The organism is Pantoea sp. Ap-870, assembly GCF_011752515.1.
In the GTDB taxonomy this organism is placed as follows: Bacteria; Pseudomonadota; Gammaproteobacteria; order Enterobacterales; family Enterobacteriaceae; genus Pantoea; species Pantoea dispersa.
In genome coordinates this window covers 115344-169514 of the sequence record NZ_VWXG01000005.1, presented here as the reverse complement: position 1 = coordinate 169514, position 54171 = coordinate 115344, and the positions used below count along the sequence as shown (strand labels likewise).

At 55.6% G+C, this 54171-nt stretch carries 65 protein-coding genes and 1 tRNA gene (2 of these 66 running past the window's edge); 31 read left to right on the top strand and 35 right to left on the bottom strand.

Going from position 1 to position 54171, the window contains the following annotated elements; all coding sequences use genetic code 11:
* Together F3J41_RS14235 and F3J41_RS14230 are read left to right on the top strand one after the other, a co-directional pair.
* A protein-coding gene (locus F3J41_RS14235) for a DUF6388 family protein (RefSeq protein WP_058776037.1) crosses the window boundary here: on the top strand, positions 1-22 show its 3' end. The gene continues 302 nt to the left of window position 1, outside the view; the window shows 22 of its 324 coding nt (coding positions 303-324); the start codon falls outside the window, past its left edge; it ends in the stop codon at positions 20-22.
* 337 nt (positions 23-359) lie between these two features.
* Complete coding sequence (locus F3J41_RS14230) at positions 360-599, top strand: DinI-like family protein (protein ID WP_021509882.1); 240 nt, start codon at positions 360-362, stop codon at positions 597-599.
* Positions 600-616: 17 nt separating this feature from the next.
* On the opposite strand, the gene F3J41_RS14225 is transcribed toward F3J41_RS14230, so the two are convergent.
* On the bottom strand, positions 617-883 hold the full coding sequence (locus F3J41_RS14225) for a hypothetical protein (protein WP_021509881.1): 267 nt from the start codon (positions 881-883) through the stop codon (positions 617-619).
* A 219-nt stretch (positions 884-1102) separates the two neighbouring features.
* On the opposite strand from F3J41_RS14225, the gene F3J41_RS14220 reads away from it, so the two are divergent.
* Positions 1103-1693: an acyltransferase gene (locus F3J41_RS14220; RefSeq protein WP_233210692.1), complete on the top strand. Its 591-nt coding sequence runs from the start codon at positions 1103-1105 to the stop codon at positions 1691-1693.
* A 24-nt stretch (positions 1694-1717) separates the two neighbouring features.
* Here the strand turns inward: F3J41_RS14220 and F3J41_RS14215 are convergent, their stop codons facing one another.
* From F3J41_RS14215 to F3J41_RS14205, 3 genes are all read right to left on the bottom strand, one after another.
* Positions 1718-2227 carry a hypothetical protein gene (locus tag F3J41_RS14215; protein ID WP_059009610.1) on the bottom strand — a complete coding sequence of 170 codons (510 nt, stop codon included), beginning with the start codon at positions 2225-2227 and terminating at the stop codon, positions 1718-1720.
* An 82-nt stretch (positions 2228-2309) separates the two neighbouring features.
* Positions 2310-2639, bottom strand: a complete 330-nt coding sequence (locus F3J41_RS14210) for a hypothetical protein (protein WP_104093185.1) — start codon at positions 2637-2639, stop codon at positions 2310-2312.
* Positions 2620-3009: a hypothetical protein gene (locus F3J41_RS14205; RefSeq protein WP_031280179.1), complete on the bottom strand. Its 390-nt coding sequence runs from the start codon at positions 3007-3009 to the stop codon at positions 2620-2622. Before F3J41_RS14205 ends, F3J41_RS14210 begins: the two co-directional genes overlap by 20 nt.
* Before the next feature lie 141 nt (positions 3010-3150).
* Here F3J41_RS14205 and F3J41_RS14200 point away from each other — a divergent pair, with 141 nt between their 5' ends.
* Positions 3151-3786 carry a S24 family peptidase gene (locus tag F3J41_RS14200; protein ID WP_211075237.1) on the top strand — a complete coding sequence of 212 codons (636 nt, stop codon included), beginning with the start codon at positions 3151-3153 and terminating at the stop codon, positions 3784-3786.
* 57 nt (positions 3787-3843) lie between these two features.
* Here the strand turns inward: F3J41_RS14200 and F3J41_RS14195 are convergent, their stop codons facing one another.
* Entirely contained in the window at positions 3844-4092 is a 249-nt protein-coding gene (locus F3J41_RS14195; RefSeq protein ID WP_021509875.1) for a hypothetical protein, read from the bottom strand.
* 243 nt (positions 4093-4335) lie between these two features.
* Between F3J41_RS14195 and F3J41_RS14190 the strand changes: the two genes are divergently transcribed.
* Positions 4336-5547: a diguanylate phosphodiesterase gene (locus tag F3J41_RS14190; RefSeq protein ID WP_058776032.1), complete on the top strand. Its 1212-nt coding sequence runs from the start codon at positions 4336-4338 to the stop codon at positions 5545-5547.
* Positions 5548-5583: 36 nt separating this feature from the next.
* On the opposite strand, the gene F3J41_RS14185 is transcribed toward F3J41_RS14190, so the two are convergent.
* On the bottom strand, positions 5584-5769 hold the full coding sequence (locus F3J41_RS14185; RefSeq protein ID WP_125311403.1) for a hypothetical protein: 186 nt from the start codon (positions 5767-5769) through the stop codon (positions 5584-5586).
* A 277-nt stretch (positions 5770-6046) separates the two neighbouring features.
* Positions 6047-6388 (bottom strand): biofilm/acid-resistance regulator YmgB/AriR, encoded by a 342-nt coding sequence (locus F3J41_RS14180; protein WP_318249596.1) that lies wholly within the window; start codon positions 6386-6388, stop codon positions 6047-6049.
* A gap of 460 nt (positions 6389-6848) precedes the next feature.
* Between F3J41_RS14180 and F3J41_RS14175 the strand changes: the two genes are divergently transcribed.
* From F3J41_RS14175 to F3J41_RS14165, 3 genes are all read left to right on the top strand, one after another.
* Positions 6849-7049: a hypothetical protein gene (locus tag F3J41_RS14175; protein WP_058757398.1), complete on the top strand. Its 201-nt coding sequence runs from the start codon at positions 6849-6851 to the stop codon at positions 7047-7049.
* Positions 7050-7218: 169 nt separating this feature from the next.
* On the top strand, positions 7219-7404 hold the full coding sequence (locus F3J41_RS14170) for a hypothetical protein (RefSeq protein WP_058785645.1): 186 nt from the start codon (positions 7219-7221) through the stop codon (positions 7402-7404).
* Positions 7405-7489: 85 nt separating this feature from the next.
* Positions 7490-7663, top strand: coding sequence for a hypothetical protein (locus tag F3J41_RS14165; protein WP_158251397.1), 174 nt, complete (start codon positions 7490-7492; stop codon positions 7661-7663).
* Positions 7664-7708: 45 nt separating this feature from the next.
* On the opposite strand, the gene fliE is transcribed toward F3J41_RS14165, so the two are convergent.
* Positions 7709-8020, bottom strand: a complete 312-nt coding sequence (gene fliE / locus F3J41_RS14160; RefSeq protein WP_021509871.1) for a flagellar hook-basal body complex protein FliE — start codon at positions 8018-8020, stop codon at positions 7709-7711.
* Positions 8021-8297: 277 nt separating this feature from the next.
* On the opposite strand from fliE, the gene fliF reads away from it, so the two are divergent.
* From fliF to F3J41_RS14085, 15 genes are all read left to right on the top strand, one after another.
* Positions 8298-10019, top strand: a complete 1722-nt coding sequence (fliF, locus tag F3J41_RS14155; RefSeq protein WP_058771155.1) for a flagellar basal-body MS-ring/collar protein FliF — start codon at positions 8298-8300, stop codon at positions 10017-10019.
* Positions 10016-11008: a flagellar motor switch protein FliG gene (fliG, locus tag F3J41_RS14150; protein WP_021509869.1), complete on the top strand. Its 993-nt coding sequence runs from the start codon at positions 10016-10018 to the stop codon at positions 11006-11008. Before fliF ends, fliG begins: the two co-directional genes overlap by 4 nt.
* Positions 11001-11705 (top strand): flagellar assembly protein FliH, encoded by a 705-nt coding sequence (fliH, locus tag F3J41_RS14145; RefSeq protein ID WP_058771154.1) that lies wholly within the window; start codon positions 11001-11003, stop codon positions 11703-11705. Before fliG ends, fliH begins: the two co-directional genes overlap by 8 nt.
* Positions 11705-13060: a flagellar protein export ATPase FliI gene (gene fliI / locus F3J41_RS14140; protein ID WP_021509867.1), complete on the top strand. Its 1356-nt coding sequence runs from the start codon at positions 11705-11707 to the stop codon at positions 13058-13060. The genes fliH and fliI overlap by 1 nt, the downstream gene beginning before the upstream one ends.
* A 24-nt stretch (positions 13061-13084) precedes the next feature.
* The gene (fliJ, locus tag F3J41_RS14135) at positions 13085-13528 is read left to right on the top strand and encodes a flagellar export protein FliJ (RefSeq protein WP_059009614.1); all 444 of its coding nucleotides are present in this window, start codon (positions 13085-13087) and stop codon (positions 13526-13528) included.
* Entirely contained in the window at positions 13525-14790 is a 1266-nt protein-coding gene (locus F3J41_RS14130) for a flagellar hook-length control protein FliK (RefSeq protein WP_166711590.1), read from the top strand. Before fliJ ends, F3J41_RS14130 begins: the two co-directional genes overlap by 4 nt.
* A gap of 130 nt (positions 14791-14920) precedes the next feature.
* A complete protein-coding gene (gene fliL / locus F3J41_RS14125; protein ID WP_021509864.1) occupies positions 14921-15406 on the top strand; it encodes a flagellar basal body-associated protein FliL in 486 nt (161 codons plus the stop codon).
* A 4-nt stretch (positions 15407-15410) separates the two neighbouring features.
* Positions 15411-16418 carry a flagellar motor switch protein FliM gene (fliM, locus tag F3J41_RS14120; RefSeq protein ID WP_021509863.1) on the top strand — a complete coding sequence of 336 codons (1008 nt, stop codon included), beginning with the start codon at positions 15411-15413 and terminating at the stop codon, positions 16416-16418.
* Positions 16411-16821: a flagellar motor switch protein FliN gene (gene fliN / locus F3J41_RS14115; protein WP_021509862.1), complete on the top strand. Its 411-nt coding sequence runs from the start codon at positions 16411-16413 to the stop codon at positions 16819-16821. The genes fliM and fliN overlap by 8 nt, the downstream gene beginning before the upstream one ends.
* 2 nt (positions 16822-16823) lie before the next feature.
* Positions 16824-17219 carry a flagellar biosynthetic protein FliO gene (gene fliO, locus F3J41_RS14110; protein WP_058757392.1) on the top strand — a complete coding sequence of 132 codons (396 nt, stop codon included), beginning with the start codon at positions 16824-16826 and terminating at the stop codon, positions 17217-17219.
* The gene (fliP, locus tag F3J41_RS14105; protein WP_031280176.1) at positions 17219-17953 is read left to right on the top strand and encodes a flagellar type III secretion system pore protein FliP; all 735 of its coding nucleotides are present in this window, start codon (positions 17219-17221) and stop codon (positions 17951-17953) included. Before fliO ends, fliP begins: the two co-directional genes overlap by 1 nt.
* Positions 17954-17994: 41 nt before the next feature.
* Positions 17995-18264, top strand: a complete 270-nt coding sequence (gene fliQ, locus F3J41_RS14100; RefSeq protein WP_010618647.1) for a flagellar biosynthesis protein FliQ — start codon at positions 17995-17997, stop codon at positions 18262-18264.
* A complete protein-coding gene (gene fliR, locus F3J41_RS14095; RefSeq protein WP_021509859.1) occupies positions 18264-19052 on the top strand; it encodes a flagellar biosynthetic protein FliR in 789 nt (262 codons plus the stop codon). The genes fliQ and fliR overlap by 1 nt, the downstream gene beginning before the upstream one ends.
* A 627-nt stretch (positions 19053-19679) precedes the next feature.
* Positions 19680-20315, top strand: a complete 636-nt coding sequence (gene rcsA / locus F3J41_RS14090) for a transcriptional regulator RcsA (RefSeq protein ID WP_021509858.1) — start codon at positions 19680-19682, stop codon at positions 20313-20315.
* Between the two features lie 163 nt (positions 20316-20478).
* Positions 20479-22182: a methyl-accepting chemotaxis protein gene (locus F3J41_RS14085; protein WP_150361648.1), complete on the top strand. Its 1704-nt coding sequence runs from the start codon at positions 20479-20481 to the stop codon at positions 22180-22182.
* A gap of 212 nt (positions 22183-22394) precedes the next feature.
* On the opposite strand, the gene dsrB is transcribed toward F3J41_RS14085, so the two are convergent.
* Both dsrB and F3J41_RS14075 read right to left on the bottom strand, forming a co-directional pair.
* Positions 22395-22592: a protein DsrB gene (dsrB, locus tag F3J41_RS14080; protein WP_010618650.1), complete on the bottom strand. Its 198-nt coding sequence runs from the start codon at positions 22590-22592 to the stop codon at positions 22395-22397.
* A 67-nt stretch (positions 22593-22659) separates the two neighbouring features.
* Positions 22660-22818 (bottom strand): YqaE/Pmp3 family membrane protein, encoded by a 159-nt coding sequence (locus F3J41_RS14075; protein WP_021509855.1) that lies wholly within the window; start codon positions 22816-22818, stop codon positions 22660-22662.
* Positions 22819-23134: 316 nt separating this feature from the next.
* Here F3J41_RS14075 and F3J41_RS14070 point away from each other — a divergent pair, with 316 nt between their 5' ends.
* From F3J41_RS14070 to F3J41_RS14060, 3 genes are all read left to right on the top strand, one after another.
* Entirely contained in the window at positions 23135-23368 is a 234-nt protein-coding gene (locus F3J41_RS14070) for a YodD family protein (RefSeq protein ID WP_058757390.1), read from the top strand.
* Between the two features lie 360 nt (positions 23369-23728).
* Positions 23729-24526, top strand: a complete 798-nt coding sequence (locus F3J41_RS14065; protein ID WP_166711588.1) for a mannosyl-3-phosphoglycerate phosphatase-related protein — start codon at positions 23729-23731, stop codon at positions 24524-24526.
* A gap of 26 nt (positions 24527-24552) precedes the next feature.
* The gene (locus F3J41_RS14060; protein ID WP_058757388.1) at positions 24553-25773 is read left to right on the top strand and encodes a hypothetical protein; all 1221 of its coding nucleotides are present in this window, start codon (positions 24553-24555) and stop codon (positions 25771-25773) included.
* On the opposite strand, the gene dgcQ is transcribed toward F3J41_RS14060, so the two are convergent.
* From dgcQ to F3J41_RS14035, 6 genes are all read right to left on the bottom strand, one after another.
* Positions 25770-27422 carry a cellulose biosynthesis regulator diguanylate cyclase DgcQ gene (dgcQ, locus tag F3J41_RS14055; protein ID WP_166711586.1) on the bottom strand — a complete coding sequence of 551 codons (1653 nt, stop codon included), beginning with the start codon at positions 27420-27422 and terminating at the stop codon, positions 25770-25772. The genes F3J41_RS14060 and dgcQ overlap by 4 nt on opposite strands.
* Before the next feature lie 133 nt (positions 27423-27555).
* Positions 27556-27735, bottom strand: coding sequence for a YodC family protein (locus F3J41_RS14050; protein WP_166711584.1), 180 nt, complete (start codon positions 27733-27735; stop codon positions 27556-27558).
* Positions 27736-27916: 181 nt separating this feature from the next.
* Positions 27917-28051: a hypothetical protein gene (locus F3J41_RS23575; protein ID WP_254919505.1), complete on the bottom strand. Its 135-nt coding sequence runs from the start codon at positions 28049-28051 to the stop codon at positions 27917-27919.
* A 36-nt stretch (positions 28052-28087) separates the two neighbouring features.
* Positions 28088-28999, bottom strand: coding sequence for a DUF808 domain-containing protein (locus tag F3J41_RS14045; RefSeq protein WP_058757386.1), 912 nt, complete (start codon positions 28997-28999; stop codon positions 28088-28090).
* Between the two features lie 11 nt (positions 29000-29010).
* A complete protein-coding gene (locus F3J41_RS14040; RefSeq protein WP_021509848.1) occupies positions 29011-29286 on the bottom strand; it encodes a hypothetical protein in 276 nt (91 codons plus the stop codon).
* A 70-nt stretch (positions 29287-29356) separates the two neighbouring features.
* Complete coding sequence (locus F3J41_RS14035; RefSeq protein WP_058757385.1) at positions 29357-29833, bottom strand: very short patch repair endonuclease; 477 nt, start codon at positions 29831-29833, stop codon at positions 29357-29359.
* Positions 29834-29989: 156 nt separating this feature from the next.
* Here F3J41_RS14035 and dcm point away from each other — a divergent pair, with 156 nt between their 5' ends.
* Positions 29990-31387 carry a DNA (cytosine-5-)-methyltransferase gene (dcm, locus tag F3J41_RS14030; protein ID WP_127834281.1) on the top strand — a complete coding sequence of 466 codons (1398 nt, stop codon included), beginning with the start codon at positions 29990-29992 and terminating at the stop codon, positions 31385-31387.
* A 150-nt stretch (positions 31388-31537) separates the two neighbouring features.
* Complete coding sequence (locus F3J41_RS14025; protein WP_166711582.1) at positions 31538-33106, top strand: methyl-accepting chemotaxis protein; 1569 nt, start codon at positions 31538-31540, stop codon at positions 33104-33106.
* Positions 33107-33173: 67 nt separating this feature from the next.
* Here F3J41_RS14025 and F3J41_RS14020 read toward each other — a convergent pair whose 3' ends face one another.
* Positions 33174-33419: a hypothetical protein gene (locus F3J41_RS14020; protein WP_058757382.1), complete on the bottom strand. Its 246-nt coding sequence runs from the start codon at positions 33417-33419 to the stop codon at positions 33174-33176.
* Between the two features lie 70 nt (positions 33420-33489).
* The gene (locus F3J41_RS14015) at positions 33490-34194 is read right to left on the bottom strand and encodes a phosphohydrolase (RefSeq protein WP_088516936.1); all 705 of its coding nucleotides are present in this window, start codon (positions 34192-34194) and stop codon (positions 33490-33492) included.
* 580 nt (positions 34195-34774) lie between these two features.
* On the opposite strand from F3J41_RS14015, the gene F3J41_RS14010 reads away from it, so the two are divergent.
* The 3 genes from F3J41_RS14010 to F3J41_RS14000 all read left to right on the top strand — a co-directional run bounded on the left by F3J41_RS14010 (position 34775) and on the right by F3J41_RS14000 (position 36648).
* Complete coding sequence (locus tag F3J41_RS14010) at positions 34775-35455, top strand: hypothetical protein (RefSeq protein ID WP_058771148.1); 681 nt, start codon at positions 34775-34777, stop codon at positions 35453-35455.
* A gap of 237 nt (positions 35456-35692) precedes the next feature.
* Positions 35693-36469 (top strand): DgsA anti-repressor MtfA, encoded by a 777-nt coding sequence (mtfA, locus tag F3J41_RS14005; RefSeq protein WP_166711580.1) that lies wholly within the window; start codon positions 35693-35695, stop codon positions 36467-36469.
* 103 nt (positions 36470-36572) lie between these two features.
* Positions 36573-36648: transfer RNA gene (locus F3J41_RS14000), tRNA-Asn, on the top strand.
* Positions 36649-36705: 57 nt separating this feature from the next.
* On the opposite strand, the gene ybiX is transcribed toward F3J41_RS14000, so the two are convergent.
* From ybiX to F3J41_RS13915, 17 genes are all read right to left on the bottom strand, one after another.
* The gene (gene ybiX / locus F3J41_RS13995; RefSeq protein ID WP_150058604.1) at positions 36706-37383 is read right to left on the bottom strand and encodes a PKHD-type hydroxylase YbiX; all 678 of its coding nucleotides are present in this window, start codon (positions 37381-37383) and stop codon (positions 36706-36708) included.
* Between the two features lie 51 nt (positions 37384-37434).
* Positions 37435-39720, bottom strand: coding sequence for a catecholate siderophore receptor Fiu (locus F3J41_RS13990; protein ID WP_166711578.1), 2286 nt, complete (start codon positions 39718-39720; stop codon positions 37435-37437).
* Between the two features lie 348 nt (positions 39721-40068).
* Complete coding sequence (locus F3J41_RS13985) at positions 40069-40236, bottom strand: hypothetical protein (RefSeq protein WP_166711576.1); 168 nt, start codon at positions 40234-40236, stop codon at positions 40069-40071.
* A gap of 287 nt (positions 40237-40523) precedes the next feature.
* A complete protein-coding gene (locus tag F3J41_RS13980) occupies positions 40524-41714 on the bottom strand; it encodes a cytochrome c biogenesis protein/redoxin (RefSeq protein WP_166711574.1) in 1191 nt (396 codons plus the stop codon).
* A gap of 136 nt (positions 41715-41850) precedes the next feature.
* Positions 41851-43161, bottom strand: coding sequence for a HAMP domain-containing sensor histidine kinase (locus F3J41_RS13975; RefSeq protein ID WP_166711572.1), 1311 nt, complete (start codon positions 43159-43161; stop codon positions 41851-41853).
* Positions 43158-43898 (bottom strand): response regulator, encoded by a 741-nt coding sequence (locus F3J41_RS13970; RefSeq protein WP_058781320.1) that lies wholly within the window; start codon positions 43896-43898, stop codon positions 43158-43160. The genes F3J41_RS13975 and F3J41_RS13970 overlap by 4 nt, the downstream gene beginning before the upstream one ends.
* Before the next feature lie 73 nt (positions 43899-43971).
* Positions 43972-44967: an alpha/beta fold hydrolase gene (locus tag F3J41_RS13965; protein WP_150361636.1), complete on the bottom strand. Its 996-nt coding sequence runs from the start codon at positions 44965-44967 to the stop codon at positions 43972-43974.
* Positions 44968-44984: 17 nt separating this feature from the next.
* A complete protein-coding gene (locus F3J41_RS13960; protein WP_021509834.1) occupies positions 44985-45437 on the bottom strand; it encodes a DUF6130 family protein in 453 nt (150 codons plus the stop codon).
* 202 nt (positions 45438-45639) lie between these two features.
* Positions 45640-46386, bottom strand: a complete 747-nt coding sequence (locus tag F3J41_RS13955) for an aspartate/glutamate racemase family protein (protein ID WP_166711570.1) — start codon at positions 46384-46386, stop codon at positions 45640-45642.
* Positions 46379-47083 carry a class I SAM-dependent methyltransferase gene (locus F3J41_RS13950; protein ID WP_166711568.1) on the bottom strand — a complete coding sequence of 235 codons (705 nt, stop codon included), beginning with the start codon at positions 47081-47083 and terminating at the stop codon, positions 46379-46381. The genes F3J41_RS13955 and F3J41_RS13950 overlap by 8 nt, the downstream gene beginning before the upstream one ends.
* 16 nt (positions 47084-47099) lie before the next feature.
* Positions 47100-48329 carry a DUF711 family protein gene (locus F3J41_RS13945; RefSeq protein WP_166711566.1) on the bottom strand — a complete coding sequence of 410 codons (1230 nt, stop codon included), beginning with the start codon at positions 48327-48329 and terminating at the stop codon, positions 47100-47102.
* Positions 48329-49000, bottom strand: coding sequence for an NTP transferase domain-containing protein (locus F3J41_RS13940; protein WP_058757368.1), 672 nt, complete (start codon positions 48998-49000; stop codon positions 48329-48331). Before F3J41_RS13940 ends, F3J41_RS13945 begins: the two co-directional genes overlap by 1 nt.
* Positions 48993-49382, bottom strand: a complete 390-nt coding sequence (locus tag F3J41_RS13935; protein ID WP_058781325.1) for a hypothetical protein — start codon at positions 49380-49382, stop codon at positions 48993-48995. The genes F3J41_RS13940 and F3J41_RS13935 overlap by 8 nt, the downstream gene beginning before the upstream one ends.
* Positions 49379-50158, bottom strand: coding sequence for an NTP transferase domain-containing protein (locus F3J41_RS13930; protein WP_072209734.1), 780 nt, complete (start codon positions 50156-50158; stop codon positions 49379-49381). Before F3J41_RS13930 ends, F3J41_RS13935 begins: the two co-directional genes overlap by 4 nt.
* A complete protein-coding gene (locus tag F3J41_RS13925) occupies positions 50148-51998 on the bottom strand; it encodes a glycosyltransferase family 25 protein (protein WP_166711565.1) in 1851 nt (616 codons plus the stop codon). Before F3J41_RS13925 ends, F3J41_RS13930 begins: the two co-directional genes overlap by 11 nt.
* 495 nt (positions 51999-52493) lie before the next feature.
* Entirely contained in the window at positions 52494-53915 is a 1422-nt protein-coding gene (locus tag F3J41_RS13920; protein ID WP_166711564.1) for an EmmdR/YeeO family multidrug/toxin efflux MATE transporter, read from the bottom strand.
* Positions 53916-54035: 120 nt separating this feature from the next.
* A protein-coding gene (locus tag F3J41_RS13915) for an ABC transporter ATP-binding protein (protein WP_058757363.1) crosses the window boundary here: on the bottom strand, positions 54036-54171 show its 3' end. The gene runs 614 nt beyond the window's last position; 136 of the gene's 750 nt are visible here — the last part of the coding sequence; its start codon lies beyond the right edge, outside the window — the gene reads right to left on this strand; the stop codon is at positions 54036-54038.

Here is a 54171-nt window from a genome sequence, read left to right as displayed (position 1 = left end):
CTGTATTAAGAACGAGTTATAAGCGATGCACTGATAAAAAGGCGATCGGAGAGAAATTTCCGGGGAAAAAGTTGTACAAGATGGGAAAAGTTGTATAACTTAATACTCACGACGACTGTCGTCGATTGTCCTTGAACGAAAGGTGCTATTGCACCGCCTCTGGAGGTGTTGCTGGATTTCCACCTCCAGAGGTTCGATTTTTTGCGTAGGCCCTCTGCTTTTGCCCGCTTTGTTCCCCTGTCGTTGCATCTTTACGCCGCGCTGTTTCACCCGTATGAAAATAATTGCCGCCATGCCGCTTGTCACTGGTTTTATTTACAGTAATATGACGCTCCCACTTTGATTACTGGAATGCCCTGATGTTTGTGGAGCTGATTTACGACAAGCGCAACGTAGCCGGTTTACCGGGCGCGCGCGAAATGATTTTGCAGGAGCTGGAGAAACGCGTGCAGCGCGTCTTTCCGGATCTGGAGGTGCGGGTTAAGCCGATGGAGCGTAATGCCATCGAAACCGATATGAGTAAAAACGACAAGGCGACGATTGCGCGTATTGTTGAAGAGATGTTCGATGAAGCCGAGATGTGGCTGGTGGCCGATTAGGCCACCAGCTGCCGCGTTTAGCTTTCCTGCTCGCTGTGATTGATGGCGATTTCCAGATCCTGAATCGCCTGATCGATATCATCCAGCAGCTGTCCCTGCTTGTTGATCAGCGCATCGAAACGCGTGGCGTACTCTTTATCCTTATACTCCCCGGCATCAAAGGCCAGCCAGTGGCTGGAAAGCGTCTCAGTGTTGGTCTGCGCATAGTGACGCATCTCTTTTAGCTGTGAGGTGACATCACGCAGGTAGTCAGTTTTGGTTTTGATTGCCTCTGTATCACTCATGCTATTTTCCTTTTTGCTGATAAAGCCAGTTAAAATAACGCCTGAGCAATTAAAGTTAGCAGATAATAGCGAAGCCGCCTGCAGAATTATCTTAACTTAGTCTCCATTCGTGGCTGATTGCGATGAATTGACGTCAGATTTAGCGCTTTTCTTTCGCTACAGACTGTTGCCTTCGCACCTATAATGGCACCCCAGCCCCGATCATCCGGAGAATGCACTGTGTCGACTGAACCTTTCAATCCTGGTTATTACACCGAACATGAGCTGAACAGTTTCGGCTTTAAACACGTCGGCAGGCAGGTCATGGTGGCAAAAAACTGCACCATTATTGGCCTGCACAATATCACCCTTGGCGATCACGTGCGCATCGACGGATTCTCGACCCTCGTGGCTGCCGGCGATGGGTATCTGACGCTTGGCTCCTACATTCATATTGGCGGTTACTGCGCCGTACTGGCGGGTGCCGGTGTGGAAATGGCGGATTTCTCGGGGCTTTCGCAGGGCGTAAAAATCTACTCGAAAAGTGATGACTACAGTGGGGAATTCATGACCAATCCCACCGTGCCTGCCCACCTGACCGGCGTCACCTCGGGGAAAGTGGTGCTGGGCCGACATGTTATCGTCGGTTCGCAATCCATTATTATGCCAGGCCTTAGGCTGGCAGAGGGAACGGCGGTAGGCGCCAATTCACTGATAACGCGCGATACCGAAGCGTGGTCGATCTACTTCGGCTCGCCCGCTAAAAAGATTAATAGCCGGCAGCGAAATCCGCTGGAACTGGAAAGGCAGATCACGCGACCGAACGGGTGATCAGGGCATCCCTGCCCGTCTGAATTACAGATACTTCTTCGCCAGCGCAATCAGTTCATCCTTTGCGGCGCTGCCCAGCTTCAGCACGCCCTGTTCAACAAAGCTGAAAGCCTGGACAAAGTCCTTCACCCCGGCGCTGATATCCTGCGCCACCGCATCACTGGCGGCAGTAGCAGTAACTGGCGCGTCGGGGACAGCAACCGGTGCGGCGGCCTGCGCGTTGCGCACGCCAGGCGTGGCGGCCGCTGAGGCGCCTGCGCTGGCCGAGCCGTTCGCCAGCGTATCCTGCGTTGCCAGCTGCTGATCGAGATCGACCGGAGCATCCGCATGAAACGGTTGCTCAGCGCTGGCTGGCGCTGCCGGTTGCGCGGCTGGCGTTGCGGCTGCCGGCGGCGTTGCTGGCTGGGCAACGCTGTCAGCTGCGCTGTCAGCGGCAGCTGGCGCGCTGGCCGTTTCGTTGGCAAAACTCTCCAGCGGTGACAATTCCTGTTGCGCCGCAGCGCTGGTTGGGTTGATGACAGTTTGATCGCTCATAATTTTCTCCTTATTGCTAAATAAAGACCGCAGTTGATGCAAACGGACTGCGATCCGCTCGGTAATACGCATCAGGTCCTCCTTAGCGCCGCTGCTGTGGCGCGGTTTGCTGCCCGGCCGGCGGCGTGGAGGGCGTTGTGGTGTGGCTGGCGCTGCGCGGCGGCTGAGCATCCAGCTTTTTCTGCAGCTCAACCAGCTGGCTGGTCAGTTCGGCGACCTTTGCTTCGCGTCGATCGGAGATCGCCCGGTACTGCTGGCGAATCTCCTCCACGCGCCGGTTGGCGTCGTTATTGACGTAAAGAAACAGAATGGTCATCGCCACACACAGCAGCGATAACAGCATCAGCAGGCCACCCAGCATCAGATGACGGCGGTGGCTTCGCACCAGCAGTTCACTGTTTATCTGCACCATCGCGGTTCTCCTCCAGAGTGGTGATCAATTGATTAATCTGGCTGCGAAACTTATCGCTGTGCTCGGCTTCGGTGGTCGCCAGCAGGATACCGAGTGCGTTCTTAATCAAACGCAGATCGGTCTCCAGCGATGAGATACGCCGCAGGTTTTTGTCGTGACGGATACGCAGTTCATCGTTTTCCTGGCGCATCAGCGCATGGCTCTCCTTGAGAAGCAGCACCTGCTCTTTGTAGCTGGTGATGATCTCGCCGCCCGCGCGATTGCTGGTAACGATTGACGCGATCCCCGCCATCAGGGGTTTCCAGAACACCGCTGCCGCGCCACCGCCAAGCAGCAGTGCGCCTACGCTGGTGACCAAACTACTCTCCATGCCCTACCTCTCTCACCTGGCGAGGGTTAGCCGGACACCCCGCTGACCTCCCTCGCCAGTATCACGGCCAGCGGCATATTTAAGTTTACTTTAAATAATGATTTTAAGTATACTTAAGACAAGCCTGGAGGAGTTGTCAAGATGATGAAAAAAGAATCTGGTGGTGAGCGCATTCGCCAGCGCCGTAAGGCACTGAAATTAACGCAGCAGGCGCTGGCCAATGGCATTGGCGTGTCGCACGTTGCGGTTTCGCAGTGGGAGAAAGAAGAGACGGTGCCGCGCGGTGAGCATCTGCTGCGGCTGGCGGAGTTGTTGCAGTGTAGCGCGGCGTGGATTATTGATGGCGACGGCAAGCCGTTTGCCAATACGCACGCTTCCCCCGCTCTCACTGCCGTGCCGCTGGTCACGCTGGTGCAGGCCGCGGACTGGCTGAATGAGCAGCGACTGCAGTGGCAGCAGGAGGCTGTCCGCTTTCTTTACAGTGACGAAGCGCTGAGCGACAGTGCGCTGGCGGTTACGCTGGAAGATGACGCCATGAACCCGGCGTATCGCGCCGGCGACCGGTTGATTTTTGATCCGCAACGCGTGCCCCAGCCGGGCGATGTGGTGCTGGCGCGGGTTGACGACGTCGCGATGGTGCGAATTATTCGGATGCACGACGAGCAAATTTTCTCGTTACGGCCGCTGAACGAAGATTTTCCCGTGCAGCAGAGTCAGAAAAGTTCGCTGGAACTGATTGGCACGCTGGTGGAAATGCGGCGGCGCGGCAGCCGCTGAAGCAGCAAAAAACCCGCCACGCGGCGGGTCAAATCCAACAAAAGACTACGGCAAAAATCACAACGTGTCGGTGAGATGATCGACGATCACCCTTCCCTCGGGATCGGTTTGCGTTATACGGTAACTAACGCGATAAGAGCGACGGTTACTCAGTTTATCGAACAGCGCCACGCTGCCCTTTTGCTCACCGTTGGCACCGACAATGTGCCATTCGGTGACATCTTCCTGTCCACGGTTATGCAGGCGTAACAAGCTCTGCTCAACTAAACGATCGCTTTCATCAATCTTCAAATAATCACGCAACATCTTTATCACCTCCGGTTAACCCGGCTAACGATACGCTTTTCATTTATCCTTTCAATCGAATTTATTTATCGTTAACCTCGCTGAACAGCGGTTGAGTAAAAATTCCACCTGAAGTGCCCTGCCAGCCGCTTCGGTTAAGTGGAATTTAATAAAATAGTTAACGATTACGCGTCTCAGCGCTGGACAGATCCTGCCGTCTGGCTGTTAATGTAAGGCAAAATAACGATAGCGCCGGACAATCTCATGCTGACTACCATCCTTTACCGCAGCCACCTCTATGATCACGTTCCCATCAAAACGCTGGAGGATATGGTTGGCAAAGCCAATAAGAAAAACGAAGTTTCAGATGTCACCGGCATTCTGTTGTTTGATGGGCGACATTTCTTCCAGCTGCTTGAAGGACCCGATCAGGCCGTTCAGGGCATTTACGACCGTATCTGCCGCGACGCCCGCCATCACAATCTGGTGGAACTGATGCATGACTTCGCGCCAGCCCGGCGCTTTGGTAACGTCGGTATGGAGCTGTTTGACCTGCGCGAGCATGACAAATCCAGCGTGCTACAGGCGGTACTGGATAAAGGCACTTCGCGTTACCAGCTCACCTATGACGACCGTGCACTGCAGTTCCTGCGTACCTTCGTTGAGGCGCGGGAAAAAGAGAACTATTTCGAGATCCCGCCGGCGAATACCTGGGAATTTATCACTGATGCGGAAAGCCAGCGTCAGCTGGAGAGTCTGCACCATTATGTGCAGGATTGCCGGTTTGCGTTTCAGCCGATTGTTGATCCCTTCTCACGGCGTATTACGGCCTATGAAGCACTGATTCGCACACCGGACGGCGGTTCACCGCAGGAGTACTTCTCTGCGTTTGGCGGTGATGCGATTTACCATGCTGATATTCAGTCCAAAAGTCTGGCCTTCAACCTGGCGAAAAATCTCGGCCTCGGCGAGCAGACGCTGACCATCAATCTGCTGCCGATGTCGCTGGTCACCGTCCCGAATGCGGTGGATTTCCTGCTGCAGGAAATCGCGGCCAACGGTCTGGTACCGGAGCAGATCGTGGTGGAAGTGACGGAGAATGAAATCATCTCGCGTGCTGAAGAATTTACGGCAGAAGTAAGAAAACTTAAGGCGGCCGGTATCAGCCTGGCGCTGGATGACTTTGGTGCCGGGTTTGCGGGGTTGTCGCTGCTGTCTAAATTCCAGCCGGATAAGATCAAAATCGATCGGGAAATCATCAGTGACGTGCACAAAAGCGGCCCAAAACAGGCGATTGTGCATGCCATTATTAAGTGCTGCGCTTCGCTGGAGATCGCGGTGATTGCTGAAGGCGTTGAGAAAGCCGAGGAGTGGATGTGGCTGGAAGCGGTCGGTGTCAGTCAATTCCAGGGCTATCTGTTTGCCCGCCCACAGTTTAATGGTTTCCCGGCAGTAGCCTGGCCGGAGATTAAGTAACCGGCAAAGCTGACCGCCGTAACGGCGGTCACAGGCTTAACACTCAGTCTCACGCGCCGGTTCTTCCAGCCGTTCACTGAGCACTACGTACTTCATCATCTCAAAGGTACGCTGCGTCATTGGCACCGCGCTGCACGGGCGAAACCAGCCAAACTGCTTCTGGTACAGCCACACTTCCGGATGACGCTCGCCATCTTTAATCCAGTAATAACCATCATTCATAGGTTTGCCCAGCGGCCTGCGCCGCGAATCAGACATTCATGCGTGCCCGATAAAGTGATACGCCCTCTGGCGTAATGAGTAACCCTGCTTGCATGAAAGCTTACTCCAGCTAAATACTGTAGCAGAGAATAGAGGCTATTGTGCATTTCACGCTGGGCTTATTCAGGCAGGAAACGAGACGCGAAGAGAATAAATGCCCCTAAGCTAAGGGGCGAAACAAACAGGCAACTAAACGTCCGTGTTTCGGCAATGGAGTGGAGTACGACAGACACAGGTTTCAGGAAGCGATATCGTCAGGCGTGCGCTGAACAATAAGTTCCAGTGCCTGGCGATAAATATCCAGCTGAACCACGTCATGTTCAGACTCTAATCGCTCCAGCAGCGCCAGAATAATATCTTTATTGCTCACGCGCAGTTTCACCGCCGCCAGCTGTTTGTAAATCAGCGCGATGATCTCTTTTTCACTGGCATATTCTGAGCCGGCGTGCTGAAAATATTCTGACAATTGAGACTCTGTTGACGCCAATGCATTCTGTTCCATAACAAGCCTCATCGGGTGAGCTGCAGTGCAAACTGCAGTGATTAATCGGTTACTCAGGTTAAATTTTTGAATCAGCACAGGTAAAAAAGCAGCCTCTGAAAGTGGAAATCCACAACACCTTCAGAGGCGATGCAAAGCATCATTCGTTACGTGTGACTGACTGCCACAAGCAAGAAGTTATACAAAGACGGAAAACTTGTACAACAATTTAGTTAGCATTTCGTGTGGTCAGAGGAGATTTGCACAATAATTTCGCCATTCTCTTCAACAATAAATCACCATTTTCGCAGGAAAAATCATGCAGTTAACCTGAATAAAATATCAGGCGCTGTGCTAAGCCTCTCTTTCTGCTCAACAAAATTATTTTTACTCCTTGCTGACGTGTGCACTTCTATACAGCCCCCATAAACTTGTACAACTTTGCAAAAATGTACAATTTAGCCGTTCTGCGTGTAGAGTGTGAAAACGATTACGGCCGCCAGAAACGGCCAGCGATCAGCTAAAATTCATCACAACAAAACCCCTGCTGGAGAGAAAGATGAAACAACACGAGACCAACAAGGAGCGTAAAAACGAGGGCGAGGTACACAAGGGTTTACCGGAAGCCGCGCCGCATGCAGGTAATGCTTATGAGGAAGATGATCATCCAGCCCATGATGATGCTCGTGAGCACGGCGAAATCCCGCGTACACGCGATGACAGTCAGGATGACAAAAAAGATCCTTATCAGGATCAGTAAAATACCTTCGATGATATCTGGACCGACCCACCGGATGTTATTTTCGTGGCCGCTGACTGCTGGCGTTAATAAGCGAAGCGGCAACCGAGATTGATCATTGAGTTTAATTAAGACATTATTTTGCGGAAATTAGAGAAGGCGTGCCTTCATTCATTTCTGGAGAGCACTGATGGATACGGGTTTTTACTGGGTAGGCAGCAGCACAACTGAGCCTGAGGTATGGTACTGGGATGCTGGACGCGGTTTTTATCGCCCGATGGAGCCGATACCGCTTTCTCTGCCTCGTTTTAAATCTGCCGGTTTTAAACTTCTCAGTGGCAAACTGATGCCACCGGAAGAGGTGCAATCTGCTTAGGTTTTCGTCTGCAGGTGAGAATATTGTCAGTTACGCTGTTAAGCGCAGCGTAGCTGAACTATATTCCTGTGAGGAGGACATGATAATGCAGGAAGGATTTTATTGGGTGCAGCGCGGCGCAGAACAGCCAGAAGTCTGGTTTTTCTCAACCAGTGGAGAAGGTGCCTGGTTTGAACCCACCAAAAACGATGCCATCAGCAAGCAACGCTTCGCTGAACAGGGCTACAGGACGATCAGCGAAAAACTGTCACTGCCCTGACCCTGACGAAACCGCCTTTCTCAGGCGGTTTTTTATTGCGCGCCGCTAGACCTGCATGCTCATGATCTCGCTGTAGGCATTCACCAGCTTGTTACGCACCTGAATCCCCATCTGCATCGAAATCGACGATTTCTGCAGATCGACCATCACATCATTCAACTGGATGCCCGGTTTACCCAGCTCAAAATCCTGCGCCTGACTGCGCGCAGCGGTCTGGGTGGCGCTGATTTTATCCAGCGCGGCTTTCATGGTGGCACCAAAATCGAGCTGACTGGCGGACTCGGTCGGTTTGCCACTGGCCTGCAGTGACGTCAGCTGCAGCTGCTGCAGTACGCCATCTATTGCCTGAATTGACATTGCCTGTACCTCATAGATGAAGGGTTCTTTTTCTCACGGAGGAAAAGTTAACACACTGTCAATAGGACAAAGGCGCTAAATGACTGCAAAAAACCCGGCTTATCCAGCCATCGAAGTGACACGATTCATCAAATAATGCCAGGCATTAGATTGGAATTTCATTTTTTCCCCTACCCCGTCGGCCAGCTACACGGCATCAACGGGCGGGGATGCGTATCAGGGAGTCAGTTTTGTCACCTACATACACCCGGTCAATTATGTCAGGCAGGAATTGGTCATGAATGCGAGTGCAGCCGCCACACAGGATACAGCAAAGAAAGGCTTTAATGACCTTCTCGCCCGCCTGCGCGCAAATCCGCGTATTCCATTAATCGTTGCTGCCGCGGCCGCTATCGCCGTGGTTCTGGCGCTGGTGCTGTGGGCCAAAGCGCCCGACTATCGCGTTCTCTATAACAACCTCTCTGATGAGGATGGCGGCGCGATTGTTACCCAGCTCACCCAGATGAACATCCCTTACCAGTTCGCTGAAAACGGCGGCGCCCTGATGGTGCCCGCCGATAAAGTGCATGAGCTGCGTCTGCGTCTTGCCCAGCAGGGACTGCCGAAAGGGGGTTCAGTAGGCTTTGAGCTGATGGATAAAGAGAAGTTTGGTATCAGCCAGTTCAGTGAGCAGATTAACTACCAGCGTGCGCTGGAAGGTGAGCTGGCGCGCACCATCGAAACGCTCGGACCGGTGAAGAGCGCGCGCGTGCATCTGGCGATGCCAAAACCGACGCTGTTCGTGCGCGAGCAAAAATCCCCGTCGGCCTCAGTAACGCTGAACCTGCAACCGGGCCGTGCGCTGGATGAAGGCCAGATTCAGGCGATTCAGCACATGGTCTCCAGCAGCGTAGCCGGTCTGCCACCAGGCAATGTAACCGTGGTCGATCAGGCGGGTCGCCTGCTGACGCGCTCCGACAGCGAAGGCCGCGATCTTAACGATGCCCAGCTGAAATATGCCTCTGAAGTGGAAGCACGCTATCAGCAGCGCATTGAAGCCATTCTGAATCCGATTCTCGGTCAGGGTAATGTGCATGCGCAGGTGACCGCGCAGATTAACTTTGACCGCAGCGAGCAGACGGACGAGAAGTATCAGCCGAATGCGAACCCGAATAACACAGCGATTCGCTCACGCCAGACCAGCACCAGCGATCAGAACGGCAGCCCGTATCCGGGCGGCGTGCCGGGTGCGCTGTCGAATCAGCCTGCGCCGGCCAATACCGCGCCGGTCACCAACCCGCAGCAGCAGAACAATAACAACGCTAACGGTCAGCAGAACAACAACAACGCGCAGAATGCCGGCACCTCGACCAGCACCGCGCAGAGCAGCGGCCCGAGCAGCTCCAGCCGCAACGACACGGTGAACTACGAGCTGGATCGCACCATTCGTCACACCAAACTCAACGTCGGTGACGTGCAGCGCCTGTCGGTCGCCGTGGTGGTCAACTACCGCGATGACGGCAAAGGCAAAGCGGTGGCGCTGAACGATCAGCAGATCAAGCAGATTGAAGATCTGACCCGCGAAGCGATGGGCTATTCGCAAACGCGTGGCGACAGCGTCAACGTGGTGAACTCGCAGTTCAACACTACCGAGCCAACCGGCGGCGACCTGCCCTTCTGGCAGCAGCAGTCGTTCTTTGATCAGCTGATGACGGCCGGTCGCTGGCTGCTGGTGGCACTGGTTGCCTTCATCCTCTACCGCAAAATGGTGCGTCCGCAGCTGCTGCGTAAGCGTGAAGCCGAGAAAGCCGCCGCCGAAGCCGCCGCTGCCCGTGCTGCCGCGCGTGAAGAAGAAGCCGCTTACAGCGTCCAGATCAACAAAGACGAGCTGGACCAGGAGCGCAAATCTAACAACCGCATGAGCGCCGAGGTGATGAGCCAGCGCATCCGCGATATGTCTGAAAACGATCCGCGCGTTGTGGCGCTGGTTATCCGCGAATGGATGAGTAACGAACTATGAGTCTGACCGGTACTGAAAAGAGCGCCATTCTGATGATGACCATTGGCGAAGAGCGTGCGGCAGAGGTGTTCAAACACCTCAACCAGCGTGAGGTGCAGCACCTCAGCGCCGCGATGGCCAGCATGAAACAGATTTCGCATAAGCAGCTGACTGAAGTTCTGCGCGAGTTCGAAACCGATGCCGAACAGTTTGCTGCGCTGAGCCTCAACTCCAACGACTACCTGCGTTCGGTGTTGATCAAGGCGCTGGGCGAAGAGCGCGCCTCCAGCCTGCTGGAGGACATTCTCGAAACGCGCGAAACCACCAGCGGCATGGAAACCCTCAACTTTATGGAACCGCAGGCGGCGGCGGATCTGATCCGCGACGAGCACCCGCAGATTATCGCCACCATTCTGGTGCACCTGAAGCGCGGCCAGGCGGCGGATATTCTGGCGCTGTTCGACGAGCGTCTGCGCCACGATGTGATGCTGCGTATCGCCACCTTCGGCGGTGTACAGCCGGCGGCGCTGGCGGAGCTGACCGAAGTGCTCAACGGCCTGCTGGATGGCACCAACCTCAAGCGCGCGAAGATGGGCGGCGTGAGAACCGCAGCGGAAATCATCAACCTGATGAAAACCCAGCAGGAAGAAGCGGTTATCGAAGCAGTACGCGACTTCGATGGCGAGCTGGCACAGAAGATCATCGACGAGATGTTCCTGTTCGAAAACCTGGTGGAAGTGGACGACCGCAGCATCCAGCGCCTGCTGCAGGAAGTGGAGTCCGAGCAGCTGCTGATTGCCCTGAAAGGAGCCGAGCAGCCGCTGCGCGAGAAATTCCTCAAAAACATGTCGGCGCGCGCCGCCGATATCCTGCGCGACGACCTCGCCAACCGTGGCCCGGTGCGTATGTCCGCGGTGGAGAACGAACAGAAAGCAATCCTGCTTATCGTGCGCCGTCTGGCGGAAGCAGGCGAGATGGTAATTGGTGGTGGCGAGGAAACCTATGTCTGATGCCTTTTCCGCCCGTGCATGGCAGCGCTGGCAGCCTGATGATTTAGGCGCACCGCAGCCGCCCGAACCTGAACTGCTGCTGGCGGACGAGCCGGACAACGACCTCGTGCTGAGCGAGGAAGATGAACAGCAGCAGCAGCTGGAACGTCTGCAGCAGCAGATGCGTAAAGATGCGCAGACGCAGGGCTACAGCGAAGGTTATCAGAAAGGCTTCGCCGAAGCGCAGCAAAACGGCTATGACGCCGGGTTCCAGCAGGGACTGGCCGATGCCCAGCAGCAGCAGGCTCCGTTACAGGCGCGTATGCAGCAGCTGGTCACCGAGTTTCATCACACGCTGGAAGCGCTGGATAGCGTGATTGCGTCGCGCCTGATGCAGCTGGCGCTGGAAGCGGCGCGCACGGTGATTGGCCAGGCGACGCAGGTGGATGGCAGCGCCCTGCTGCGCCAGATCCAGCAGCTGATTCAGCAGGAGCCAATGTTCAGCGGCAAACCGCAGCTGCGCGTGCACCCGGACGATCTGCAGCGCGTTGAGCAGACGCTGGGCCCAACGCTCGATTTACATGGCTGGCGTTTGCTGGCCGACAGTTCGCTGCATCCCGGCGGCTGTAAACTCAGCGCCGAAGACGGCGATCTGGATGCCAGCGTCGCCACGCGCTGGCAGGAGCTGTGCCGTCTGGCGGCACCGGGAGCATTCTGATGACGTCACGCCTTTCGCGCTGGCTGGGCGCGCTCGACAGTTTTGAAGACCGCATCAGTCAGGTGCAGACGGTGCGCCGCTACGGCCGCCTGACGCGCGCCACCGGTCTGGTGCTGGAAGCCACCGGCCTGCAGCTGCCGCTGGGCGCCACCTGCATTATTGAGCGCCATGACAACGGCACGATTACCGAAGTGGAAAGCGAAGTGGTCGGCTTCAACGGCCAGAAACTGTTTTTGATGCCGCTGGAAGAGGTCGATGGCATTCTGCCCGGCGCGCGCGTGTATGCCCGCGTGCACGGCGATCACAGCGGTAAACAGCTGCTGCTGGGGCCGGAGCTACTCGGCCGCGTGCTGGACGGCAGCGGCAAACCGCTGGATGGCCTGCCCGCGCCGGAAACCGGCTACCGCGCGCCGCTGATCACCGCGCCGTTCAACCCGCTGCAGCGTACGCCGATCCACGATGTGCTGGATACCGGCGTGCGGGCGATCAACGCCCTGCTCACCGTGGGCCGCGGCCAGCGTATGGGGCTGTTTGCCGGCTCCGGCGTGGGGAAATCGGTGCTGCTCGGCATGATGGCGCGTTACACCAAAGCCGACGTCATCGTGGTGGGCCTGATTGGTGAACGTGGCCGCGAAGTTAAAGAGTTTATCGAGAACATTCTTGGCGCCGAAGGGCGCGCGCGCTCGGTGGTGATCGCCGCGCCGGCCGACGTTTCGCCGCTGTTGCGTATGCAGGGGGCCGCTTATGCCACGCGCATCGCCGAAGATTTCCGCGATCGCGGTCAGCACGTGCTGCTGATCATGGACTCCCTCACCCGCTACGCCATGGCGCAGCGTGAGATCGCGCTGGCGATCGGCGAGCCGCCGGCCACCAAAGGCTATCCGCCTTCGGTGTTCGCGAAGCTGCCGGCGCTGGTAGAACGCGCCGGCAACGGCATTCACGGCGGCGGTTCAATCACCGCGTTCTATACCGTACTGACCGAAGGCGACGACCAGCAGGATCCAATTGCCGACTCGGCGCGCGCTATTCTCGATGGCCACATCGTGCTGTCGCGTCGCCTGGCGGAGGCCGGTCACTATCCGGCCATTGATATTGAAGCGTCGATCAGCCGTGCCATGACCTCGCTGATTGATGAAACCCACTATGCGCGCGTGCGCCAGTTCAAGCAGTTGCTCTCCAGCTTTCAGCGTAACCGCGATCTGGTGAGCGTCGGCGCTTATGCCGCAGGCAGCGATCCGATGCTGGACCGGGCCATTAAGCTCTATCCGCAGATGGAAGCTTTCCTGCAGCAGGGCATTTTTGAACGCAGCGATTATGACGATGCCTGTCTGCACCTGCAGGCGATGTTCGGCTAACGCCGCCCGACTTGAGGTAACGCGATGAAGACAGCCAATGCGATTGATACGCTGCGCGACCTGGCGGAGCAGGATCTGGAACAGGCGGTGATCCACCTCGGCGACATGCGTCGCGGTCAGCAGCAGGCCGATCAGCAGCTCAGCATGCTGCTCGATTACCAGAATGAGTACCGTAATAAGCTCAATCAGGATATGTCCGGCGGCATCGCCAGCACGCGCTGGAGCAATTATCACCAGTTTATTCAGACGCTGGAAAAAGCCATCGAACAGCATCGCCAGCAGCTTAATCAGTGGAACCAGCGGCTGGAACAGGCGCTGAGCAACTGGCGTGAAAAGCATAAGAAGCTGAATGCCTATCAGACGCTGATTACCCGCGCGGAAGAGAACGCATTACGACAGGAAAGCCGTCTCGATCAGAAACGGATGGATGAATTTGCCCAACGGGCCGCATTGAGGAAAGGCGAATGAACACGCTGCCAACACTGCTGACACAGCTTGCCAAAACCGGCAAAGCGCAACCTTCAGCGGCAGTGGACACTCTGTCCGCTGCTGACACCCTGCCGCAGGGATTTATTACCGAGCTGGGCAACCGCCTGCTGACACTGGTTAAGCAGCAGGGAAATGGCGCGCAATCCGCTGATCTGGCGGCAGAAATTGACGCGAAAAACGTCACAAAAGCGTCATTAAGCGCCCTGCTGCAGGCACTGGACAAACCAGAGGCGTTAAACGCACTTTTACAGCCGGAAAACACTAAAGCCGGACTGAAATCAGCCGATGATAATGACAAGCGCGCAGCAAGTTCGTTAACTGCCAGCGACTTACAGAATGTGCAGGCGCTGTTTGCCATGTTGCCAGCGGTGGTTGAAAACCGCAGCAGCCCGCCAGCGGATAACAGCACCGCGCTGGAAACCCGGGGTGAGGCGCGCACCAGCTTAAACGCTGCGTTACTTAACAGTTCGCTGCAAAGTGCGCTGAAAGAGGAACAGGCGAAGCCGGATGGCCAGCCATCGAAAGGCAGCGATGCGCTGACCAGCCTGACCGGTGTCAGCCATAGCCCGGTGCAGAGCGCGGCCGCCAGCGGCACGCCGGCCAGCAACAGCGGTATGACGCTGGATGAGAGTTTTCAGCAGGTGCTGAGCACGCTGAGCAAACCGGAAGAGCGGCGCGAGATGCTCAGCAGCCATGACAGCAGCACGCCGGCCATCAGCAGCCCGCTGAGCAGTACCAGTCCGCTGGTCAGCACCACGGCCAGCACCAGCAGCGCGCCTTCCACGCCGATGCTGAATGCGCAGCTGGGCAGCAACGAGTGGCAGCAGGCGCTGAGCCAGCAGATTGTGATGTTCAGCCGTAACGGCCAGCAGAACGCCGAATTACGTCTGCATCCGGAAGACCTCGGCGCGATACAGATCAGCCTGACGCTGGATAAAGATCAGGCACAGTTAACAATGGTTTCCAGCCACAGCCATGTGAGGGCCGCGCTGGAAGCGGCGCTCCCACAGCTGCGTACGGCGCTGGCGGAGAGCGGCATTAACCTGGGACAGAGTAACGTCAACAGCGACGCCTTCGCACAGGGCCAGAGTTATCAGGGCCAGCAGGAAGGACGTCGCGACGGCCAGTACGGCAGCTTTACCCTCTCCCAGGACAGTGACAACGAGATAACGCCTATTGCCGTCCCGGCAGCCCTCCAGGCGCGCGCGACCGGCAACGGCGCTGTCGATATCTTTGCCTGACAGCGACTAAACGCTGAAGGTAAGCGTAAAACCCGCGTCTTTTCTTCCCATTGTTTGACTTAAGACGCGGGATAATCTGTCCAGGTAAGCCGAGAGGCTTGCCCATAATTCACAGGAAGTAACTGCAAACATGTCTGATAACGCGAAAGCTAAAGGCCGCAAACGTTCATTACTAATTCCGGTGTTACTGATTGTAACGCTGGCCGCTTGCAGCGTGGCAGGCTATGCAGTCTGGCGAATGATGAATAAACACGAGGGTGACAAGCCGGAGGCTGCCAAAGTGGAGCCACCGCCCGCCCCGGTATTTTTTGCAATGGATACGTTTACGGTTAACCTGGTCAATCCCGACAACGATCCCGATCGCGTGCTGTACGTAGGCTTTACCCTGCGTCTGCCGGATGAGGATACCCGTCGTCGGCTGAATGACTACCTGCCTGAGGTGCGCAGCCGTTTGCTGCTGCTGCTTTCACGTCAGAGCGCCAGCGCGCTGGCAACCGAGCAAGGCAAACAGGCCCTGGTTGAACAGATCAAACAGGTGCTGGCGCCACCGCTGGTAAAAGGTCAACCTGCGCAGGTAGTCAGTGACGTGCTGTTTACCGCCTTCATTTTGAGGTGACTTAATGGGCGATAGCATTCTCTCCCAGGCTGAGATTGACGCGCTGCTCAATGGCGACAGTGACAGTGCGGAAGTAGAGAACAGTTCCAAAGGGGCCGATGGCGATATCCGCCCCTATGATCCCAATACCCAGCGTCGCGTGGTGCGCGAGCGTCTGCAGGCGCTGGAGATCATCAATGAGCGTTTTGCCCGTCATTTCCGTATGGCGCTGTTCAACCTGCTGCGCCGCAGCCCGGATATCAGCGTTGGGGCAATCAAGATTCAGCCGTACCATGAGTTTGCCCGCAACCTGCCGGTGCCAACCAACCTGAACCTGATTCACCTGCAGCCGCTGCGGGGGACTGCGCTGGTGGTGTTCTCGCCGAGCCTGGTGTTTATCGCCGTGGATAACCTGTTTGGCGGCGACGGTCGTTTTCCGACCAAAGTGGAAGGCCGTGAGTTCACCCACACCGAGCAGCGCGTGATTCGCCGCATGCTCAAGCTGGCGCTGGAAGGCTACAGCGACGCATGGAAAGCCATTTATCCGCTGGAAGTGGAATACGTGCGTTCTGAAATGCAGGTGAAGTTCACCAACATCACCACCTCGCCGAACGATATCGTGGTCAACACGCCGTTCCAGGTAGAGATTGGCAACCTGGTGGGTGAGTTCAATATCTGTATTCCGTTTTCGATGATTGAGCCGCTGCGCGAGCTGCTGGTCAATCCACCGCTGGAGAACTCGCGTCAGGAAGATAACCACTGGCGCGACAATCTGGTGAAACAGGTGCAGCACTCGGAGCTGGAGCTAATTGCCCACTTCGCTGAAACGTCGCTGCGTCTGTCACGTATTTTGCAACTGAAACCCGGTGACGTCCTGCCCATTGAGAAGCCGGACCGCATCATTGCCCACGTCGACGGCGTACCGGTACTGACGAGCCAGTATGGCACGCTCAACGGCCAGTATGCACTGCGTGTAGAACATCTGATTAACCCGATTTTGAATTCGCTGAATGAGGAACAGCCCAATGAGTGACAGCAAAAAACCGTCCGATGATATCTCTGCGGACGATCTGTGGGCTGAAGCGATGAACGAGCAGGCGGCGACCAGCAGTGCGGCGGAGCCAGGCGATAACGTATTTAAGTCGCTTGAGGCCAGCGCCGCCAGCGGCTCGCTGCAGGACATCGATCTGATCATGGATATCCCGGTCAAACTGACCGTGGAACTGGGCCGTACCAAGATGACCATCAAAGAGCTGCTGCGCCTGACGCAGGGTTCGGTGGTGGCGCTTGACGGCCTGGCCGGCGAGCCGCTGGACATCCTGATTAACGGCTATCTGATCGCCCAGGGTGAAGTGGTGGTGGTGAACGACAAATATGGCGTGCGCATCACCGACATTATTACTCCGTCCGAACGTATGCGTCGTCTGAGCCGCTAATCATGTTAAAAAACGCGCAAACCGTTCAGCCCGCTCACGCCCAGCCGGTGGTGTCCACCAGTTCGGTCGTTGGGCAAGTCAGCAGCGTGCTGGCGGTGATCGTGCTGCTGATTCTGGCCTGCGGCTGGCTGGCGAAACGCCTCGGCTTTGCGCCGAAAGCGGTGAGTGGCCAGGCGCTGAAAGTCAGCGCCAGCGTGCAGGTTGGCCGTCAGGAGCGGGTGGTGATTGTTGATACCGCCGATGCGCGTTTAGTGCTGGGCGTCACCGCTCAGCAGATCACCCATCTGCACTCGCTGCCGCCGCTGCCACCGGAAGCATCCCTGCCCGTCAGCGCGGCGCCGCAGGATTTTCGTCAGCTGTTTCAGAACCTGGTTAAACGTCCCGGAAAACCCCAATGATGCGTCGATTGCTCCCTCTTCTGCCGCTGCTGATGCTGCTGGCACCGGCTGCCCATGCGCAGCTGCCGGGTTTGATCAGCCAGCCGCTGGCCAATGGCGGTCAGAGCTGGTCGCTGCCGGTGCAAACGCTGGTCTTCATTACCTCGCTGACCTTTATTCCGGCGGTGTTGCTGATGATGACCAGCTTCACCCGCATCATTATTGTGTTTGGTCTGCTGCGTAACGCACTGGGCACGCCGTCCGCGCCGCCGAATCAGGTGATGCTGGGTCTCGCGCTGTTTCTGACTTTCTTTATCATGGCGCCGACCTTCGACAAGATTTACACCGATGCCTATCTGCCGTTCAGCCAGGACAAAATCAGCATGGACGTGGCGATCGACAAAGGTGCCCAGCCGCTGCGTGAGTTCATGCTGCGCCAGACGCGTGAAGCCGACCTGGCCCTGTTCGCCCGTCTCGCCAACAGCGCGCCGATTCAGGGTCCGGAAGCGGTGCCGATGCGTATTCTGCTGCCCGCCTATGTCACCAGCGAGCTGAAAACCGCTTTCCAGATTGGTTTCACCGTCTTTATTCCGTTTCTGATCATCGACCTGGTGGTCGCCAGCGTACTGATGGCGCTGGGAATGATGATGGTGCCGCCGGCCACGATTTCGCTGCCGTTTAAGCTGATGCTGTTCGTGCTGGTGGATGGCTGGCAGCTGCTGGTGGGATCGCTGGCGCAAAGTTTTTACTCCTGAGTGGCTTTCCGCCCTCACCTTTCTCTCGACAGGAGCGCAACATGACACCGGAATCGGTAATGGTAATGGGCCAGGAAGCGATGCGTATCGCCCTGATGATGGCCGCTCCGCTGCTGCTGGTGGCGATGGTGAGCGGTTTGCTGATCAGTATTCTGCAGGCGGCAACGCAGATTAACGAACAGACACTGTCGTTTATCCCGAAAATTCTTGCCGTTGCGGCCACTGCCGTGGTGGCCGGACCGTGGATGCTCAACCTGATGCTGGACTACATCCGTACCCTGTTCAGCAACCTGCCTTACATCATCGGCTAATGGTCACCCTCGACAGCAGCCAGCTGGTGCACTGGGTGGCGCAATTCTTCTGGCCGATGGTGCGTTTGCTGGCGCTGTTTGCCAGCGCGCCGCTACTGAATGAACGTTCGATTCCAAAACGGGTCAAAATTGGACTGGCGGTAGTCACCACCTGGATTCTGATGCCGCTGCTGCCGCCGGTCGAAGTGACGCTGTTTACTCCGGCCGGTTTCTGGATGCTGGTGCAGCAGCTGCTGATTGGCGTGGGGATTGGTCTGACCATGCAGCTGGCTTTTTCTGCCGTGCGGCTGGCCGGTGAGATGATTGGTCTGCAGATGGGTCTCTCTTTTGCCACCCTGCTCGACCCGAACAGCCGGATCAACATGCCGCTGCTGGCCCGTTTTCTCGACATGCTGGCGATGCTGCTGTTCCTGACCTTCAACGGTCACCTGTGGTTGATCTCGTTACTGGTGGACAGTTTTCACACGTTGCCGATTAACGATCAGCCACTCAACGCCAACGCCTTCATGGCGCTGACCAAAGCCGCCAGCTTAATTTTCCTTAATGGCATGATGTTAGCGCTACCCTTAATAATTCTGCTCCTCACGCTAAACCTGGCACTAGGTTTGTTAAACCGCGTTTCACCTCAGCTGTCGGTTTTCGCCATCGGCTTCCCAATCACCTTAACGGTAGGGATCCTGAGTCTGGGTATGATGATGCCGTTGCTTGCACCTTTCTGTGAACATCTGTTCGGTGAAGTCTTTGATTTACTCGCGCAGTTTGTATCAGAACTTTCCCCTGCCCGTTGATTAACGATACTGTTAACCTTCTTATACGATAGTTAAGTAATCAAAAACATTCTGTGCATTTTTCGAACCATATTTTTCAGAAATCAACTGAGGATATTCTGATAAATGCGCATTTATGGTGAAAATTATTCTTATTAAACGGCGCTTCGCGTATTTTAGTCAGACGATTCCTAAGCCGGTTAAGCCGGTGAATCGGTTGATAAAATGCTCAAAGGGCTGTTTTTAAACAAAAAAAATATTACAGCGATTTTTCTTGTCTAAATCCCTTTTTTCCGGCATTGTCAACACTCGCTGAAACGTCACACTTTCGCGATTCAAATGTTTTTAAGAATTGTCCTATCAGATTTGTCTGTGACTTGCGCGATAGTGACAGGGCTCTCAAAACAGAGCGAAAGAAACACATAAACCAAATTCCCGGCGATTCCCACTATCGCGGGGACAAGAGTGACGTGGAAGTAACACAATAAACTTCGCAGAACTGGTCAGGGACGAGTCAAGATGGCGCAGGAATGCATTACGCCAGTCTGCCGAGCAGAATAAAAAAGTGTCTTTGGAAATCTCTCTCGTACCGCAAACGCGTATTCATCGTTGATTTAAACGGATAACAAATTGGTGAGGGTCGCTATAATGCCAACGATTATTATGGATTCATGTAACTACACACGCCTGGGTTTGTCAGACTATATGTCGGCAAAAGGAGTCAAAAAGAAAAATATTACTTCCGTGTCTGACATCGAACAATTGCAACAACGGTGTGAGCAATTAAAACCGGGCGTAGTATTTATTAACGAAGAATGCTTTATTCACGAATCCGATTCCAGCGATCGCATTCGTTCTATTATCATGCAGCATCCGGATACGCTATTCTTTATTTTTATGGCGATCTCGAATATCCATTTTGAGGAATACCTCTACGTTCGTAAGAACCTGATTATTACGTCAAAATCGATAAAAACATCGACGCTGGACTCCCTGCTGGGCACCTACCTGCAAAAGAAACTCAATGCGTCACCGCGCATTTCTGCCGGGCTGGATATTCATCCACTGACATTGAGCCAGACTGAATCGAATATGCTGAAGATGTGGATGTCAGGTCATGACACCATTCAGATTTCGGATAAGATGCAAATCAAAGCGAAAACTGTTTCGTCACATAAAGGCAATATTAAACGCAAAATTAAAACCCACAATAAACAGGTTATTTATCATGTGGTGCGCCTGACAGATAATGTTACCTCGGGCATTTATGTCAACGTGCGATAATTTCACCCAACGATAATACGCTTTGTGGTCAAGGCCAGTCCCCGCGACTGGCCTTGATTATTTTTGAGCGTTTTGCGAGCGCGATCCCACTTCCCCGCTAAGCCTTTATCCCCTGCTGCCGATGCTTGTTTTCAGAACCCCTTACCACTATGAGAGCAAGGAAATGAAAACAGCATCGATAGATGAGCAACATAAGCTCAGCATCTGGCAAAACCTACGCCTGATGCCTCTGTTCAGCATGATCTTTGGTGGCATTCTGCTGCTTTTTGCCCTGTGCATTGGACTCGCCAGCTACTTTCTGATTCAGAGCAATAATTCCCTCAATGACGCCACCGATGAGATTCAGGTGCGCATGGGCATTTCTAACAGCTCAAACCATCTGCGAACCGCACGCCTTAATGTACTGCAGTCGGGCGCGGCGGCGCGCATCGGTGAAATGGATGGCTATCGTGCCGATCTGGCGCGCACCGAAACGCGCATTAAGCAGGCGCGCGAGGGCTTCAAAATTTATATGGATCGCAAAATGAAGACGCCGGCTGACCTGGCGCTCGACGGTCCGCTCACCACCAGCTTCAATGCCTATATTGATAAAGGCCTGAAGCCGATGATCGAGTCGGCGAAACAGGGCAGCTTTGAAGGGATTGTCGCGCAGGAGACCGATGTCACGCGCAAGCTGGATGATGCCTATAATGCCGTGCTGCTGAAGGCGATTAAGATCCGCACCGAGCGCGCCGAAGCGATTAACGCCGAAGCGGCGCATCAGTCGCGCGTCGGTTTTATCGCGATGGCTGCGGCTTTTGCCGCCGCGCTGCTGCTGGTGCTGCTCACTTTCGTGTTCCTGCGCCGCGTGGTGATCAATCCGCTGCGCCTGTCGGTGGGTCGCATTGAGCGCATCGCGCAGGGCGATCTCACCGCCCCCGAGCAGGCCTATGGTCGCAACGAAATTGGCAGCCTGCTGCACAACCTGCAGCTGATGCAGGCGTCGCTGGTACGCACCGTCGGCACCGTCCGTGAAGGCGCGGTGGCGATTTATCAGGGCTCCAGCGAGATCTCCGCAGGTAACACCGATCTGTCATCACGCACCGAGCAGCAGGCTTCTGCGCTGGAGCAGACTGCCGCCAGCATGGAGCAGCTCACCGCCACGGTGAAGCAGAACGCCGAAAACGCCCATCACGCCAGCCAGCTGGCCGCCGATGCGTCTGGCAAAGCGCGCAGCGGTGGTGAACTGGTGAGCGGTGTGGTGAAAACCATGAATAACATCTCCGGCAGCTCGAAGAAAATCGCAGAGATTACCAACGTCATTAACAGTATCGCCTTCCAGACCAATATCCTGGCGCTCAACGCCGCGGTAGAAGCCGCACGCGCCGGCGAACAGGGCCGTGGCTTCGCCGTGGTCGCCAGTGAAGTACGCAATCTGGCGCAGCGCAGTGCGCAGGCAGCGAAAGAGATTGAGTCGCTGATTGCCGAGTCGGTGGATTTGATCAGTAACGGCTCGCATCAGGTCGGTGAAGCCGGCAGCACCATGGGCGAGATTGTCGAAGCGGTGCGCCGCGTTACCGACATTATGGCCGAGATTGCGGCAGCGTCTGATGAGCAGAGCCGTGGTATTCAGCAGGTCAGCCTGGCGGTGACCGAGATGGATAACGTGACGCAGCAGAACGCCTCGCTGGTGGAGGAAGCCTCTTCAGCTGCGGCTTCGCTGGAAGATCAGGCCGGTAAACTGACGCAGGCGGTGGCGGTGTTCCGCCTGAATGATACGCCGGCTTCGCTGGTGGCTGCTGCGCCACAGACGGCGCTGAAAGCCCCTGCGCTCGCTCCACGTCCGACGCTGGCTGCAGCGGGCAATGATAACTGGGAGACGTTTTAAGAGGAGTGAGGTGGGGTGCGGTATTTTTCCCTCACCCCATCCCTCTCCCGCTCGCGGGAGAGGGGGCTGTCCGTGCGGCGATTAAATATCGTCTTCACTTAGCGCCCTGCAAACAATCTATTTTAACCATCCGCACTGAACGGTTCCCTCTCCCGCGTGCGGGAGAGGGTTAGGGTGAGGGCAACCTGAGGGCAATCTAGCACAAAACCACACTACCCTTCCCCCGCATACGGCTCAACAAACACGCCTTCGGCGTGATCGCTCTCATTAAAGAACCAGATCCCCAGCGGGTAATCCTCCAGCGCCACCAGATACATGGTGCCCTCATTAAAGCCTTCCACAGCCAGCACAGTACCGACGCGACGTGGGCCGCCGTCGGTTTTTACCGTTACCCGGTCATTGACCTTCATTGATTTCTCTCCAGAAACAGTCCTGCGCATAGTGTAACGGAAGATAGTCAGCGCTGCCTGATCGCGATCAGCGTCGGGCGATTACCCACACCGCATGCACGATGCCGGGGATGTAACCACACAGCGTCAGCAGTATGTTGAGCCAGAAGGCACCGCCGAAGCCGACCTGTAAAAATACGCCCAGCGGTGGCAACAGAATGGCAATAATAATCCGAATTAAATCCATACTAACTCCCTGATAACCATAATAATCAACCAGCTGTAAGCATAGCTGCTTTACGCCAGAATGGGGAATGCAGCGGGTAAAGAAGTGTCAAAGCCGGGCTTTTCACTTTCTTAACGTTTCCCGGAAAGACTTTTGACGCGGCACCCTCGTACACTTGTCAGCACTGCACCAACCCCAAAGGGGCAGTCAACCTAAAAGTAACAAGGATTTTTGCCCGCGCAGCGCGGGCTTTTTTTTGCCCGTTTCCCGTCCACGTCCCTCGCCCGCTGTCACCGTCTATACTTGTCAGGAATCCGTTTGCCTCCGGGAGGCTGTCATGGCCACAGCAAAAGAGTACAGCGATAACGTGCAGCGCGAAGTGAACATCGACGTGGACGCGCTGCTGGAAGCGATTCAGAAAAAAACGTCAGGCGAAGTGCAGGAGTTTATGCAGGCTGAAGATGCGCACCGCGTGAAGGTGAATGGCGAAGCGTTTGACTCCTACACCGAACTGGCCGAGGCGTTTGAACTCGATATTCGTGATTTCACCATCACTGAAGTGAACCGCTGAAATCGATTTCAAAAAAAAGACCCGGCACGCTGGCCGGGTTGAAAAAAGAATAAATTCGTTACACCAGGAAAATCTTAACACCGCTTCAGAGTACGCCTTAGCTGAAGTAAGACAAGTCTCAATTCTGCACGCAATTCGAACAAATCTGCATAATCATGCACTGCTGTTACCGAAAACATCGCGCTACGGCTGACATTCTGCATGCACAAAACGTGCAACCGCTTCGGTATCCGGGCGGTGTTTTAAGAATTATCCTGGATAGTGACCGCGCCGGCGGCAAGGAAAAGTGTGATCGTGATTACGCTATTATACTGATTACACGTCGCTTTACGGATGCCTTTGGGCGTAAGGAGTGTATTGATGATCCCGTTAGATTCCTCCCTGCTGATCGTGACCGATCTCGATGGTTCGCTGCTCGATCATCATGACTATAACTGGCAGGCCGCCAGCGAGTGGCTGGCGCGTCTTAAGCAGCAACAGATTCCGCTGGTGATTTGTTCGAGTAAAACCGCGGCCGAAATTATTCCGCTGCAGAAGCGGCTGGGCATCGCCGGTGCGCCCTTTATCGCGGAAAACGGCGCCCGTGTCGCCTTTGGCGGGGAAGCGCAGATCGCCGAAGAGCCCGGCGCCGATTATCTTGCGCTCTGTGCCACGCTCAGCACCCTGCAGGCGGATTTTCGCTTCACCGGCTTTCATGACTTTAGCGACGCAGAAGTGGCTCGTTTCACCGGCCTGACGCTAACGGAAGCCAGCCAGAGCCGACTGCGCGATGCGTCTGAAGTCATCGTATGGCGCGATGATGAAACGCGGCTCGACGCCTTCCGCGCGGCGCTGGCGCAGCATCAGCTGGCCCTGACGCAGGGCGGACGTTTCTGGCACGTGATGCCGGCGGGCAGCGGTAAAGGCGTGGCGCTGGAACAGTTATTGCAGCAGTTGCAGCAGCAGGAAGGCTCGAAGCGCACCACGATTGGTCTGGGCGATGGCCCTAATGATGCGCCGATGCTGGAGCGCGTCGATTATGCCGTGGTGATTAAAGGTTTCAGTAAAAACCCGGTGGTGCTGCAACGCAGCGATCATCATAACGTTTACCACACCGCACACGTTGGCCCTGAGGGCTGGCGCGAAGGTCTGGATTACTTTCTTGCCCAACCTGAATAACGGCAGCTGACCAGAAGGATGAGACGATGAGTGATTTTTACCAGAACGGCGTAATTACCAACTTTCATAATCTCACCCACCGCAGCGTGGAGTCGCTGGAAAAAGAGATGGTGCGCTTTGCGCGCAAGCGCAAAATGGGGCTGATTCTGCCCTCGCTGTTTTCCGAGCTGGAAGGCCCGGCGCTGGATAATATCGTCAATGAACTGGCGAAAGTGCCCTATCTGGAGGAGATTGTGATTGGCCTCGATCGTGCCGATCGCGATCAGTTTCTTTTCGCACGCGAATTTTTCTCGCGCCTGCCGCAGCGCCACCGCATTTTGTGGAACGATGGCCCGCGGCTGAAAGCATTAGACGCCGAGCTGGATAAAGAGGGCCTGTCGCCCAGCCAGCCCGGCAAGGGGCGCAACGTGTGGTTCTGCACCGGCTACACACTGGCCTCCGACCGCTCGCAGTGCGTGGCGCTGCATGACTGCGACATCGTGACCTATGAGCGCGGCATGCTGGCACGTCTGCTCTACCCGCTGGCCAACCCGGCGTTTCAGTATGAATTCTGCAAAGGTTTCTATGCGCGCGTTGCGGACGGTAAGCTTAATGGCCGCGTCGGGCGTCTGCTGGTGGGCCCGCTGCTGCGCTCGCTGCAGAAAGTCTACGGCCATTCGGAGTATCTCGACTATCTCACCAGTTTCCGCTATCCGCTGTCCGGCGAGTTTGCCATGCGCACCCACGTGCTGAACGGCATCAAAATCCCTGGCGACTGGGGGCTGGAGATTGGCGTGCTGTCAGAGATTTATCGCAATTACACCACGCGGCAGACCTGCCAGGTTGAAATCGCGGACAACTATGACCATAAGCATCAGCCGCTGGCGGAAGAGGATGGCACCGGTGGCCTGAAACGCATGAGTAACGATATCGTGCAGTCGCTACTGCGTAAGCTGGCGACAATGGGCGTGCCGCTCACCAGCGACTCGTTCCGCGTGCTTAAGGCCACCTATTATCGCAACGCGCTGGACATGATGGAGATCTACAACCACGAAGCCACCATGAACGGACTGAAGTTTGATCAGCACATTGAAGAAGCGGCGGTCGAGATGTTCACTCAGGCGATTCTCGACGCCGGCCAGTCTTTCATCGAGCGGCCAAACGAGAAACCGTTTATCCCCAGCTGGAGCCGCGTGCAGTCGGCGTTCCCCGATATCCTGCAGCGCATCTACCAGGCGGTAGAAGAGGATAACGAGGGCAAAGTCTAACCAGCCGCGCACACCCGATTGCGACCGCCGCTTTTCGCCAGATACAGGCGGTGGTCCGCTACCGCCTGCAGACTTTCTGCATGGTAACTGCCCTGCTCAGTACTGCAGCTGACACCTGCCGACAACGTAACGCTAAAGGTGGTGCTGGCGTTGACCAGAATGGTTTTGGCCGCCAGCCGGCTGCGGATACGCTCCGCCACGCCCTGCGCCTCAGCCAGCGTGGTGTGCGGCAGCACGATACAAAACTCCTCGCCGCCGATGCGTCCGGCCACGTCGTAAGGGCGCAGCGTATGTTTGATGACGCCGGCCACGCGCATCAGCGCCTGATCACCCGCGTGATGGCCCCAGCTATCATTGACCTTTTTAAAATGATCGATATCGAGCTGGATCACCGCCAGCGGCTGTTGCTGCTGTTCGCAGCGCCGCGCCAGCGCGATAAACTGGTCGAAAAAGGCGCTGCGATTAAGCAGGCGCGTCAGGCCGTCATAATTAGCGCGCCAGGCCAGTCGCGCCGAGAGGTCTTCCAGTCGCCTCACCAGGCGGAAAATCACCTGATGCGCTAGCGCCAGTAACAGCACGAACAGCAGCCACATGCCCAACAGAAACAGCGCTACCCGCCCCAGCTCCTGCGCCAGCCCCTGGCGCAGGCTCTGCACGTTGATTAGCCAGGCATCGACATTTTTTAACTTAACCCAGCTGGCCAGCTGACTGTCCAGCCACAGTGTTCCGGCCGGCTGCTGATGCATCGCCTGCATCAGCTGGCCGCGCTGCGCGGGGGTTAATGCCACATCGTGCGGTGCCGGCAGCCGGGTGATCTCGTTGAGTGCGCGATCTTCGAGCACCAGCTTGCCCTGCAGCACGCTGTGACGCGACTGTTGCAGCAATGTATTAATTCGCTGCTGGGTGAAGTCCATCGATAACACGCCGTACCAGTGCTGATGGGCGATCACCGGCGCGCTCACCGTCAGCATCAACCCTTCGTTGAACACCCCCTGATAGGCTTCGGTCCAGTGCCATCGCATCTGCGGCGCCCGGCCCGGCTGCTGGTCGCGAAAATAGGGTCGCTGCGTCATGGTGGCGTAACTTTGTGCCAGCTCCTGCGCGTCGCGCGGCGGACGTGAGCTGATGTAATAGCCCGCGCGCGAGGTGTACCAGAAGCGTGAATGAAAGTCCTGCGCCTCATCGCTGAACTGCATGATAAAGCTGAACTCCAGCGCAGCGCGCAGCTCGGGCAGCAGATAAGTATCATCGCGCTGCAGCAGCGCATCACGCTGCAGCCATTCGTCGCTGACGCCGTTAATCGGCATGCTGCGCAGGTTAGCGATTTGCAACTGCCACACCGGCTGATGGCGCAACTGCTGAAAACGCTGCAGGGCGTGCTGACCATAATCGGCATTCAGCGGGTGCGTCAGCGCGTAGCTGAGCATCCGCTGATAGTAATTAAGCTCGTCCAGACTCTCCTGAAAGCGGCTATCGAGGCTGCGCTGGATCTCGTACAGCTGGGCGCGCTGCCGCTGCTGATAGTTATTTTTTAATTCCAGCGCTTCATGGACGGTGAGAAAAAGTGAAAAGAGAAAGACCGCCAGAAAACAGAGATGCACGCGCAGCGCAGGCGTCATGCGGCGTGATGACAGTGGCGAGATTGGCATCAGTAGCCAGGCTCCGGATAACAACGAATTGAAGAAGTGTAGTCAGGCGGGAAAACGACGTACAGGCAGAGATCAGGAAAAACGTGAAAAGTGACAATGACATCGGGACGGCGCGCTGACCGTCCCGGGGGGCTCAGCTGGCCAGCTGGCGCGCAGCCGACAGATGCGTCAGCTCATCACTGCGGAACGCTTCGCGGCGTACACTGTAGCCATCATACCAACGACACTCTACCATTCCGCTGGCATGGCCGGTCACCACCATGGTGGGTCCGCCCTGTTTGTGCTGAACTTCGTCACTGATTGCAAAGGTCATACCGCGCCCTCCCTTCTCACCGTTGATTGAACGGATTAAGGTATAGCAGCTGTGCGCGTTTTTTGCCTATAGGATATTGCTATTACTGTGACAAATTCGGAATAAGCAGTGAAAAATGCCGTAAATAAACAAAGCCGATAAAAGTTATTATCGGCTTTGAACGATTTTCCCGGGTGGAAAATCAGATTTTGCAACCTTCGCAGTCGGCTTCGTCGCTGATATCCGCCGGCACTTCGCTGGCTTTTTCTGCCGCTTTGGCTTCCGCCTGCTCCAGCTGTGCATCGATATCAAATTCAAACATATCGTCGTTCATCATCGTTCTCCTGACCCGTGATTAGAAATTTCCTGCGCTTTATACCGATTTACCGCGCAGCTTCGCAACCAGATTTACCACTAACAGCACAATCGACCCAACGATAAAGCCCAGCACCAGATTCGCACCGTTGCTCAGCAGCATGGAAACCACACCCGGGAAGCCGCTGCTGTACTCTTCAATGGCATGATGCAGCGGCGCGATACCGTGCACGATAATGCCGCCGCCCACCAGGAACATCGCGACGGTGCCAACCACCGACAGGATTTTCATCAGCCACGGTGCCAGCGCCAGCAGCGCGCCGCCGGTGGCCTGCGCCAGCGTGGAGGACTTCTCACGCAGCCAGTAGCCGAGATCGTCAATCTTAACGATCATCGCCACAATACCGTACACGCCGATGGTCACCAGAATGGCAATACCGGCGAGGATTAACACCTGATTGAGCAGCGGCGCATCCGACACAATGCCCAGGGTAATCGCCACGATTTCAGCCGACAGAATGAAGTCGGTGCGCACTGCGCCTTTCACCTTATCTTTTTCGAACTGGCGCGGGTCCTGCTGCGCCAGATTATCCAGGCGCTTTTGCCGCGCTTCCGGGCTCTTCTCCGCTTTGTCGTGGTGCAGGCTGTGCAGCACTTTTTCCACTCCTTCAAAGCACAGATAGGCGCCGCCAATCATCAGCAGCGGCGTAATCAGCCAGGGCGCAAACGCGGAGATCAGCAGCGCCAGCGGCACCAGGATCAGTTTGTTGATAAACGAGCCTTTCGCCACGCCCCACACCACCGGGAGCTCACGATTGGCCTTCACGCCCGTCACCTGCTGCGCATTGAGCGACAGGTCATCGCCCAGCACGCCGGCGGTCTTTTTTGCCGCCACTTTGCCCATGACGGAAATGTCGTCGAGCAGCGTGGCAATATCATCCAGAAGAGTCAGTAAGCTGGTTCCTGCCAAAATGTCATTCCTTATTCCGGTTCGTGATCCTGACAACAGGGGCACCGTTCAATCGCCGTCACCGTCATATCGGCGATGCCCGCACAGTCCCATTCGACGCGTAACGTTTTCCCGTGCAGATCGTCGGCGTGCAGATACTTGCTCACCGGACTTTCTGTCATGCCGCTTATCTCCTCGGTGGCCACCAGCGTATCGTCCAGGTAAATGCGCGCCGTGGCATGGGCATTGACCATGCGCTCATCGCGCAGTTGATACAGGCGTCTGACCGTCAGTTTGATGCTGCTCATGGTGGTGTTCCGCGTCCCAGAGAAAACGCTGATCTAAACTGTTATGGCAGGTAAAAGCAATCACCCTGCCTTAATCCGCCCGATAGTGATGCAATCCCTGATGATCGATCTCGCTGCTGTGCGTGGCAGCCAGCAGCCACTCTTCCAGCCGCTCCACCAGCGCCTCATCTTCCAGCCGCAGTTTGCCGCGCAGAGCGCATTCCCAGACGATCAGCACCTTCCAGCCGCTTTCCTGCAGCTGCTGCACATAGCGCCGGTCACGCTCCACGTTACTGTTGATTTTGCCGCTCCAGAATTCGGTACGCGTGGCCGGCATTTTGAACAGATAACAGTGGTGACGATGCCAGAAACAGCCGTGCACAAAGATAATGGCTTTGTGCTGCGGCAGCACAAAATCCGGCCGGCCCGGCAGCGCTTTATCCTGTACCCGAAAGCTAAAGCCGCGATCTTTCAGCAGCAGCGCAATACGCTGCTCAATCGCCGTATCCTGATTGCGAATGGCGCGCATATTTTTGCTGCGAATATCATGCGAGTGGACGTCTGCCATGGCGTCTCCTTTTTTCCGGGCTTCTTCAACTTTAGCGCGTTGAGGCGAAAGCGAAAGTTTGTGCGAAGCAGATTGCGAGACGCTGCGCAGCCATCGTTAATTTCCACGCCGCGCCAGGAGTGGTAGCATAGCCACTTCACTGTTAAGGAAAAACGCATGCTTGCACTCGATCCCGCCGCGACGGCTTCGCCCTCCCCGCACTCCGCTGATGATGACGCCACCGCCTTACTGCTGCAGGTACTGGATATCTACGCGGCCCGCGATCTGGTGGTCATTTTGAGCGAGGCCGGCGGCCGCGACTGGAGCATCACGCAGCTTAACCGTATTCGCGCGGGAAAAAGTGCCGCGCCCGCGCTGTCCGCGGCGGAGGTCGCCCGTTTGCAGGCACTGCTGCCGTCGCGACCGGCGCATTATGACAATCCCCGTTTTCAGTTTATCGATCTGTTTGCCGGCATCGGGGGTATTCGCCGCGGCTTTGAGCAGATTGGTGGCCAGTGCGTATTCACCAGCGAGTGGAATAAAGAAGCGGTGCGCACCTATAAAGCTAATCACTACAGCGATCCCGCCCGGCATCAGTTCAACAGTGATATCCGGCTGATTACCCAGCCGGCCGGTTTGCCGGATGAGCAGGCGATTTATCAGCATATCGATAAGACGATTCCCGACCATCAGGTGCTGCTGGCCGGCTTTCCCTGTCAGCCCTTTTCGCTGGCCGGCGTCAGTAAGAAGAATGCGCTGGGTCGCGCGCACGGTTTTGAATGTGAAGCCCAGGGCACGCTGTTTTTTGATGTGGCGCGCATCCTCGCCGCCAAAAAACCGCCGTTTTTCGTGCTGGAGAATGTGAAGAACCTCAAGAGCCATGATAAAGGCCGCACCTTTGCCATTATTATGGCCACGCTGGATGAGCTGGGTTACGACGTCGCTGACGCGGCTGACGACTTATCGCCGGATGCCAAAGTGGTCGATGCGCGTCACTTCCTGCCACAGCACCGCGAGCGCATCGTGCTGGTAGGGATCCGGCGCGATACCGGCCTGAGCGAAGGTTTTTCGCTGCGCGCGCTGGCGGCACTCTATCCGCCTGAAGTTCCGCCGCTGCACAGCCTGCTGGAGCCGCAGCCGGCGGCAAAATATACCCTGTCGCCCACGCTGTGGCACTATCTCTACCAGTATGCGAAGAAGCATAAAGCCAAAGGCAACGGTTTTGGCTTTGGCCTCAACGATCCGCGCAATCCGCACTGCTGCGTGCGCACGCTGTCAGCGCGCTACTATAAAGACGGGTCGGAAATCCTGATCGATCGCGGCTGGGATCACGCGCTGGGCGAACAGGATTTTCAGCAGGCCGCGAACATGGCGCGCCGCCCGCGCCGCCTGACGCCGCGTGAATGTGCCCGCCTGATGGGCTTTGAAGCGCCGGGCGAAGCGCGCTTCCGCATTCCGGTCTCCGACACACAAGCCTACAAACAGTTTGGTAACTCGGTGGTGGTACCGGTGTTCGCCGCCGTAGCGAAACTGCTGCTGCCGCTGATTGAGCAGCACGCGCGTCAGCGCCGCTGAAAACGCAGCCGCGCTTCACGCCCCGGTTTTCCGCCCCGCAATTTGCTTTAGTAACGCGCGATGTGCTGTTTTGCCGCACATCGCGCGCACTGTCACCGGACTGTCACGCATCAAACCAATACTGCGTTTTATTTTTTGCGGAGCTGTTTGATGTCTCTCCTGTCTGTAATCTCCCTGCCGCTGCGGCTGCGACCTCGTTTTACCCTGCGTCTGCCCGTCTGGCTCTCCAGCCTGCGCAGCCAGTTCATGCTGTTTATTGTGCTGTTTTGTCTGCTGCAGTTTGCCGGGGTGCTGTTGCTCAACCAGCACGTGAATCAGACGCAACACTCCTTGCAGCAGGCCAGCCAGCTGCGCGAACGGCTGGCCCTGCTGGATAAAGCACGTATTGAGTTACTCACCGCCAGCGACAACAGCCATCGTGCCGGCATTTATCTGATGCAGGACCAGCAAAGCGGTTCGGTCGACAGCTGGAAAAGCCTGGCGGCGGCAGCCACTACCTCATTGCAGCAGGCGCAGCAGCTGTTTGCTGCCTATCAGGCGAAAAGCGATAGCCCGCTGGCACAGGGCTTCGTGCTGCTGGCTGGCGGGCTGCAGGAGCAGCTGAAAGGGCTGGCAGCCAATGATATCAACGCATTTTTTATGGTGCCGATGCAGGCTTTCCAGCAGCAGTTCAACGATGCCTGGTTTAGCGAAATCGAACAGGCCAATCAGCAGCTCGGCAGCGTCAACCAGCATTCGCTCAGCACGCTCAAGCAGAGCCGCAATCTGGCGCTGGCGATCGCCGCGTTATTAATGGCGCTGCTGCTGCTGGCCGCCGCGCTGCTGATGCGCGGCGTGTTGCTGCCGCTGCGTCACGCCAACGCCCAGCTGGCACAAATCGCGACGGGCGATCTGGTCGCCAGCCCGGCACCGACGCGCCGTCAGTCGCTGGAAACGCGCCAGCTGCTCCAGTCCATCGATACCATGCGTCAGGGTTTGCAGCAGATCGTCAGCGACATTACGACGGTAGCAACCCGTGTGGCGGCCGGCGCTGACGAGATGCAGCAGCATAATCAGCAGGTGATGCAGCAGCATCAGGCGCAAAATGCCAGCTTCCATCATCTGTCGCAGCGGCTGCATCGCGTGTCAGAAGAGGTGGAAAAAGGTGCACACTTCTCGCAACAGGCGACGCACGACGCGCAGTCCGCGGATGCGCTGATGCGTCACTGCGCCCATGAAGTCGACAATATGGAACACCAGATGCAGCAGATCGTCGCGGCCGCCGGCGATATCGCTGGCATCGTCGGCATGCTGGACAGCCTGTCGATGCAGACGCGTCTGCTGTCGCTTAATGCGGCGATAGAATCTGCGCATGCTGGCGCTTACGGGCGCAGTTTTTCGGTCGTCGCCAAAGAGATGGGATTGCTGTCGCAGCAGAGCGGCGCTTCCACGCGGCAGATCGACGGTTTAATCCAGCACACGCAGCAGCACGTGCAGGATGGCTTTGCGAAGGTGCAGGCGCTGGAAGTGCTGTTTGCGCGGATTGGCCAGGCGGTATCCGGCGTGGTCAGCCAGCTCAATGAGCTGCAGGATAACAGTACGGCGCAGAGCCATCGCGTGAGCAAAATTGCCCGGGAAGTGGTGGAAATGAGTCTTCAGCTCCAGCAAAACGAAGCCCTGACTGATCAGCAGGTGCAGGCAGCGGCGCAGCTGAGTGAACTGTCAGCGCGACTGACGTAGCGCGCGCAGCAGTTCCGCGTTAGCTAAGGTGCAGAAAGAAAAAACCCGTCAGCGACGGGTTTTGGTGTTATTTCTTTTTCTTACTTTTCTTTAGCAGTGCACGCACCTGCTTCAGCTCGGCGGCGCTCAGTTGATCGCCCGCCTCTTCGGTATGCAGGCTGTCGACGGCCGGTGGCTCAACGGTATCTAAACTGGCCTGCAGGCGATTAACGATCTCCTGACTCATGGAGATTTGGTTATCAGCGGCTAACTGTTTAATGTGCTCTTTCAGCGCCGGGTCAATTTTAATGGTTAAGTTAACGGTCTCGGTCATCTTCACACTCCCTCTTGATTTACAACAACGTAGCGGAAGCAGATGAAAGTTAACAGACTGTCATAAAAATTTAATATTGTGCCGGTATGGGACTGAAATCGCGTAACACGGACTCATCAATATCGGTCAGATTGCCCTGCAGTTCGGCGCACAGCTTCGCCATATAGCGGACAAGAAAATCGGCGTTGTGTTCCGCCAGCAGACGGCCGGTTTCCGTCTGCATGGTCTGCGGCAGGCTCAGCAGTTTCTTCTGGAAATGATCCAGCGTCCACTTGACGTCATCCAGTTCACGGTCTTTACCCAGCGGATCGTCGCTGTCGAACAACGGACGTCCCAGCGCACCTGCGGTATAGAAAACGCGCGCAAGGCCAATCGCGCCTAATGATTCGAGACGATCGGCGTCCTGAACGATCTTCGCTTCTAACGTTTTTGGCGTAATGCGGGCGCTGAAACTGTGGGCCTGCACCGCATGCGCCACGCTGTCCAGCAGCGCTGAGGGGAAGTCCGGAAAATCCTGTTGCAGAATGCGGCGCGTCTCTTCCGCCGCGTAAGTCGAAGCCAGATGGCGTTCCGGATGGTTTTTCGGCAGGTTCACCACATCGTGAAAATAGCAGGCGGTCAGCACCACCAGCGAATCGGCATTGGTGTTTTGCATAATGCGGGCCGCGCTCATCCAGACGCGGCGCAGGTGCGCGATATCATGGGCTTTATCATCGTGCAGCCAGTTCAGCTGCAGCCAGCTTTCGTAACGGTGTTGCCAATGGGTCAGTGACATCGTGCTTCTCCTGTTATTGCTATTATTTCGCACCGGGTACGGCTTGCGTCTCATCATAGCGGCCCGGTGATGACACTTTCTTTACACCCTTCCCGGATGTCCAGCGCAAAAAAATGCGATCCCGATCATGTTATAGCGCTGTTAAAGCCGCTTGCCCAGCCGCGATACGGTTTTCAGTATTTCCTTAACCTGTTTTAGTTAAGCCACTCTGTTTAATTTCGGTGATGCATTTCCCGCTGGGTGAATTTTCAGCATCGCCAAAGGTCCAGTTTAGCCTGTCGCAACCCCAGCATTAAAACGCCCCTTTGCATAGCGACATAATCTGAAAAGATTCCCATTGCGACCGTTATAACGTACTGTATAGGGGAAATTTACGGCTCTCACCTGTACCCGAAGCCTTCGTCAGCACACTGTTTGCTTATGAGCCATTTTTAATACCGGAAGCGGCAGTTATTGCCCGATAATAAGGCGACAAATTATTAAGCAAATTGATTCAAACCCATTATGCTAATGCTCTCATCCGAGGATACGGATGTTTCGTCGAAGTTCTCCGGGTACGTGATACAACACGAGGTACATAATGAAAGAACGGCCGATTCTTTTTTCCGAACAGCGGGTGCGCGCCCTGCTGGTTGGCCAGCAAACTCAGACCCGGCGCATTATGAAAACTCAGGCGTTTGGCCCGGGACAGGATCATCATGAAGGCGTGCACGCGTTTGATGTCAGCGCTAATCATCTGCATGGCTATAAGCTGATGTCGATGGCGGACATTGGCGCCCAGTGCCCGTTTGGCCAGGTCGGCGATCGCCTGTGGGTACGTGAAACCTGGCGGGGTCCGATTGTGCCTGAGGCGCAGCTGGCGGAATACGAGCGCGATCCGCTGCCGTTCCGCAATCCGGCATTTTGCCAGTATCGCGCCGACAGCCATGAACTTGGACAACAGGAAGAAAATCAGCAGGTCGCCGAGCAGTTTGGCTGGCAGACCGCCATCCATATGCCGCGCTGGGCCAGCCGCATCGATCTGGAAATCACGGCGGTACGCGCGGAGAAAATTCAGGACATCAGCGAAGACGACATCATGGCGGAAGGCGTGCAGACCGATTCGCACTTCCTCAATAATTTCTTCACGATGAACATGAATTCCGAATCGCCGAAAGAAGCTTACCGCAAGGCGTGGCAGAAGCAGTATGGCGCCACCAGCTGGGAGGTGAATCCCTGGGTCTGGGTCATCGCATTCCAGCGTGTGGAGCGTGAAGGCTAAGCGTTTGCCCTCTTCCGCACGGAAGAGGGCGTCGTCTTTTGCGCGATTCAGTGAATCACCAGCCCTTGCCCCCTCGCCGGCGGCACAGCGCGCCCCTTTCCCACCTTGCCAGTTTGCAATCCCTGTCACAGACAAATCCGCCGCTAACAGGTTGAATAAGCGGCTTTGATTCCACGCTGGCAATTTATCGTCTGCCGCGTCAGGATATGATTTCCGCCCTGCAGAGTGAGTGACGCAATGATCAAATGGCCGTGGCGTGCACAAAAAGATGCTGCCGTGACTGCCCTGCCCTGGCAACAGGCGCTGGGGCAGCCGATCTTTTCTCTGCTGAACAGCGACGAGCAGCAGGCGCTGGTGGCGCTGGCGCAACGCTTCCTGCTGCAGAAAAAAATCACTCCGCTGCAGGGGCTGGAACTTAGCGAACTGCGCCTGGCTCGCCTGTCGTTGCTGTTTTGCCTGCCGATATTGAAGCTGGGTCTGGAATGGCTCGACGGCTTCCACGAAGTGCTGATCTACCCGGAGCCGTTCAGCGTTGACGATCGCTGGGAGGACGACAGCGGCCTGGTGCACCACGCGCCGGCCGTGCATGCCGGCCAGAGCTGGACGCAGGGACCGGTGGTGCTGAACGCGCTGGACATCCAGGACTCGTACGATCTCTCTGGTTACAACCTGGTGATCCACGAAGTGGCGCACAAGCTCGACGCGCGCGGCAGCGGTTACACCAGCGGCATCCCGGCCATCGCGCTGCGCGATGTGGCCAGCTGGGAGAAAGATTTACTGCAGGCGATGGCCGAGATTGAAGCGGAAGTGGATCTGGTGGGTGAACAGGCCGCGACCCTCGATCCTTATGCCGCCAGCGATCCGGCGGAATGTTTTGCCGTGCTGTCGGAGTACTTTTTCAGCGCCCCCGACCTGCTCGCCAGCCGTTTTCCGGCTATGTATCGCCACCTGCAGCAGTTTTACCATCAGGATCCGCTGGCGCGTCTGGCGCAGCAGGCACCGGAATCTGCTTAAATCACGATCGCTTTGCCGCTTTGCTAGCCAGTTGAATACAAATGTGTTTTTAGCTGTTGACACCCACAGGGGCTGCCATTAATATTCGCCTCGTTCCAACGATTCCTCTGTAGTTCAGTCGGTAGAACGGCGGACTGTTAATCCGTATGTCACTGGTTCGAGTCCAGTCAGAGGAGCCAGATTTAAAGAAGCCCGCTCAGGGAAACCTGAGCGGGCTTTTTGTTGTTGCGTGACGGCTAAACTTCCGTCCAGCCGCGCAGCAGGTTGTGGTACATATTCAGCAGCGACAGCAGTTCTTCGCTGTCACCGTGGCGCGCTTTCAGGCTCTGAATGTTGCGGTCCAGTTCAAACAGCATCGCGCGCTGCTTATCATCGCGCACCATCGACTGAATCCATAAAAACGAGGCGACCCGCGCGCCGCGCGTGACCGGCGTGACGCAGTGCAGGCTGCTGGAGGGATAAAGCACCAGGTCGCCGGCCGGCAGTTTTACGCGGTGCTGACCGTAAGTATCCTCGATCACCAGTTCCCCGCCCTCGTAACTGTCGGGTTCACACAGAAACAGCGTGGCGGAGAGATCGGTACGCATCCAGCCGGCCGCGCCATTGTGGCGTACCGCACCATCAACGTGAAAACCGTAGGTTTCCCCCTGCTGATAACGGTTGAACAGCGGCGCAGAAAGCGTGCGCGGCAGTGCGGCGGCAAAGAAGAGCGGATGGCTATTCAGTGCCTGAAGCACTGCAGCCTGCAGCCGATCATAGAGTGGCGTGCCGGTGTCAATCTGCTGGTTATTTTTTACGGTCGCGCCCTGGCTGCCGACCGTCGCCCGTCCGTCAACCCAGTCAGCCTGCTGCAGCTGGGTGGTAAAGTGCGCCAGCTGTTCAGCGTTAAGCACGGCAGGAATGTGATACATCATCGCGGAGTTCTCGCCATTAAGCGTGGAGCGCGAACGCCCCACGGTTGACCATCAGAAATGCACGTTAGCCGTCAACAGGAAGGTACGCGGCTCGCCCGGATGATAGCGGTAGCCACTCTTGTTGATCGATGCCACATAGTTGGTATCAAACAGGTTATACACGTTGAGCTGCAGGTCGAGGTTATTGTTGACCTTATACCCAAGCTTCGCGTCAGCCACCCAGTAGCCTTCGGTGTGATCCGGCGTGCCCACGGCCCCATCGCTGCCGCGACGCAGGCTGCCAACATAACGTGCGCCCGCGCCCACCGACAACGCATCAGTGGCCTGATAGTTGGTCCACAGCGTAAAGGCGTGCTTCGGCGTATAGGCCAGCGCGGATGAGCCATCCTGCGCCACGCTGGCACCTTCACGCACCGACGCGTGCTGCATGGTGTAACCGGCAATGATTTCCCAGTCTGGCGTTATGTTGCCGGTTGCTGAGAGTTCATAGCCTTCCACGCGCTTCTTGCCGGTTTGCGAGTAAGTGCCGTCATCATTGGCATCGACCTCATTTTCGATGTCGGTGCGGAACAGTGCGGCGTTCAGCAGCAGCCGCTTGTCCAGCACCTGCCACTTGGTGCCCACTTCGCTGGATTTGGCCTTCTGCGGTTTAAAATCAGTACGGTTGGCGCTGTTGCCGCTGCCACCCGCCGCCAGCGCGAAGCTGCTGCCACCCGGTGGCTGCTGGGAGATGGCGTAATTCACATACAGGTTGCCCTGTTCGGTCAGACGATAGAGCGCCCCCGCTTTCCAGTTCACCAGATTGCCGGATTTCGCCGTGTCCACCGTGGTCACCGGCGTATTACGCGCCACGCCCGCCGGACAAGCCAGCGCGCCGCGTCCGGTGCCGCCACAGGCCGTCGCGCTGTCGTACTCGGTGTGATAGTTGTCGAGACGAATGCCGCCGTTCAGCTCAAAGTCAGAGGTAATCGCCAGCGTATCAAATGCATAGATGCCAAACGTGTCAGTCTGCCCGTTAGCGTTCGCACCGTTGCGGTCCAGACCGCCAATCGAAATGCTGCTGATGGGATGGTAGATATTCACCGCAGGCGGGGTCAGCGCGTTGACGCCATAGGTGGTCTGGTTTTCACGCGTGAACTCTACCCCGGCACTCACATCATGCCCGACGGAACCGGTGGCAAATTTCGAGGTGATATTGGTCTGGTTGGTGAGAATACGGTTGCTGATATCTTTGATGTTTGCCAGGCGCGACCAGCGCCAGCTGCCAACATCGTTCGGGTTGGGTGCAGTAATGTTACTGGCTCCGCCCATCACCGCCGTCAGCAGATACTCCTGCTTCACCCGCGACCAGCGCGTGGTGTTGCGCAGCGTGGTGTTATCGCTCAAATCGTGTTCAAAGCGCAGCGTGGCACTGTCGGTGGTCGATTTATCGAAATCAGAATCGGTGCCGTAGTAGTTGCTGGTGGCGACCTTGCCGGAATTGTTCAGCGCAGCATACCCGGCAGACGGTGCCGAATAGCCAGGCAGGCCAACGGTCGGAATACCGCCGTCCGGTGTGTTGTTCTGGTGGACGTGCAAATAGTTGACGTACAGCCGCGTTGCGGTGTCCAGCCCCAGCGCCAGCGAAGGCGCGACGCCATAACGCTCGTTCTGGATGTTGTCACGCGCCGCATCATGGGTTTTCTCACCCATCAGGTTAAGGCGAAACGCCGCATTGTCGTTGATTGCCTGGTTGTAATCGAGCGTGCCGCGGCGCATCCACGCGCTGCCGGCGCTGACTGACGCGTCAAGCCCGGTATCCAGCCGCGGTTGTTTGCTGATCATATTGATCGAGCCGGATGGTGCGCTGCGACCATAGTCGGTGCCGGAAGGCCCCTTGATCACTTCCACCTGCTGCGTGTTGAAGGTGTCACGCGTGACGCTGGCGATGTCGCGAATGCCATCCACGTAAATGCTGTTGGAGGTATCGACACCGCGCATGTACACCGCATCGCCGGTGGTTGAGCTGCCGTTTTCCCCGGCATAAAACGCCCCGACGCCCGGCACGTTTTTCAGCGCGTCGGTCAGATTGGTGACGCCCTGATCTTTAATAACCTGATCCGGAATCACCGTCATGGTGCGGGTGGTATCCACCAGCGGACGGGTAAATTTGGGATCGGCCGAGGCATTTGGCGCGTACAGCGACGGCGTGCGCGCTTCAACCACTAATGTATCATCAGATTTTTTGCCGGAGTTATCGGCCCCCAGCGCCGCAGCCGGCGAAATACCAATACAAAGCCCGGTGAATAGGGTCAGCGAATTGAAGCTACCAAACGGCAGCTGGCGATTTTTATCCATGTTAAAAGGTGAGTTTCTTATCGTTATTAACGCACTCATTGTCTTAACCGCACCTGCCATTCAGGCATAGCACTGAATCAACACGGTTTTCCCAGACAACACCTAAATGATAACGCCAATGGTTATCATTTACTTTTATATTCTTACACGCGCGCTGCCGCTTGGGAATACTTTTCTTTACGTTAAAATTACGAAATCAATACAATTGAACAAACCGGCGGGACGTTACGGCAATTTTTTCATCAGGCGGGTAAACAGCATAAAAAAACCCGCTCGGCGTGAGCGGGTTTTTAGTCTGGCGTGCACAGTTCATTCCAGTAGCAATAGCGCATGCGCTGGTGGCGGCGGTTATCGTGCATAGTAGCGATACACGGAAGGATGAAACTCCACGCCGTACAGCTGGCTGATCGGGATCAGCAGATCGATATGCTCACCGGGGTCGAATTCGCGCCCGTCAGGGGTGGCGGCTTTGCTGGCTGCCAGACGCGCCAGCCACTGCTGCAGGATCTTCTTCATTGTCAGCTTCTCCATAAAAGGTTAACGCTGACAGTAAACCCCAGCTTGGACGCGGAACCAAACGACAAGTTATGCGTTGGATTACTGCATTTTGCATATTGGAGTGGCAACGGTGGCTGCGCCATGACGGTCACTCTGCAGGGTGACCTTACGGGCTGGGAGGTCCCCGGCAATGCCGCACGCTGTTTGCCTGATAGTCCCTGAGTCACCCCAGCTTTCAAAGGCATCCCCCGCGAATCACAACCTAAATGAGAAGCAGTGGCGGCCCGGGCGGGCCGCCTGACCTGTCATGCACGCGCCTCTTTCAGCAACTGCTGAATCACCCTCTCCTGCTCTTCATAGTTGCCTTCACCAAACGCGGTGTAGCGCAGTTGGCCGTGTGCATCAAAGATGTAGTGCGCGGGCCAGTACTGATTACCAAAACGGTTCCAGATGCTGTAATTGTTATCCGCCACTACGGTGTAGGGCAGCTGCCAGCGCGTAATCGCGCGCTTCAGCACCTTTTCATCGCGCTCCCACGGGTACTCCGGCGTATGCACACCCACAACGACCAGTCCGTCACGTTGATACTTACTGGCCCAGTCGCGCACGTATGGCAGCGTATGCTGGCAGTTAATGCAATCCCAGGTCCAGAAATCGACCAGTACCACTTTGCCCTTTAACGTGGCAGGCGTCACCGGCGCCCCGTTCAGCCACGCCGTGCCCCCCTCCAGCGACGGCAACGCGCTGCTGGCTTGCGGCAGGCTAACCGGCTCCAGGCGCACTTTGGGTGCCGGCGTGGTCAACCACTGGCTCAGCTGCTGCTCCAGCTTCAGGGCAAAAGCGGGCGCTGCCTGCAGCTGGCTCTGTGAGCCGGTAACAATCACGCCCACCGAGGCGAGCATCAGCACGCCCGCCGCCTGACGCAGCCGCGCACTCATCGCCAGCCCCGGACGCAGTCGCGCCACCAGCGATCGTCCGGCGAAATAGAGCAGCGCCAGCATCAGCGCGGCACCGCAGCCATACGCCAGCAGCAACACGCCAACCGACAGGGGATGATCGCCCACGACGGCCAGGCTGAGGATCGCGCCCAGCACCGGTCCGGCACAGGGCGACCACAGCAGACCGGTTGCCAGGCCAGCCAGCAGCGCGGCGAGCACCCCGCTACGTCGCTGGCTGGCATCGTTGAGGCGATTACCCAGCGCGACAAACGGCCGGGTAATGCGTTGGGCGATGCGCGTGGAGATTAACGTCAGTGCGACTATCGCCAGGAACAACAGCGCCAGGTCGCGACCAATGCTGGTGACCTGACTGACCCAGTGGTTGGTAAGCGATACCAGCAGCGCCACCAGCGTGAACATCAGGACCATGCCGCTCAGCAGCGCCATCAGCTGTCCGCGTCGGCCGCGTACGCTGGCAAATACAAAAGGAATAATCGGTAAGGTACAGGGGCTGAGCAGCGTCAGCATCCCGGCGAGAAAAGCGATAAGCAGTGTCATAGGAAACCTCATACGGTGGATAAACGTCTGCGCGTCCGGCAGTACGTCTATTACATCCACCGCATGTGTTCAGGCTGTGTCGGGGAAACGCCGTTTTGTCGGGTTATGTGTGTAACGGGCAGGCAGATACATCGGGTTACACATCCTGCTGCTGCAGGATGATGCACGCTTCCAGCCCGCCAGCTGCCCGGTTACGCAACTGCAGGCTGCCCGCCATCTGGCTCACCAGCTGGGTGGCGATCGCCAGGCCGAGCCCGGTCCCGCCGGTGTGGCGATTGCGTGAACTCTCCACGCGGTAGAAGGGCTCCAGCACCGCCTGTAACGCTTCCTCCGGAATGCCGGGCCCGTTATCACGCACCCGAATCTCTACGCTGTCACCCTGGGGTGAACAGAGTTCAACCTCCGCTTCGCCGCCAAATTTAAGCGCATTGTCGATCAGGTTGGTCATGATGCGCCGGAGTGCCTGCGGCCGCACGGCGAAGGTGTCATGACCTGTGCACGGCACAAAGTTCACCGCTTTACCGACATCCTGATAGTCACAGACGACGCTATCCAGCAGCGCGTTGAGGCTGACGCTCTGGCGCTTCTCCTCCAGCACTTCCGATGAGCGTGCATAAGCGATGCCCTCGCGCACCAGGCGGCTCATGTTATCGAGATCGCTCAGCAGTTTGTCGCGCAGCTCAGGCTGCTCCGCCATCTCCACCCGCAGCTTCATGCGCGTGATCGGGGTTTGCAGATCGTGGGAGATGGCCGCGAGGATTTGCGCACGCGCTTTGAGGTGATCCTGAATCCGCAGCTGCATAGCGTTAAACGCACGCGCCGCCTGCTGCACTTCATCCGGGCCGTTCTCTGCCATCAGCTGTGCGTGGCTGGCGGCCGGTTTGAGCGCATCAACCGCCTGGGTAAAGCGCACAAACGGTCGCACCACCTGCCGCACCGCCAGCCATGCGCAGCACAGCAGCAGCAGCAGCTGACCCATCAGCACCAGCGGCAGCCAGCGCGCAATCGCCGGCATGCGCGGCCAGAGATCGAGCGTGAGCGGCGCGCCGTCATGCAGCGTCAGATGCACCTGAATATGCTCCCGCGGCCCCGGAATCGCATGAATGCTCATCTGATAGCGCCCGCCAAGCGTCTCCTGCAGTGAACGTACCGCGTCGCGCGTGCGCCAGCCGGAGGGATACGGCCCCGCTTCGCCCGGCGACAGACTGTAGCGATAATTGCCGCGCGCCAGCTTCGCCAGCCAGCCCGGACGCTCGTCCGCCGGCAGACGATCGAGGATTGCCACACTGGTCGCCACATCGTACTCCAGGTTGCCCAGCATCACGCTTTTAGCGCTGCTCATGCGTTCAATCAGCAGGCTTGCCAGCGTGAGAGTATTTGCCAGCAGCAGCCCGCCCAACACGATAATCAGCAGGCGTGACAGCAGCGATCGCGGCCATAGCCTCATTGATGCGCCTCTTTGATCACCACCGTGCTCGCCAGCACGTAACCTTCGCTGCGGACCGTTTTGATGTAGGCCGGTTCACGGGCATCTTCGCGTAACCGCTGGCGCAGCCGGCTAACCAGCAGATCGATCGAGCGTTCAAACAGCTCCGCGTCGCGGCCCTGCGTCAGGTTGAGCAGCTGATCGCGATTCAGCACGCGCTGCGGATGGTCGAGAAACACGCGCAGCAGGCGGTACTCTGCGCCACTCAGCGCCACAATCACGCCGTCGCTGTCCAGCAGATGGCGCGCGGAGGTATCCAGCTGCCACTCGCCAAAGGCAATGATGCGGCCGGCCCCGGTAATATGTAAATTTGGCGGCAGCGCCCGGGTACGGCGCAGGATCGCTTTGATGCGCGCCAGCAGCTCACGCGCCACAAAGGGTTTGATCAGGTAATCATCCGCCCCCATCTCCAGCCCGAGAATGCGATCGGTCTCTTCGCTGCGGGCAGTAAGCATCAGTACCGGCAGGTTCTGCCGGGGATCGCTGCGCAGCTGACGGCACAGCGTCAGGCCATCGTCACCCGGCATCATGATATCCAGCACCACCAGATCCACCATGCTGCTGCTCAGCACGGCGCGCATTTCGCGGCCATTGGCCGCACCGGTGGCGCGGTAACCGGACTTAATCAGATAGTCGGTTATCAGTTCGCGGATATCCCGGTCATCATCCACCACCAGAATGTGATCAACGTGCTCCAAAACAGCCTCCTGTCAGCCGCTTATGCAAAAAAGACCGGCACGCGATGGCCGGTCAGGGTCGTGAATTACTCCGCTACAGTGCGGCCGCATCCTCAACGGCTTGCACAAACGCCTGCGGTGCTTCCGCTGGCGGATTGTGTCCGATATTGCCCGTGAAGGTGCGATGCTGGTAGCTGGCGCTGAACCTGGTGCGGTACGTCTCCGGTGCCGGGTGCGGCGCCCCGTTATTATCCCCTTCGATGGTGATGGTGGGGACGCGAATTGTCGGTAACGTGGCTAATGTTTTCTCATAAGCGGCATATTTTTGCTCGCCTTTTTCCAGGCCCAGGCGCCAGCGGTAGTTGCTGATAGTGATCGCCACCTGATCCGGATTATCCAGCGCTTTGGCGCTCTGATTAAAGGTGGCATCGCTGAATTTCCAGCCGGGCGATGCCTGCTGCCAGATCAGTTTCGCAAAGTCGTGTGTATGGGCGGCATACCCCTGCTGACCGCGCTCAGTGGCGAAATAGAACTGATACCACCACTGCTGTTCGGCCTCTGGCGGCAGCGGTTTTTTACCCAACTGCTGGCTACTGATCAGATAGCCGCTGACCGACACCAGCGATTTTACCCGTTCCGGCCATAGGGCCGCGACGATGTCCGCCGTGCGTGCGCCCCAGTCAAAGCCGCCCAGCACGGCCTGTTTGATATTGAGCGCATCCATCAGCGCCACGACGTCCGCTGCCATTGCCGAAGGCTGGCCGTTACGCGGCGTTTTATCCGACAGGAAACGCGTGCTGCCGAAGCCGCGCAGATACGGCACGATCACCCGATACCCTTTTGCCGCCAGCGCCGGTGCCACCTGAGCATAGCTCTGGATATCGTACGGCCAGCCGTGCAGCAAAATCACCGCCTGACCATCACGCGGACCGATGTCCACATAGCCGGTGTTCAGCACGCCCGCGTTGATCTGCTGCACGTGGCTGAAGTCAGCGGCGTAATCGTGTGAGGCCGGGGTGGCGGCAAACGCGGTGCCTGCCGCCGTGAGAACCAGCGTTGCCAACAGAGTCTGACGTAACAGTGTTTTCATAATTTATCTCCGGGTAATCAGTGCGGTGCAATCTGTACGGGCACGTTAAAGGTGATGGTTTTGCTGTCGATCGGTTTATGCGTAGGATCGGCAAGAATAAGGGTGACCTTGTGCGGCCCGACAGGCAGACCGACCAGAATCACCGGCTCACCGCTGGTGTCCGCCCAGTGCCACGGGTTGTCATCCACGATGACGTGAATGTGGCCGATGCGCGGCGTGATTTTCAGCGCTTCCTGGCCAAACACTGGCTCGATGCGCAGGTTTTCTGCCCGGTACTGGATAAACACCGCGCCCTTGCGCAGCGGTCCGGCCAGCGGCGCATCCACAATTAATCGCGCAGGCGGCTGGGGATGATCCAGTGGCGCCACGGCCGCCGGGCCGAGCACGTCAGCAGCGCTCAGTCGCTCCGCCCAGGCGCAAGTCGCAGAGGCGCCCATCAGTAACGTTGAAATAAACAGTCGGGTTAACATCGTGGTATCTCCATGCATTCAGTTGATGCGTACAGAAGACCACGGTGATGTATAGCGGATATGTACAGACTGGCGGGTTATGCAACGGCGTGTGTGCTGTGTGGCGGGAGATACAGTGTGATACAAATTGATGTTTACCCCGCCCGGGGCGGGGAAATTAATGAGATAAGCGGCCCTTCGTCGTGGAAATAATTCGTCCGCCTTAATCACGCAGGCGGCGAAATGATATGGCGCGCAAAGCGGCACGCGCGAGAGCTTCGCTCGAATCAATTAAGGTCATTTCCTGCCAGATCGCGCTGTGTTTTAGCAAACTCAACTCTGTGCAAGCCAGAATAATGTGCGTAGCACCCTGTTGCTTCCAGCTATTTACGGCGTCCGCTAACTGGCGCATTGATAGTTCAGACACGCTTTTTGTGGCTTTTATCTCGTTAATGCAGCGTGTCACTAGCTGTTGGGTGGATGCAGCGACATTGACGATCTCGGCGTGCTGTTGCGTAAGCGCATCATGATACAGCCTGCTCTGGTACAACATTTGCGAACCGAGCACAACGACCCGCTTGCCCTGAGGCGCAATATGCTCAAGTGTGGCATCAATAATATTAATAACCGGAATAGCTGCGTCCTTGCTCCAGCGCGACCAAAGGAGGTGAGCGGTATTACAAGGCACAACGGCAACCGTCGCACCCGCAGCAGCGAGTTCTGTAATAGTTGCGTGAATCCACGGAGAAGGATCACGTTCACCCAGTTGCAAATGACGCCCGCGGCTGGGAATTTTACTATTATTATCAATAATAAGTCGCGGATATTGCCACTCTTTATCTGCCTGAACCAGGCCATACAGCTGCTGGCAAAAATCCAGTGTTGCCCAGGGGGCTACGCCTACGACGCCTAAAACACCTTCATCTGCCGGCCAGCTAACATCGTCATAGAGAGGTGAGATATTAACCATTTTTTTGCTCAAAGTGATAAAGGCGTAATCGGGTTTCAGGATACTTATTAAGCATATGACCTTCAGGGAACATATTTTCACTCCTGGTTAAGCTGAAACCATACCGCGCAAATATAGCTTCGTATTGCTCAGCAGTTCGATATGTAGCCGAATACTCTGCTTGCAGATTCGCAGAATAGCGGTTATTGATTTCGAACCTTTCACCGACCCCCGTACCATCACGCAATAATATAGTGCTTTCTGGTTTACTGTAAGTACGCAAATTACTTAACAATTTTTCAGCTTGCTCATCATTAAGGTAGATCATCAGGCCAGATATGAAAATGACATCGTACTGCTCTGAGCTACAATAACTCTCGGCAGATGAAAGAATGAAATCGACATTATCAATATTGCGTTTTCTGGCTTCAAGCTTACCCACTTCAATCATTGCAGCTGAAAACTCTACAGCGGTGATTTTTTTTGCGCCCTCATGCTGAAAACGAAAAGCCCACTGCCCGACCCCGGCGCCGAGATCAAGTACCGTTTTCCCTGTCAGGTCAGGCAACCAGGCAAAAACTTTTTCCATCTCTGTGCGAATTTTAATATCGAGAAACTTTGGATCGTTTTCCAGATTTGCTAAACTTTCAAACGATAACTTATTGTAATTATCCGGTCGGTGATCCCAAAAATCCTTCACTTTTTTTGCATCTAACATTTCATTAAGCCTGATTTTAGCGATACGTCCAGCGTTCATTATCAGCAGAAAAATCAACATCACTTTTCGCGACATTCATAATGCGGCTATTGCAGAGGAAGTCATAATTAAAGCGTGTAAATTCATTTACCTCTCCGCCAGGAATAGGTAATAAACGTACACCGAGCGGTTTCGTTAACCGCACCGCGAGTGCAGCCGTATCAAGAATAATCGCGGCAATATCTTCAGGCAGTGTCGAACCTGGCACCGGGAGCATATCTAATCCACAACCACAAACAGTTGACCATGCATTAAGCGTATCAATGCTTAATACACGACGATTATTGGTACTCGCCAGGGCATCATCTTCCAGTACTGAGAACATGACGCCATTAAAACCCGTTGCGCGAGCACCACTGATTGCGACTGCGCTTTTAATCGCATTCGTCAGAATACTGGTTATAAAGAGTGATCCCTGAACGCCACCAGGACGCGCACCAAGATTTTCAACTAACCTGCCGACAGAAATACTGCCATCCGGAAAAGGCGCCAGTGAGGCATCCAGACCGGCATACTCAAGCCCTGAATCAGACGCCAGCTCATGACCGAATGCATCAATTTCGCGTAAGCGTGCGCAGAGTCGAAGAATAAACTGGTCAGCAAAGTCCGCCAGCAGCATGTTGCCTTCCCGCACCTGCTCACTCAATTCCAAAGCAATATCGGTAGTTTCGAGGGCAAAACTAAACTTCAGTGTCTCACCTTCATGCCGGGAAAACGGAAAAAACGGGGCATTTGGCGGACAACGCAATGAGGCACCGAGGCGGAAATTATCAAAGCCATTATTACTGCGATGTGCTACCTGTAACATGAAACGGGCAACGTCATGGCTGGCTCGAATATTTATACCCTGCTCATCGGCTACCATCAGATTCAGAAACATACGCGGTTGCCTGAAGAGTAAAGCAAACGCGGCATCTAACCGTCCGCGGTAATTATCACCATGCGTTAAGTCCAGCGGTAAGCAAAACCAACGAATATCAAGTCTTTCAGCCAACGCATTGATTGAATTTATTCGTGCTGGCAGGGTATAAATCTCATCTTCATCACGATCATTCAATGGTGGCAGGGTTAAACGTAATGTTCGCAGTGGCCAACGACGAGACTGGAGTTTATCAATCACTAACGTGCGAAAGTGATGTAAACGTGACTCAGAATGCCCGTCGGAAATAGCGGAGTAAGGCAAGCCCAGCGTAATAGCTCGTATCATTAACCGTGATCCTCCTGCATCAGACGCCAGTAATCTGCCAGCGTATTAATTTCATTAAATGCATGCTCCCCCAGGTCGTGAGCGTAGAGTGCTGTCGTTTTCTGACACGGTAACGTTTGGGCGGCATACAAATTACCATAACGCAGGCATTGCTTATGCCACTGACTCAGGAGTGCCATGTCACTGACTTTAAACAGACCCATAGCCTCAGGGTGCTCTGCGGCGCGTATCGGTCCCAGATACGTCTCCTCCACGATGCCCTGGCGATTAACGTCACAATGAATGGAGGTCAGCATGCGATTATGCCGCTGGTGAGTCAAAACGAGATTTCCCTCAGCGTGATCCATTTCATGGATAAGTTGAGGAGAAAAAAACATATCTCCCGAGACAACGTACGTGGGGCTATTAATCTGATTCAGGGCCAACCCCAGACTCATTGCATTATTAGTCGTTGCCCAGTTGTCATTGATAACGTAATTGAGATCAGGGTAGGACTCCATAATCTGTAACGCACCAAAGCCAATCACTACGGTAATTTTTTTCCCATGAAAGGCATCAATAGCATAGTCGAGAATCGTTTTCCGCGTTTTGGGATGGCGAATTAAAACTTTATTTTTACCATCCAGTTGCAGGCTTCTGCCGGCGGCCAGAATGATGGCATTTTCAACCATGATAGCCTAACTCCTGCAACGAAAATTGACATACCGGCATGGGTACAACGAAATCATGCTTTACCGTTTTATAAGGGTAGATGTCATTGATTAGTGCACGCCTGGCCACTTCCTGCCAGTCAAATTGATGATTTTCGCGCAACGATCTTAATGGCACCGAGGCGTAATCAAATCGTACGACCGGCACTCTTTTTAGTCCCAGACTGAGCGCGACTTCCATACGGTGCTGGCCGTCCAGTACCAGATTATGGTGTAGATCAAGCGCCAGAGGTTTTACCCATACGCCTTCCTGAAGAATTTTATCACGCAACCATTCAACGCGACGTGAACTGAATTTTTCAATATGGCGCAATTTTTGTGGTTCAAAAAACTCTACATTCATTTTAGTGCCTCAAAATTTTCTAATAATAAATGATAATCCGCAACCGCCTGCCGGTAATCGACTTCTTCGTTGAAAGATCTTGCAAACAAATCCGTAATATCTACAGCACGGCAGGGTAAGCAAGAGCGGTGTACAATCCAGGGTGCCATGTAATATTGCTGGGTACTTGTCTGTAAAAACGTCTGCCGCAGGCGTCGATCGTTTTCCACCTGTTCCGGAGAGACACTTAGCAAGCCGACCATTTTCATCCAGCCATCAAATGCGGAGTCGTAATCGGGCACATAGGCAATTTTCTTTATAGCAGGTTCAGCTTTACTGGCTTCGACAATACCGCCAGTAAGGCAAGAGTTGTAATAACCATGGGTGAGCCAAAAACTGTCACTGCCCATTTCAGCTTGCATTAACCGCGGCCATACACGTGGATCCAGCAGAACATCCGTTTCGATAATTGTATAGCCATATTCAGGATGATTAAGCGCGCTGACACCTTTTTCAACGGATAATATGTTGACATCATTTTTATAATTATCATTGTGCGCTAACTTAATATTAGCATCAGCATAATTATCTTTAATCCAGCGTTCTACAACTGATGACTGATGACCGGTAACCAGTACAATTTCACGCTCGCCGCATTTTAACAGCTCAGTCAGCAACGTATCCAGCACGGTGATTTCACCGACCGGCAGCAAGCATTTAGGATAATTTAGGGTCAGATGCCCCATTCTCGTTCCCTGACCAGCAACCAGTAATATTGCGGCGCGTTTAGAAGACATTGTGATGAACTCCAGCGGGCATAAGGGTTTTTTCAATGATTTTTACAATCTCACTGCCTGCGCCCTGCTCTGGCATATGAAGTTCATCACGTAAAACCTGCAGTCGCTTATCACGCATGGGATCCTTGCCTGAAACAAGATTATCAACGAAAGTTTTAATATCTGCAGATTCATTCGCAACGTCATAAGCGTCATAAATAAATTCAGCGCTACTGTTAATACCGAGGCAATTTTCATGAGTCAGGAAAAGGATTGGCTTACGCGACGGTAAATACTCCAGCAAAAACGATCCTGCATCTGCCATCAGCGCATCTGATTGTGAAAAGGCGTAGCGATAATCAGCAGAAAAATCCCACTCCACATGTGATTTGAGATGAGAGTATTCGCGCAGCATTTGCCAGTTCTGAGCAGTTTCGCTGTGTGTTCCGCGCTCTTTACGAATATCCAGAAATTGTTTAAAAAGCGGATGTGGCCGAATAATCAAATTGACGTCATCACGTTTGATGATATCAAGCATTGCCTGTGTATATAAATTAAACGTAGACCACATCTTTTCATCATCAGGCATGACGAAATGCGGCGCCCATAATAGCGTTGGCTTGCCTTTATTAACTTTGCCATCCGTCTGGACGCCAAAGCGTGATGGATAGTTATCTAGCTTTGGATGTCCGCTAACATAGACGTGATGATTGCCATTTCCGCAATATTTAGCAAACTCATCTTTATGCCGCTGAGAGCGAACGAATACCCACCTGGCAACATTTTGACAGGGAAGATTGTACTGATAAACACGGTTTCTCTCGCCATCACCCATATCTAATCCATAAGGAATATAGGCGATAGAAATATTGCGTCGATTAAGCGTCAAACTTTGCAGTTCATTGGGACGTGCATCATCATAAGGATTTTGTAAAAAAACCACATGCGGCTTACGCGCCGTAATCTCATACTCGTGATACTCGGTATACCGGATACCCTTATCATTTAATAAATCACGCTGTGCAGTGTAATCCGGTGCTTTTGCGCCCCGACTGAAATAGGGCGCAAGGATAATCTGACAATCAAAATGCGGTTTGGCCTGCATAGCGCGATATACCGACTCAAAGTTAGTCCAGCCGGGGGCCCACTGGAAAAAGATATCCACTTTTATCTTTTCTTCGCCAGGTTGATAGACTGGCCAGACTATTTCTTCTAATTTTTTAGCGAAATGATCTCGATAATCAACAGGTTGGTTTTCAATATCACTTTTATCAGCGGCCTGATAGCCCGCATTGGGAAAGATACCCAACCAGCGGTCACGTTTTATCAAACTATTCCAGCGTACATCTAAAGCCCAGCACTGAGGAACGCCACCCGCCAGTAACCCCTGCAAGCTTTCTGCATAATTATCAATGAGGGTGGCGTAGTAATCACTGTTCACGATGTAAGCGCAAGCGCACCATGCATATTGCGGCTTAACAATATAATCCACACATTTTAACGGCACGACGTTATCATAGTGGGCAGCGAGCAGCGCGACATGCCAGTTGATCTGCTGTAAAGAGGAGAGAAATAGATCAATTCGCTTTTTGGTCTGAATATCATCATGGAAAACCATATCGTCTTCCAGAATCAATACATTTTTCCAGCCGTTTTGCTGAGCCATTTGCAGCACGAGAATATGTGATTTAATACAGCCGATATAGCCTGGCGTTTCTTCAATAGCCTCAAAGCGGACAATCTTTTCACGTGGTACGCCAATTGCTTTTAATTGACGAGCGATACGTACCCTGCGATCCTTGCGTTTGTTCAGGTTGATGTATACAACCTTATCTATTGTCTGCCAGTTGACTGCCATCATCTCTACACCCATCGCACTAAGAAAGCTCTCATTTTCAGGACGGCGCAATAAAGACAATTCTTAAGGAAAATAAAAAAATTTTTTAGGTTTACTGGCGAGGGCTCAGCAGGTGATGAGCCGGTGCAGGCTGCTTGTTCGGGCTGCGCCAGCCTGACAGCCATCGATCATTTCACTCGCGCTGAATCATCGCAGCTGGATGTATAACCGCCACGATGAAGGCAAGCTTTTTGTACTGTACTGCTCCGGGCTGCAAGCCTGAAGATTTGTGTAAACGCTGAAGCGGCCCGTATGCGTGGCAAGGCGCACAGTTGTCGCATCACGTTCGAATTCACGAAAGCGCTGAGTTAGGTTGCCAGCGGAAAGGCAGCGGTCAGTCCGAAAATAGCCGTGCGGCTTGAGGCGGGGCCGGGTATGGCAGGCATAGGGTGCGATCTGTTTTTGCTGGCGCAATAACCCGATCACAAAACCCTGTGCCTGTCTTTTTGTGGGGATTCCTCAGCACTGTGGGCCACTGCTCTTCGCGAGCATTTTGCGGTAATTGTTCAGCCATTTGCCGCTGGTTAAACGCCACCAGAAGCAGATACCGCGCACCGTCCAGTCGAGGAACATGCCGAGCCAGACGCCAGTCACCCCCATGCCCAGCACAATGCCGAGCAGATAACCGGCCACCACGCGCGCGCCCCACATACTGAACATCGATACATACATGGTGTACCGTGCGTCGCGCGCGCCTTTTAGCCCGGCCGGCAGCACCCAGGAGGCGGTCCAGATAGGCATAAAGGCGGCATTCAGCCAGATCAGGTGTTTGGTTACCTCAATCACCTGCGGATCGCGGGTGTAGAATCGCGCCAGCGTGCCCGCCAGCGGCACGGTGATAAACGCCAGCGTGCACAGCCCAATCATCGCCAGCCAGAATACGTGCTTGATCTGCCGCTCCGCCTGCATCACCTGATTTTTCCCTAAGCGCCTGCCGGTGATAATGGTCGACGCCGACCCCAGCGCGTTGCCCGGCAGGTTGATCAGCGTGGCGATGGAGAAGGCAATAAAATTACCGGCGATCTCATTGGTGCCCATGCCGGCGACAAAAATCTGCGTCAGCAGTTTGCCGCCGTTAAACAGTACTGATTCGATACTGGCTGGTACGCCAATCCCCAGCACTTCCATCAGGATGTTGCGATCCCAGCGGCGGAAATAGCTGGCCAGCGTGATTTTCAGCGCCGGACTGATGCCGCGATACAGCACGTAAATGGCCGCCGCCGCGCCGATATAGCGTGAAATGGTTAATCCCAGCCCGGCACCGACAAATCCCATCCCTTCCCAGCCGAGCGCACCGTAAATCAGCACGCTACTGATGATGATGTTCAGGATATTCATGCCGCCGTTGATCAGCATCGGAATTTTGGTGTTGCCGGCACCGCGCAACGCGCCGCTGCCTATCAGCGCAATCGCCGCCGCCGGATAGCTCCACGCGGAGGTTTGCAGATAGCTGAGCGCCAGTTCTTTTACCTGCGGCTCGGCGTTACCGGCGATCACGTCCACGATCAGATGCCCCCAGAACTCGATGGCGATGACCAGCACAAACGCCAGCACCGTCATCAGGCCCAGCGACTGCCGCGTCGCCGCACGCGCCCGCTTACCGTTGCGTTTGGCCAGGCTGAACGCCACCACCACCGTGGTACCGAGATCGATAGCGGCAAAAAAGGAGATGATCACCATGTTGAAGCTGTCGGCCAGCCCGACGCCTGCCATCGCCTCTTTGCCCAGCCAGCTCACCAGAAAGGTACTGAGAACCCCCATCAGCATCACGCACAGGTTCTCAATAAAGATGGGCACCGCCAGTGGGGTGATTTCACGCCACAACAGCGTGCGATAAGCACGGCGTTTGGGATACCACGCCGTGTTTCTGATCGCCCGCATTACTGCTACGCCAGGATTTTGCAAGGGAGTACCAAATCACTTTGGTTAAGAAGTAGAGTAATAATGATGATAGGCTGCTAACGATTATGCAAAGTGTTTCCCGTCACCATTTAATCATTATTACAAACTTTTCGCCGACTCCCCGCCCGCGCCGACGCTGCCGCCCAGATAGGCGCTGCGCACCTCTTCATTGTGCAACAGTTCGCTGCCGCTGCCGCTCAGACGAATTTCGCCATTGACCATCACATAACCGCGA

What these genes read in the sequence shown, in the direction of transcription:
- F3J41_RS14085 (WP_150361648.1), top strand. Translation starts at nt 20,479, where the DNA reads ATGAAAACAGCATCGATAGATGAGCAACATAAGCTCAGCATCTGGCAA.
- F3J41_RS14060 (WP_058757388.1), top strand. Translation starts at nt 24,553, where the DNA reads ATGAGTGATTTTTACCAGAACGGCGTAATTACCAACTTTCATAATCTC.
- F3J41_RS13950 (WP_166711568.1), bottom strand. Translation starts at nt 47,083, where the DNA reads ATGTTAGATGCAAAAAAAGTGAAGGATTTTTGGGATCACCGACCGGAT.
- dgcQ (WP_166711586.1), bottom strand. Translation starts at nt 27,422, where the DNA reads ATGCCAATCTCGCCACTGTCATCACGCCGCATGACGCCTGCGCTGCGC.
- mtfA (WP_166711580.1), top strand. Translation starts at nt 35,693, where the DNA reads ATGATCAAATGGCCGTGGCGTGCACAAAAAGATGCTGCCGTGACTGCC.
- dcm (WP_127834281.1), top strand. Translation starts at nt 29,990, where the DNA reads ATGCTTGCACTCGATCCCGCCGCGACGGCTTCGCCCTCCCCGCACTCC.
- fliE (WP_021509871.1), bottom strand. Translation starts at nt 8,020, where the DNA reads ATGTCAATTCAGGCAATAGATGGCGTACTGCAGCAGCTGCAGCTGACG.
- F3J41_RS14170 (WP_058785645.1), top strand. Translation starts at nt 7,219, where the DNA reads ATGGATACGGGTTTTTACTGGGTAGGCAGCAGCACAACTGAGCCTGAG.
- fliG (WP_021509869.1), top strand. Translation starts at nt 10,016, where the DNA reads ATGAGTCTGACCGGTACTGAAAAGAGCGCCATTCTGATGATGACCATT.
- F3J41_RS14010 (WP_058771148.1), top strand. Translation starts at nt 34,775, where the DNA reads ATGAAAGAACGGCCGATTCTTTTTTCCGAACAGCGGGTGCGCGCCCTG.
- fliR (WP_021509859.1), top strand. Translation starts at nt 18,264, where the DNA reads ATGGTCACCCTCGACAGCAGCCAGCTGGTGCACTGGGTGGCGCAATTC.
- F3J41_RS13960 (WP_021509834.1), bottom strand. Translation starts at nt 45,437, where the DNA reads ATGTTAACCCGACTGTTTATTTCAACGTTACTGATGGGCGCCTCTGCG.
- F3J41_RS13935 (WP_058781325.1), bottom strand. Translation starts at nt 49,382, where the DNA reads ATGAATGTAGAGTTTTTTGAACCACAAAAATTGCGCCATATTGAAAAA.
- F3J41_RS14070 (WP_058757390.1), top strand. Translation starts at nt 23,135, where the DNA reads ATGGCCACAGCAAAAGAGTACAGCGATAACGTGCAGCGCGAAGTGAAC.
- fliN (WP_021509862.1), top strand. Translation starts at nt 16,411, where the DNA reads ATGAGTGACAGCAAAAAACCGTCCGATGATATCTCTGCGGACGATCTG.
- fliL (WP_021509864.1), top strand. Translation starts at nt 14,921, where the DNA reads ATGTCTGATAACGCGAAAGCTAAAGGCCGCAAACGTTCATTACTAATT.
- F3J41_RS14065 (WP_166711588.1), top strand. Translation starts at nt 23,729, where the DNA reads ATGATCCCGTTAGATTCCTCCCTGCTGATCGTGACCGATCTCGATGGT.
- F3J41_RS13930 (WP_072209734.1), bottom strand. Translation starts at nt 50,158, where the DNA reads ATGTCTTCTAAACGCGCCGCAATATTACTGGTTGCTGGTCAGGGAACG.
- F3J41_RS14205 (WP_031280179.1), bottom strand. Translation starts at nt 3,009, where the DNA reads ATGGAGAGTAGTTTGGTCACCAGCGTAGGCGCACTGCTGCTTGGCGGT.
- fliF (WP_058771155.1), top strand. Translation starts at nt 8,298, where the DNA reads ATGAATGCGAGTGCAGCCGCCACACAGGATACAGCAAAGAAAGGCTTT.
- F3J41_RS13985 (WP_166711576.1), bottom strand. Translation starts at nt 40,236, where the DNA reads ATGAAGAAGATCCTGCAGCAGTGGCTGGCGCGTCTGGCAGCCAGCAAA.
- F3J41_RS14195 (WP_021509875.1), bottom strand. Translation starts at nt 4,092, where the DNA reads ATGTTGCGTGATTATTTGAAGATTGATGAAAGCGATCGTTTAGTTGAG.
- fliO (WP_058757392.1), top strand. Translation starts at nt 16,824, where the DNA reads ATGTTAAAAAACGCGCAAACCGTTCAGCCCGCTCACGCCCAGCCGGTG.
- ybiX (WP_150058604.1), bottom strand. Translation starts at nt 37,383, where the DNA reads ATGATGTATCACATTCCTGCCGTGCTTAACGCTGAACAGCTGGCGCAC.
- F3J41_RS13955 (WP_166711570.1), bottom strand. Translation starts at nt 46,386, where the DNA reads ATGGTTAATATCTCACCTCTCTATGACGATGTTAGCTGGCCGGCAGAT.
- F3J41_RS14040 (WP_021509848.1), bottom strand. Translation starts at nt 29,286, where the DNA reads ATGAGCAGCATCAAACTGACGGTCAGACGCCTGTATCAACTGCGCGAT.
- fliI (WP_021509867.1), top strand. Translation starts at nt 11,705, where the DNA reads ATGACGTCACGCCTTTCGCGCTGGCTGGGCGCGCTCGACAGTTTTGAA.
- F3J41_RS13925 (WP_166711565.1), bottom strand. Translation starts at nt 51,998, where the DNA reads ATGATGGCAGTCAACTGGCAGACAATAGATAAGGTTGTATACATCAAC.
- F3J41_RS14185 (WP_125311403.1), bottom strand. Translation starts at nt 5,769, where the DNA reads ATGAATGATGGTTATTACTGGATTAAAGATGGCGAGCGTCATCCGGAA.
- dsrB (WP_010618650.1), bottom strand. Translation starts at nt 22,592, where the DNA reads ATGAAGGTCAATGACCGGGTAACGGTAAAAACCGACGGCGGCCCACGT.
- F3J41_RS13945 (WP_166711566.1), bottom strand. Translation starts at nt 48,329, where the DNA reads ATGATACGAGCTATTACGCTGGGCTTGCCTTACTCCGCTATTTCCGAC.
- F3J41_RS13940 (WP_058757368.1), bottom strand. Translation starts at nt 49,000, where the DNA reads ATGGTTGAAAATGCCATCATTCTGGCCGCCGGCAGAAGCCTGCAACTG.
- F3J41_RS13920 (WP_166711564.1), bottom strand. Translation starts at nt 53,915, where the DNA reads ATGCGGGCGATCAGAAACACGGCGTGGTATCCCAAACGCCGTGCTTAT.
- F3J41_RS13965 (WP_150361636.1), bottom strand. Translation starts at nt 44,967, where the DNA reads ATGAAAACACTGTTACGTCAGACTCTGTTGGCAACGCTGGTTCTCACG.
- F3J41_RS14210 (WP_104093185.1), bottom strand. Translation starts at nt 2,639, where the DNA reads ATGGTGCAGATAAACAGTGAACTGCTGGTGCGAAGCCACCGCCGTCAT.
- F3J41_RS14225 (WP_021509881.1), bottom strand. Translation starts at nt 883, where the DNA reads ATGAGTGATACAGAGGCAATCAAAACCAAAACTGACTACCTGCGTGAT.
- F3J41_RS14025 (WP_166711582.1), top strand. Translation starts at nt 31,538, where the DNA reads ATGTCTCTCCTGTCTGTAATCTCCCTGCCGCTGCGGCTGCGACCTCGT.
- fliJ (WP_059009614.1), top strand. Translation starts at nt 13,085, where the DNA reads ATGAAGACAGCCAATGCGATTGATACGCTGCGCGACCTGGCGGAGCAG.
- fliH (WP_058771154.1), top strand. Translation starts at nt 11,001, where the DNA reads ATGTCTGATGCCTTTTCCGCCCGTGCATGGCAGCGCTGGCAGCCTGAT.
- F3J41_RS14050 (WP_166711584.1), bottom strand. Translation starts at nt 27,735, where the DNA reads ATGACCTTTGCAATCAGTGACGAAGTTCAGCACAAACAGGGCGGACCC.
- fliM (WP_021509863.1), top strand. Translation starts at nt 15,411, where the DNA reads ATGGGCGATAGCATTCTCTCCCAGGCTGAGATTGACGCGCTGCTCAAT.
- F3J41_RS14215 (WP_059009610.1), bottom strand. Translation starts at nt 2,227, where the DNA reads ATGAGCGATCAAACTGTCATCAACCCAACCAGCGCTGCGGCGCAACAG.
- F3J41_RS14190 (WP_058776032.1), top strand. Translation starts at nt 4,336, where the DNA reads ATGCTGACTACCATCCTTTACCGCAGCCACCTCTATGATCACGTTCCC.
- F3J41_RS13975 (WP_166711572.1), bottom strand. Translation starts at nt 43,161, where the DNA reads ATGAGGCTATGGCCGCGATCGCTGCTGTCACGCCTGCTGATTATCGTG.
- F3J41_RS13980 (WP_166711574.1), bottom strand. Translation starts at nt 41,714, where the DNA reads ATGACACTGCTTATCGCTTTTCTCGCCGGGATGCTGACGCTGCTCAGC.
- F3J41_RS14230 (WP_021509882.1), top strand. Translation starts at nt 360, where the DNA reads ATGTTTGTGGAGCTGATTTACGACAAGCGCAACGTAGCCGGTTTACCG.
- F3J41_RS14200 (WP_211075237.1), top strand. Translation starts at nt 3,151, where the DNA reads ATGATGAAAAAAGAATCTGGTGGTGAGCGCATTCGCCAGCGCCGTAAG.
- F3J41_RS14165 (WP_158251397.1), top strand. Translation starts at nt 7,490, where the DNA reads ATGCAGGAAGGATTTTATTGGGTGCAGCGCGGCGCAGAACAGCCAGAA.
- F3J41_RS14015 (WP_088516936.1), bottom strand. Translation starts at nt 34,194, where the DNA reads ATGTCACTGACCCATTGGCAACACCGTTACGAAAGCTGGCTGCAGCTG.
- F3J41_RS13990 (WP_166711578.1), bottom strand. Translation starts at nt 39,720, where the DNA reads ATGGATAAAAATCGCCAGCTGCCGTTTGGTAGCTTCAATTCGCTGACC.
- fliQ (WP_010618647.1), top strand. Translation starts at nt 17,995, where the DNA reads ATGACACCGGAATCGGTAATGGTAATGGGCCAGGAAGCGATGCGTATC.
- F3J41_RS14130 (WP_166711590.1), top strand. Translation starts at nt 13,525, where the DNA reads ATGAACACGCTGCCAACACTGCTGACACAGCTTGCCAAAACCGGCAAA.
- F3J41_RS14075 (WP_021509855.1), bottom strand. Translation starts at nt 22,818, where the DNA reads ATGGATTTAATTCGGATTATTATTGCCATTCTGTTGCCACCGCTGGGC.
- F3J41_RS14020 (WP_058757382.1), bottom strand. Translation starts at nt 33,419, where the DNA reads ATGACCGAGACCGTTAACTTAACCATTAAAATTGACCCGGCGCTGAAA.
- F3J41_RS23575 (WP_254919505.1), bottom strand. Translation starts at nt 28,051, where the DNA reads ATGATGAACGACGATATGTTTGAATTTGATATCGATGCACAGCTGGAG.
- F3J41_RS14035 (WP_058757385.1), bottom strand. Translation starts at nt 29,833, where the DNA reads ATGGCAGACGTCCACTCGCATGATATTCGCAGCAAAAATATGCGCGCC.
- fliP (WP_031280176.1), top strand. Translation starts at nt 17,219, where the DNA reads ATGCGTCGATTGCTCCCTCTTCTGCCGCTGCTGATGCTGCTGGCACCG.
- rcsA (WP_021509858.1), top strand. Translation starts at nt 19,680, where the DNA reads ATGCCAACGATTATTATGGATTCATGTAACTACACACGCCTGGGTTTG.
- F3J41_RS14175 (WP_058757398.1), top strand. Translation starts at nt 6,849, where the DNA reads ATGAAACAACACGAGACCAACAAGGAGCGTAAAAACGAGGGCGAGGTA.